Annotated in this window: 44 protein-coding genes and 1 pseudogene; 17 read left to right on the forward strand and 28 right to left on the reverse strand. The window is 65.2% G+C overall.

Annotation, left to right across the window (positions count from 1 at the left end):
• Nucleotides 1–136: 136 nt before the first annotated feature.
• The 11 genes from AWB68_RS24475 to flgB form a co-directional block, all read right to left on the reverse strand.
• The gene (locus tag AWB68_RS24475) at nt 137–898 is read right to left on the reverse strand and encodes a flagellar brake protein (protein ID WP_087646972.1); all 762 of its coding nucleotides are present in this window, start codon (nt 896–898) and stop codon (nt 137–139) included.
• The gene (locus AWB68_RS46800; protein WP_125483026.1) at nt 891–1,205 is read right to left on the reverse strand and encodes a hypothetical protein; all 315 of its coding nucleotides are present in this window, start codon (nt 1,203–1,205) and stop codon (nt 891–893) included. Before AWB68_RS46800 ends, AWB68_RS24475 begins: the two co-directional genes overlap by 8 nt.
• A gap of 69 nt (nt 1,206–1,274) precedes the next feature.
• Nucleotides 1,275–2,312, reverse strand: a complete 1,038-nt coding sequence (gene flgJ, locus AWB68_RS24480; protein ID WP_087646934.1) for a flagellar assembly peptidoglycan hydrolase FlgJ — start codon at nt 2,310–2,312, stop codon at nt 1,275–1,277.
• Between the two features lie 12 nt (nt 2,313–2,324).
• The gene (locus AWB68_RS24485) at nt 2,325–3,452 is read right to left on the reverse strand and encodes a flagellar basal body P-ring protein FlgI (RefSeq protein WP_087646935.1); all 1,128 of its coding nucleotides are present in this window, start codon (nt 3,450–3,452) and stop codon (nt 2,325–2,327) included.
• Nucleotides 3,453–3,454: 2 nt separating this feature from the next.
• Nucleotides 3,455–4,150 carry a flagellar basal body L-ring protein FlgH gene (locus AWB68_RS24490; RefSeq protein WP_087646936.1) on the reverse strand — a complete coding sequence of 232 codons (696 nt, stop codon included), beginning with the start codon at nt 4,148–4,150 and terminating at the stop codon, nt 3,455–3,457.
• A 49-nt stretch (nt 4,151–4,199) separates the two neighbouring features.
• Complete coding sequence (flgG, locus tag AWB68_RS24495; RefSeq protein WP_087646937.1) at nt 4,200–4,988, reverse strand: flagellar basal-body rod protein FlgG; 789 nt, start codon at nt 4,986–4,988, stop codon at nt 4,200–4,202.
• A 22-nt stretch (nt 4,989–5,010) separates the two neighbouring features.
• Nucleotides 5,011–5,763: a flagellar basal-body rod protein FlgF gene (gene flgF / locus AWB68_RS24500; RefSeq protein ID WP_087646938.1), complete on the reverse strand. Its 753-nt coding sequence runs from the start codon at nt 5,761–5,763 to the stop codon at nt 5,011–5,013.
• A gap of 41 nt (nt 5,764–5,804) precedes the next feature.
• Complete coding sequence (gene flgE, locus AWB68_RS24505; protein ID WP_087646939.1) at nt 5,805–7,046, reverse strand: flagellar hook protein FlgE; 1,242 nt, start codon at nt 7,044–7,046, stop codon at nt 5,805–5,807.
• A gap of 45 nt (nt 7,047–7,091) precedes the next feature.
• Complete coding sequence (locus tag AWB68_RS24510; RefSeq protein WP_087646940.1) at nt 7,092–7,817, reverse strand: flagellar hook assembly protein FlgD; 726 nt, start codon at nt 7,815–7,817, stop codon at nt 7,092–7,094.
• 17 nt (nt 7,818–7,834) lie between these two features.
• Nucleotides 7,835–8,260, reverse strand: a complete 426-nt coding sequence (flgC, locus tag AWB68_RS24515) for a flagellar basal body rod protein FlgC (protein ID WP_087646941.1) — start codon at nt 8,258–8,260, stop codon at nt 7,835–7,837.
• A 25-nt stretch (nt 8,261–8,285) separates the two neighbouring features.
• Nucleotides 8,286–8,783, reverse strand: coding sequence for a flagellar basal body rod protein FlgB (gene flgB / locus AWB68_RS24520; RefSeq protein WP_087646942.1), 498 nt, complete (start codon nt 8,781–8,783; stop codon nt 8,286–8,288).
• Between the two features lie 260 nt (nt 8,784–9,043).
• On the opposite strand from flgB, the gene flgA reads away from it, so the two are divergent.
• From flgA to AWB68_RS24535, 3 genes are all read left to right on the forward strand, one after another.
• A complete protein-coding gene (gene flgA / locus AWB68_RS24525; protein WP_087646943.1) occupies nt 9,044–10,477 on the forward strand; it encodes a flagellar basal body P-ring formation chaperone FlgA in 1,434 nt (477 codons plus the stop codon).
• A gap of 191 nt (nt 10,478–10,668) precedes the next feature.
• Nucleotides 10,669–10,995, forward strand: coding sequence for a flagellar biosynthesis anti-sigma factor FlgM (gene flgM, locus AWB68_RS24530; protein WP_087646973.1), 327 nt, complete (start codon nt 10,669–10,671; stop codon nt 10,993–10,995).
• A 127-nt stretch (nt 10,996–11,122) separates the two neighbouring features.
• Nucleotides 11,123–11,566, forward strand: coding sequence for a flagellar protein FlgN (locus AWB68_RS24535; protein WP_087646944.1), 444 nt, complete (start codon nt 11,123–11,125; stop codon nt 11,564–11,566).
• Nucleotides 11,567–11,584: 18 nt separating this feature from the next.
• Here AWB68_RS24535 and AWB68_RS24540 read toward each other — a convergent pair whose 3' ends face one another.
• The 12 genes from AWB68_RS24540 to gspD form a co-directional block, all read right to left on the reverse strand.
• Nucleotides 11,585–12,364 carry a type II secretion system protein N gene (locus AWB68_RS24540; RefSeq protein WP_087646945.1) on the reverse strand — a complete coding sequence of 260 codons (780 nt, stop codon included), beginning with the start codon at nt 12,362–12,364 and terminating at the stop codon, nt 11,585–11,587.
• Nucleotides 12,361–12,885, reverse strand: a complete 525-nt coding sequence (locus tag AWB68_RS24545) for a type II secretion system protein M (protein WP_374729602.1) — start codon at nt 12,883–12,885, stop codon at nt 12,361–12,363. Before AWB68_RS24545 ends, AWB68_RS24540 begins: the two co-directional genes overlap by 4 nt.
• Complete coding sequence (gene gspL, locus AWB68_RS24550; protein WP_087646947.1) at nt 12,861–14,186, reverse strand: type II secretion system protein GspL; 1,326 nt, start codon at nt 14,184–14,186, stop codon at nt 12,861–12,863. Before gspL ends, AWB68_RS24545 begins: the two co-directional genes overlap by 25 nt.
• A gap of 51 nt (nt 14,187–14,237) precedes the next feature.
• Complete coding sequence (gene gspK, locus AWB68_RS24555; protein ID WP_087646948.1) at nt 14,238–15,350, reverse strand: type II secretion system minor pseudopilin GspK; 1,113 nt, start codon at nt 15,348–15,350, stop codon at nt 14,238–14,240.
• A complete protein-coding gene (locus AWB68_RS24560) occupies nt 15,347–16,015 on the reverse strand; it encodes a prepilin-type N-terminal cleavage/methylation domain-containing protein (RefSeq protein WP_087646949.1) in 669 nt (222 codons plus the stop codon). Before AWB68_RS24560 ends, gspK begins: the two co-directional genes overlap by 4 nt.
• Nucleotides 15,993–16,400 (reverse strand): type II secretion system minor pseudopilin GspI, encoded by a 408-nt coding sequence (gene gspI / locus AWB68_RS24565; RefSeq protein ID WP_087646950.1) that lies wholly within the window; start codon nt 16,398–16,400, stop codon nt 15,993–15,995. The genes AWB68_RS24560 and gspI overlap by 23 nt, the downstream gene beginning before the upstream one ends.
• Nucleotides 16,400–16,891 (reverse strand): GspH/FimT family pseudopilin, encoded by a 492-nt coding sequence (locus tag AWB68_RS24570; RefSeq protein ID WP_235028483.1) that lies wholly within the window; start codon nt 16,889–16,891, stop codon nt 16,400–16,402. The genes gspI and AWB68_RS24570 overlap by 1 nt, the downstream gene beginning before the upstream one ends.
• A gap of 72 nt (nt 16,892–16,963) precedes the next feature.
• Nucleotides 16,964–17,428, reverse strand: coding sequence for a type II secretion system major pseudopilin GspG (gene gspG / locus AWB68_RS24575; RefSeq protein WP_087646952.1), 465 nt, complete (start codon nt 17,426–17,428; stop codon nt 16,964–16,966).
• A 150-nt stretch (nt 17,429–17,578) separates the two neighbouring features.
• Nucleotides 17,579–17,992: a general secretion pathway protein GspC gene (locus AWB68_RS24580; protein WP_087646953.1), complete on the reverse strand. Its 414-nt coding sequence runs from the start codon at nt 17,990–17,992 to the stop codon at nt 17,579–17,581.
• Nucleotides 17,992–19,209, reverse strand: a complete 1,218-nt coding sequence (gspF, locus tag AWB68_RS24585; protein ID WP_087646954.1) for a type II secretion system inner membrane protein GspF — start codon at nt 19,207–19,209, stop codon at nt 17,992–17,994. Before gspF ends, AWB68_RS24580 begins: the two co-directional genes overlap by 1 nt.
• 4 nt (nt 19,210–19,213) lie before the next feature.
• Nucleotides 19,214–20,707 (reverse strand): type II secretion system ATPase GspE, encoded by a 1,494-nt coding sequence (gspE, locus tag AWB68_RS24590; protein WP_087646974.1) that lies wholly within the window; start codon nt 20,705–20,707, stop codon nt 19,214–19,216.
• A 5-nt stretch (nt 20,708–20,712) separates the two neighbouring features.
• Nucleotides 20,713–23,058 carry a type II secretion system secretin GspD gene (gene gspD, locus AWB68_RS24595; RefSeq protein WP_087646955.1) on the reverse strand — a complete coding sequence of 782 codons (2,346 nt, stop codon included), beginning with the start codon at nt 23,056–23,058 and terminating at the stop codon, nt 20,713–20,715.
• A gap of 591 nt (nt 23,059–23,649) precedes the next feature.
• Between gspD and AWB68_RS24600 the strand changes: the two genes are divergently transcribed.
• On the forward strand, nt 23,650–24,093 hold the full coding sequence (locus AWB68_RS24600) for a lytic transglycosylase domain-containing protein (RefSeq protein ID WP_087646956.1): 444 nt from the start codon (nt 23,650–23,652) through the stop codon (nt 24,091–24,093).
• Nucleotides 24,094–24,285: 192 nt separating this feature from the next.
• Nucleotides 24,286–25,521, forward strand: coding sequence for a GTP-binding protein (locus AWB68_RS24605; protein ID WP_087646957.1), 1,236 nt, complete (start codon nt 24,286–24,288; stop codon nt 25,519–25,521).
• 157 nt (nt 25,522–25,678) lie between these two features.
• Here AWB68_RS24605 and AWB68_RS24610 read toward each other — a convergent pair whose 3' ends face one another.
• Complete coding sequence (locus tag AWB68_RS24610) at nt 25,679–25,957, reverse strand: HU family DNA-binding protein (RefSeq protein WP_008352404.1); 279 nt, start codon at nt 25,955–25,957, stop codon at nt 25,679–25,681.
• Between the two features lie 273 nt (nt 25,958–26,230).
• On the opposite strand from AWB68_RS24610, the gene AWB68_RS24615 reads away from it, so the two are divergent.
• The 9 genes from AWB68_RS24615 to AWB68_RS24655 all read left to right on the forward strand — a co-directional run bounded on the left by AWB68_RS24615 (nt 26,231) and on the right by AWB68_RS24655 (nt 37,099).
• The gene (locus AWB68_RS24615; protein ID WP_087646958.1) at nt 26,231–27,247 is read left to right on the forward strand and encodes a VTT domain-containing protein; all 1,017 of its coding nucleotides are present in this window, start codon (nt 26,231–26,233) and stop codon (nt 27,245–27,247) included.
• 60 nt (nt 27,248–27,307) lie between these two features.
• Nucleotides 27,308–29,110: a bifunctional tRNA (5-methylaminomethyl-2-thiouridine)(34)-methyltransferase MnmC2/FAD-dependent 5-carboxymethylaminomethyl-2-thiouridine(34) oxidoreductase MnmC1 gene (gene mnmC, locus AWB68_RS24620; protein ID WP_087646959.1), complete on the forward strand. Its 1,803-nt coding sequence runs from the start codon at nt 27,308–27,310 to the stop codon at nt 29,108–29,110.
• Nucleotides 29,111–29,920: 810 nt separating this feature from the next.
• Nucleotides 29,921–31,123 carry a cation:proton antiporter gene (locus AWB68_RS24625; RefSeq protein ID WP_087646960.1) on the forward strand — a complete coding sequence of 401 codons (1,203 nt, stop codon included), beginning with the start codon at nt 29,921–29,923 and terminating at the stop codon, nt 31,121–31,123.
• A 77-nt stretch (nt 31,124–31,200) separates the two neighbouring features.
• A complete protein-coding gene (locus tag AWB68_RS24630) occupies nt 31,201–32,313 on the forward strand; it encodes a YbdK family carboxylate-amine ligase (RefSeq protein ID WP_087646961.1) in 1,113 nt (370 codons plus the stop codon).
• Between the two features lie 624 nt (nt 32,314–32,937).
• A complete protein-coding gene (locus tag AWB68_RS24635) occupies nt 32,938–33,582 on the forward strand; it encodes a MarR family winged helix-turn-helix transcriptional regulator (RefSeq protein ID WP_087646962.1) in 645 nt (214 codons plus the stop codon).
• Between the two features lie 133 nt (nt 33,583–33,715).
• Nucleotides 33,716–34,438, forward strand: coding sequence for a glutamine amidotransferase (locus tag AWB68_RS24640; RefSeq protein WP_087646963.1), 723 nt, complete (start codon nt 33,716–33,718; stop codon nt 34,436–34,438).
• A 12-nt stretch (nt 34,439–34,450) separates the two neighbouring features.
• Nucleotides 34,451–35,155 carry an MOSC domain-containing protein gene (locus AWB68_RS24645; protein ID WP_087646975.1) on the forward strand — a complete coding sequence of 235 codons (705 nt, stop codon included), beginning with the start codon at nt 34,451–34,453 and terminating at the stop codon, nt 35,153–35,155.
• Nucleotides 35,156–35,239: 84 nt separating this feature from the next.
• A complete protein-coding gene (locus tag AWB68_RS24650; RefSeq protein ID WP_087646964.1) occupies nt 35,240–36,352 on the forward strand; it encodes an NADH:flavin oxidoreductase/NADH oxidase in 1,113 nt (370 codons plus the stop codon).
• Between the two features lie 294 nt (nt 36,353–36,646).
• Nucleotides 36,647–37,099, forward strand: coding sequence for an SET domain-containing protein (locus AWB68_RS24655; protein ID WP_087646965.1), 453 nt, complete (start codon nt 36,647–36,649; stop codon nt 37,097–37,099).
• Between the two features lie 54 nt (nt 37,100–37,153).
• On the opposite strand, the gene AWB68_RS24660 is transcribed toward AWB68_RS24655, so the two are convergent.
• Together AWB68_RS24660 and AWB68_RS24665 are read right to left on the reverse strand one after the other, a co-directional pair.
• Nucleotides 37,154–38,614, reverse strand: coding sequence for a sensor histidine kinase (locus tag AWB68_RS24660; RefSeq protein ID WP_374729603.1), 1,461 nt, complete (start codon nt 38,612–38,614; stop codon nt 37,154–37,156).
• Nucleotides 38,615–38,709: 95 nt separating this feature from the next.
• Nucleotides 38,710–39,396 carry a response regulator transcription factor gene (locus AWB68_RS24665; RefSeq protein WP_087646967.1) on the reverse strand — a complete coding sequence of 229 codons (687 nt, stop codon included), beginning with the start codon at nt 39,394–39,396 and terminating at the stop codon, nt 38,710–38,712.
• Between the two features lie 171 nt (nt 39,397–39,567).
• Between AWB68_RS24665 and AWB68_RS24670 the strand changes: the two genes are divergently transcribed.
• Complete coding sequence (locus AWB68_RS24670) at nt 39,568–39,798, forward strand: DUF3717 domain-containing protein (protein WP_087646968.1); 231 nt, start codon at nt 39,568–39,570, stop codon at nt 39,796–39,798.
• A gap of 207 nt (nt 39,799–40,005) precedes the next feature.
• A complete protein-coding gene (locus AWB68_RS24675; RefSeq protein ID WP_087646969.1) occupies nt 40,006–40,494 on the forward strand; it encodes an Lrp/AsnC family transcriptional regulator in 489 nt (162 codons plus the stop codon).
• Here AWB68_RS24675 and AWB68_RS24680 read toward each other — a convergent pair whose 3' ends face one another.
• Together AWB68_RS24680 and AWB68_RS24685 are read right to left on the reverse strand one after the other, a co-directional pair.
• A complete protein-coding gene (locus tag AWB68_RS24680; protein ID WP_087646970.1) occupies nt 40,495–41,013 on the reverse strand; it encodes a class IV adenylate cyclase in 519 nt (172 codons plus the stop codon).
• Between the two features lie 89 nt (nt 41,014–41,102).
• Nucleotides 41,103–42,005 (reverse strand): LysR family transcriptional regulator, encoded by a 903-nt coding sequence (locus tag AWB68_RS24685; RefSeq protein WP_087646971.1) that lies wholly within the window; start codon nt 42,003–42,005, stop codon nt 41,103–41,105.
• Between the two features lie 106 nt (nt 42,006–42,111).
• On the opposite strand from AWB68_RS24685, the pseudogene AWB68_RS46805 reads away from it, so the two are divergent.
• Nucleotides 42,112–42,275, forward strand: a pseudogene (locus AWB68_RS46805) (methylmalonate-semialdehyde dehydrogenase (CoA acylating)); the annotation flags it as partial.

The raw sequence follows: 42,275 nt of genomic DNA on the forward strand, positions 1-42,275 counted from the left end.
CTGCTTTCTTTGCTTACTTTCTTTGCAGCAGCAAAGAAAGTGAGTCCCGCCCCGGACAGGGGCAGAGCTAATAAACCGAAAACAAAACAAGTTCCATAGAAGCCTGAGCGCATCAAACGGTGTACACCCCCCTCCCTTACCTGACCAATGACCGCCGCTTCATCTCGAGTTGCGTGATGAGCCGTTGCAGCGTGTTCTCCGCCGATCCCGGCATCGAAGCGAACTTGAACCCGAGGGTATAGCGCCGGTCGCCCTTCGAAGTCGCCGACTGCCGATGCGACACAAGCTTGAGATCAAGCGTCACCTTCCCCGGCGTGCTGAAATGCAGTTCGACATCATGCAGCGTGACGCCCATCGCCAGACTCGCGACGCGGTCATCCATCGTGCGCAACGCAACGCCGCCCAACGACAGATCGTGCACCTCGAAGCGAAAGCGCTCGCCGTCCGGCAGTTCGCCGCAGCAAATATACGGGTCGAGCACCGGCGCCTCGACGCGGAAATACTCGCGCCGCTGCATGTAGTACAGCACCGCGGGAAAGTCGGCTTCGAAAGCCGGACGGCCGTCGAACGTCGTCCGGCGCGCGGTGGTGGTCGAGAACTCGACGCGCACGCCGTCCGGCGCCGCGTGGAAGATCAGCTTGGGCGCGGCGAGCACCTCGGCGTTCTGCTCGGCGACGCCGCCCCAGTCGAAGATGAACGTGTGGGCGGTCACATCGACGTCGAGGAGACGGGTGACGATCTGGCCGCCGTGATACTCGGCCGTCAGGAAATCGCCGCGGTTGGCGAGGTTGCGCAGCGACACGCCGATTTCGAGCGGATTGCTCCGGCCGAAATCGACCGGGGCGGCGGGCCTGGTGTCGTCTGCAACGTCTTGGTCGTGCGTCTGATGATTATTCATGGTGCGAGCCGTGTTCGTTTTGCTCGCGCGCCGCCACGGTTGCCGGCGTCGCGCGTCGAACCGGATCATGTCGATCCGGCACTTCGGTATTCGTATTAGCGGCAAGCGCGGAGAAAAATTTAGGGTTCGCCGCGAAAAATTTCCTGTCCTTCAATCCAGCCGACGGAAACGTTTGCTTTTCCAGGTCCCGCGAGACGCTTTTCCATGCCCGCTGTGGCGCGGTCGGCCGGCGCGCAGCGAAGTCATTTCTTCCTACATGACCACGCTTCGTTGCGTCTCCCACTGCGCTTCGTTCAATCAAAACCATTATCGCCCCGCCGAAATAAAGCAATCGTCGCACCCATCGTGGCGATGGGGAGGCATGCATTGGCGGCGATCAAACAATCTGACGCATGATCGAAATCAGCTTCTTCGCGTACTGCGGGTCCGTCGCGTAGCCGGCTTTCTGCATGCCGTGCGCGAAACCGGCGGCGTCGCGCGACGCCTGGACGACCGGCGCGTAGCGCGGATTGTTCTTCAACACGCTCGCGTAATCCGTCAGTGCATCCTCATACGAATCGTAGGCCCTGAAGCGCTCGACGACCTTCTTCGGCTGGCCGTTCACATATTCGGTCGTCGTCGCGTTGACGGTGCGGCCGGTCCAGTCCTTCGTCGCCTTGACGCCGAAGATGTTGTGGCTCGACGAGCCGTCCGCGTGCTTGATCTCGCGCTTGCCCCAGCCCGATTCCAGCGCCGCCTGGCCGATGATAAAGCGCGCCGGAATGCCGGTCGCGGCGCTCGCGGCCTGCGCCGGCACCGCGAGCCGGTCGACGAATGCGTTCACCGAGTCGGAGCCGTTGCCGCGCGCGGGTGGCTCCAGCGCGCTGTTCGCGCCGTAGCCCGCGCCCGACTGCAGCGACTTGCCTTTTGACGCCGCCGCGTTCGCGTAGGCCTTCGCCATCGCGTTCATCGCCGCGAGGTTGCCGGCGTTCGCGCTGCTGTCGCCGTCCGCGCCCAACGTGCCCAAAGCGCCCGCTGCGCCCGCCGCACCCGCGGCACCCGACGCACCCGCGCCGCCCGCAGTCCGCATCAACTGCTTGAGCATCATGTCCGCGACGCCGATTCCCTTCGACGTCATCTGCTGCGACAACTGCTGGTCGAGCATCGACGTGAAAGACTTGCTTTCGTTCGAGTCGAACGGGCTGTCCGACGGGGTCGCGTCGCGCATGCTCTTGAGCATCATCTGCGTGAAGACGGCGTCGAACTGCTTGGCCGCCGCCTTCAGCCCCTGTTGCGGCGAGGCGTTCGCCTGCGCGCGCATGGCGTCGAAGCCCTGCACGTCGAGTGCAAAACGATTCGACAGGTTGCCGATGTTGCCGCTCGTGTCGGTGGATGCCAGTGCATTGCTGGCGATACCGCTCGCGTTCGAGTTCATGGGCTGCCGTCCTTAAATGATTTCGAGGTCGGCGCGCAACGCGCCCGCCGCCTTCATCGATTGCAGAATGGAGATCAGGTCCGCCGGCGTCGCGCCGAGCGCGTTGAGCGCCTTCACGACGTCCGCGAGATTGGCACCCGCCGACAGCATCTTGAGCGCGCCCGTGTCCTGCTTCAACTGGATCTGCGACTGCTTTGCCGCGACCGTCTGGCCGTTCGAGAACGCACCCGGCTGGCTGACCGCCGTCTGCGTGTTGATGACGACCGACAGGTTGCCGTGCGCCACCGCGCAGTTTTGCAGCGTGACCATCTGGTTCATCACGATCGAGCCGGTGCGCGCGTTCAGAATCACCTTGGCGGCGGCCTGCGAAGGACGCACGTCGATGTTCTCCAGCTGCGCCATGAACGACACCTGCTGCGAAGAATCCTCGGGCGCGCGCAACTGGATCGTGCGGCCGTCGAGCGCGAGCGCCGTGCCCATGCCGAACTGGTTGTTCACGGCCGCGACGATCTTTTGCGTCGTGTCGAAGTCCATTTCGCGCAGTTCCATCTGCATCGTGCCGCCCGCCTGCGTGACGGCGTTCGGCACCGCGCGCTCGACGATCGCACCGCCCGAGATGCGTCCGACCGCAAGCTGGTTCACCTGCACCTTGCTGCCGTTCGCGCTCGCGCCCGCACCGCCGACCACGAGATTGCCCTGCGCCATCGCGTAGACCTGGCCGTCGGCGCCCTTGAGCGGCGCCATCAGCAGCGTGCCGCCGCGCAGGCTCTTCGCGTTGCCGAGCGACGAAACCGTCACGTCGATCGCTTCGCCCGGACGCGCGAACGGTGGCAGCGTCGCGGTCACCATCACGGCGGCGACGTTCTTCAACTGCATGTTCTGCGTGGTCGCGGCGTTCAGCGTAATGCCGAGGTTGCCGAGCATGTTGGTCAGGCTTTGCGTCGTGAACGGCGTCTGCATCGTCTGGTCGCCGGTGCCGTCGAGGCCGACCACCAGGCCGTAGCCGAGCAGCGGGTTGTCGCGCACGCCCTGGAACGAGACGAGGTCCTTCAGGCGCTCGGCGTGTGCGCGCTCGGGAAGCAGCGCGGCAACTGCGAGCGCGGCGAGTCCGATGGCGATGAGTCGGGTAAGGAGATTCATGATCAGAGCGGCGCCAGGTTGAGGAAGAAGCGTTGCAGCCAGCCCATGTTCTCCGCTTCGTCGATATAGCCCTTCGCCGAGTACTCGATCTTCGCGTCCGCGACTTGGGTCGAGAAGACCGTGTTGCTGCCGGAGATGGTCGTCGGATTGACGACGCCGGAGAAGCGCACGAATTCGTTGCCCTGGTTGATGAGCATCTGCTTTTCGCCGCTCACCTGCAGGTTGCCGTTCGGCAGCACGCCGGTGACGGTGACCGTCAGCGTGCCGCTGAAGGTGTTGGCCGCGCTCGCGCCGCCGGTCGCGCTGAACTTGTTCGAGCCCGACGCCGAAAGGTTCGTGTTGTTGAAGAGCCCGCCGAAAACGCCCGGCGAGATCGGCACCGCGAACGCTCCGTTGCCCGCGCGATTCGTATTCGCCGCCGACGACTTGGTCGCGTTGACGTTCTCCGAGATCACGATGGTCAGGATGTCGCCGACATTGCGCGGACGCTGGTCCTCGAACAGCGGCCGGCCTGCGTAGCCCGCGTTGTAGATCGCGCCGGGCGACTGCGAGTTGAGCGGCGGCGCGGGCGGACGGGCCGTCATCGGCTGCGCCGTGATCGGCTCTTTCGGCAGGAGGCCGCACGCGGCGAACGTTGCGCTGAGCGCGAGCGCCGTGGCGATGCGGGAAACCCGGGCAATGGTATGGATTGGCGACATCTCTATGGTCCGTCTGGTCTTGCGGTCGTGCGAGGCTCGAAGCGAAGCCTCAAACCTGCATCTGCGAAAGCGTCTGCAGCATCTGGTCGGACGTGGTCACGGCCTTGCTGTTGATTTCATACGCGCGCTGGGTCTGGATCATGTTGACCAGTTCCTGCACGACGTTGACGTTCGATGCTTCCACATAGCCCTGCTGCAGCGAGCCGGCGCCGTTCAGGCCCGGTTGCGTGACGTTCGGCGCACCCGACGAACCGGTCTCGGAGAACAGGTTCTCGCCGCGCGCATCGAGGCCGGCCGGGTTGATGAAGGTCGCGAGCTGGATTGCGCCGACCGTCACGTTCGCCGTATTGCCCGGTTGCGTGATCGAGACCGTGCCGTCCGAGCCGATCGTCATCGACGTCGCATTCTGCGGAATCGTGATGGCCGGGTTCACCTGATAGCCGCTCGACGTGACGAGCTGGCCCTGCGCATTGGTCTGGAACGAGCCGTCGCGGGTGTAGGCGGTCGTGCCGTCGGGCATCGTCACCTGGAAGAAGCCCTGGCCGTTGATCGCGACGTCCTTCGAGTTGCCGGTCTGCTGCAGGTTGCCCTGCGTGTAGAGGCGTTCGGTCGCGACCTGCTGCACGCCGGTGCCGAGCTGGCTGCCGGAGGCGAGTTCGGTCTGCTGCGTCGAGTTCGCGCCCGGCTGGCGCACCGTTTGATACAGCAAGTCTTCGAACACCGCGCGCGAGCCCTTGAAGCCGTTCGTGCTCACGTTGGCGAGGTTGTTCGAAATCACGTCCATCTGCGACTGCTGGGCGTTCATGCCGGTCGCGGCGATGTAAAGAGAGCGATTCATGATGATGTCCTGTTTAAGCTGCCTAGCTGAAATTGAGCAGCTTGTTGGCCGCTTGGTCGTTCTGGTCCGCCGATTCCATCAGCTTCGTCTGCATCTGGAACTGCCGCGCGTTGGTGATCATCGAGACCATCGCCGCGACCGGGTTCACGTTGCTGCCTTCCAGCGACGCCGGCGCCACGACAACGTTTGGATCAGCCTCGGCCGGATCGCCGTCCGCGGTGCGAAAGAGGCCGTCGTCGCTGCGCGAGAGCGTCGCCGGATCGGGATTCACGAGCTTCAACTGATCGACGACCGCAATTGCCGTGGGCGGGTCGCCGGGGATCAGCGCGGACACCGTGGCGTCCTTGCCGATCGTGACTTCGGCGCCCGGCGGCACGGACAGCGGTCCGCCGTTGCCGAGCACCGGCAGGTTGTTCGCCGTGACGAGCTGACCGTTCTGGTCGACATGAAGATTGCCTGCGCGGGTGTAGGCCTCGCTGCCGTCGGCGGCCTGCACGGAGAGCCAGCCCGGACCCTGGATCGCGACGTCGAGCGGATTGCCGGTCTGCTGGACCGGCCCCGCCGAATAGTCGGCGGTGGGCGTCGAGGACAGCACGAAGGTGCGCGTGGTGCCATCGGCGGCTTCGTTCTCGAACGACATCGGCACCGAGCGGAACGCGGCGAGTTGCGCGCGAAAGCCCGTCGTCGATGCGTTCGCGAGGTTGTTGGCCACCACGCTCTGCTGCTCGAGCGCCTGCGAGGCGCCCGTCATCGCGGTGTAGATCAGACGGTCCATGAATGGCTCTCTCGTATCGGCGATGAAATCAGCCGTGCGTATTACAGGTTGATGAGCGTCTGGTCGACGGTCTGCTGCGTCTTGATCGTCTGCGCGTTCGCCTGGTAGTTGCGCTGCGCGGTGATCAGGTTCACGAGTTCGCTCGTCAAGTCGACGTTCGAGTTCTCCACCGCGCCGCCTTGCAGCGTGCCGTGATTGGTCGAGCCGGGCACCGACACCTGCGGCGCGCCGGAGGCGGCCGTTTGCGCGTACACGTTGCCGCCGAGGTTCTGCAAACCGTTCTGGTTGTTGAAGTTCGCAAGCGCGACCTGCCCGAGCGACTGCGTCTTGCCGTTCGAATAGTTGCCGGTCAGCGTGCCGTCGGTGTTCACCGAGAAGCCCGTCAGTTCACCGGACGTGTAGCCGTCCTGCACCACGTTCGTGACGCCGCTCTTCGCGCCGTACTGCGTCGTGCCGCTGAAGTCCATCGTCATCGTCTGGTTGGTCGCGCCGCCGTCCGCGCCGTTCGGGATCGAGAACGAGAACTTGCTGGTCGAGGTCATGTTGCCCGACGTGTCGAACTGCACCGTGCCGATCAGGCCGTCCGTCGCGGTCGAGGGCGCGGTCGCCGGCACCGGCTGGACCGGGTCGCCGTAGCCCGCGTACGCGTTCCACGAACCGGTCGAGTTCTTCACGAAGTAGACCGACACTTTCTGCGTGCCGCCGAGCGAGTCGTACGTATCGACGGAGGTCGACGCGTTGTAGCTCGTCGCATCGCTGACGCTGAAGGCATTGGTCGGAACCGTGTCCTGCGAATTCAGGTTGAACGCGGCCGTGACGTTCTTGGTCGCCGCGGGTGCGATGTTCGACGTCGGCACGGTCAGCGGCACAGTGCTCGCGCTGTTGATGATGCCTTTCGAGTCCGCCGCATAGCCCATCAGTTGCAGGCCCGAGCTGTTGACGATCTTGCCGGTGTCGTCGAGGTGGAAGACGCCATTGCGCGAGTACACGGTCGAGCCGTTGTTCGACAACTGATAGAAACCGTTGCCGTTGATCGCGACATCGAGCGCCTGGTTGGTCGTCGTGATCGTGCCTTGCGAGAACTGCTGCTGCACTTCCGAGAGACGAGAGCCGATGCCGATCTGGTTGTTGACGGCCGTGGCCATCGAACCGGCGTAGATGTCCGCGAACTGCGCCTGGCCTTGCTTGAAGCCCACGGTGTTCGCATTCGCGATGTTGTTGCCGATGACGTCGAGGTCGCTCGATGCGCCCGACAATCCGCTCAAAGCCTGCTGGTAACCCATGACGGTCTCCGCTTCAGAAATTCGTTGAATTCGATTGAGGTGGTGTTACAGGATCGACGCGACGCTCGTCAGGCCGACCGTCTTGCCGTTCGCGAGCTTGAGGCCCGGCGTGCCATCCGTCTGCTGCACGACGCTTTGCACCTGCGAAGCGGAAAGCGTCGGTGCCGTGGCCGCGGCGCCGTTGATCGTGCCTTGCGCGGTGATCGTGTAGCTGCCATCGGGAAGCGTTGCGCCGTTGGTGTCGGTCGGCGTCCAGTTGGTGACCGGCACCACGCCGGCCGACTGCGCGCCGAGCTTGATCGTGTTGACGATCTGGCCCGACGAGTTCTTCACGACGAGATTCAGGTCGCTCACGTCGTTGGCGAGCTGCACGCCGAAGCTCGACGCCGTGCCCTTCGACACCGACACGTCGCTGCCCGGCGCGAGCACGGTCGAGCCGATCAGCAGCGCGGCCTGCGTCGACTGGCCGGCGGACAGTTGCGTCGCGAGCGAAGTGAGCGACGTGTTCAACTGGCCGATGCCCGTCACCGTGTTGATCTGCGCGAGCTGCGAGGTCATCTGCGAGCTGTCGGCGGGGTTGGTCGGGTCCTGGTTCTTCAACTGCGTCACGAGCAGTGTGAGAAACGTGTTCTGCAAGTCCGACGCCGACTGCGCGCCGGTCTTCGACGTCGACGAGGACGCCGAGGACGAAGAAGAAGTGCCGTTCATGGTGTCGAGCAGCGTCTGCGACACCGTGGTGCCGTTGCTGCCGATCGTGGTGCTGGTGGTCATTGGGGTAGTCCTTGGTGTCAGGTGCCGATCGTCAGGGTCTTGAGCATCAGCTGCTTGGCGGTGTTGAGCGTCTCGACGTTTGCCTGATACGAACGCGACGCGGAAATCATGTTGACCATTTCCTGCACCGGATCGACGTTCGGCAGCGTCACGTAGCCGTCCGGGTTCGCCGCCGGGTTGGTCGGGTCGTAGCTGGTCTTCATCGGCGTCGGGTCGTCGATCACGCCGGTCACCTGCACGCCGCCGACCTGCTGGCCGGAAGCCGTGCGCGCGCCGCCGAGCGGATCGACCGCGAACACGACCTGTTTCGCCTTGTACGGCTGGCCGTCGGGGCCGGTCGTGCTGTCGGCGTTCGCGAGGTTCGAGGCGGTCACGTTCAGGCGCTGCGCCTGCGCGGACATGGCCGAGCCGGCGACGTTGAAAATGTTCATCAGGGATGGCATGGGTTCTCCTTTCGACCTTTTACGCTCAGGTGTTCGACGTGATCGCCGAGAGCATCGACTTGATCTGCGACGACAGCACCGTCATGCCGGCTTCGAAGTGCAGCGCGTTGTCGGCGAACTGGACGCGTTCCGAGTCGAGATCGACCGTGTTGCCGTCGAGCGACGGCTGGTTCGGCACGCGGTACGCGAGACGGCCGTAGTCGTCGGCCGAGCCGCCGGTCGCGTTCAGCGTCGACGTGCCGGACATGTGGCGGGCGGAAGTCGCGGCCATCGACATGCCGCTCGACACGCTGACGGGCTGCGCCATCGCGAGCGGCGCCGCGTTCGACCCCGCGGCGCCCGCGCCCGCACCGCCGGCTTTCTTCAGTGCGCCCGCCAGCGAGCTGGCGAAGTCGACGTCGCGGGCCTTGTAGCCTGGCGTGTCGGCGTTGGCGATATTCGACGACAGCAGTTCCTGCCGATATGCGCGGACGTCGAGCGCTTCGCGGCCGAACGCAAATTCCTTGTCGAGTTTGTCTAGCATCCCGGTTTGCTCCTCTGGCGTTTCAGGTCCCGCTGCGATACGGCTCGCGAGACCTTTTTGCATGACATGCATCTTACGAACGCAGTGCAAGATGCAATCTGACGAATAACCGGGGAAGCGGGCCTCTATTCGGGGCTTGAGCGTGGCGGGCGATATCTAGAATTCATCTCGTGGCTCGCGTTCCGCATTGGCAGCAATGGAGCGACGCCGCGATGGATTCGATGAACCCGGTTTGGCCGTTTGTGCCAGGGAGAGAAGTAATGAGCAGGTCCAGGGCTTCAGACGCCAAGGTGGCCTCGGGTCGCGCCGCGCACCGTGCGGCAAGCCGTTCGATGTTTTCGGTGGCGGGTGGCGTGGCGCTGGCGTTCGGCATCGCGGGCATCGCGGGTAATGCGTTCGCTCAGCAGGACGACGGGCCGATCATGATTCCCGGCAACACTGAAACGAATCCGGCAGCGGTCGCGGGGATGGCGAAAAGCGCGGGGATGATGGGTGGGGCGGGGGCATCGGGTGCGTCGGGTGCTTCTGGTTTGAGTACGCCACGTCCGCGCGGCTACGCGGCCGCTTCCACCGCCGCCGATGCCGCGATGCAGAGCGCAGCGCGCGCCCTCGACGCCCACGCCGACGCCGCCGACGACTCCATGTCGAATGCGAGCGGGATGATCGTCATTCCGGGTCCGGGTGAAGTAAAGAACGCCTCGGCCGCGCAGAAGCCGGCTACGGATGCCAGCGGGATGATCACCATTCCGGGTCCGGGCGAAGGCAAGAACGCCCCGGCCACGTCAAACGCAGTGACGAATCCGAACCTCGCCGGAGCAACGGGCCTGCCGCGCGTGCGGAACTCGCCGGCAACGACGCCCGTGGCGGGCGCACCCGAAAGCGCGAGCATCGCCGCGACCCGGCCGATCCCGGCCTCCACCGCGCGCGATGTGATACCGGTCGTCGTCGCTCCGGAAAGCGCGGCGCCCCTTACCCGCGCCGTTGCGGCCCGCCCGATCGCCGCTGCACCGGCCGCCCCCGTAGCGGCGCGCACCGCGCCTGCGTCCACGGCGCAACCGGCAACCGCAACCACCGCACAAGACGGCGAATCGATCCGCGCCGCCGCGCTCGCCTTCGTGCAGCAGCAAACGGCCGGCCTTCCCGGCAAGCCGGAAATCACCGTGACGCCGGTTTTCCCGCGCGGACTCGCGCCCTGCGTATCGCTCGATCCGTTCATGCCGACCGGCGCGCGGCTCTGGGGCCGCACGACCGTCGGCGTGCGCTGCACGGGCGAGCGTCCGTGGACGCTCTACGTGCAGGTGCGCATCTCGATCAACGCGACCTATTACCTCGCCGCCCGCGCCATCGCGCCGGGCGAAGTACTGACGAGCGCCGACCTGATCGCCCGCGACGGCGACCTGACGACCATGCCGCAAGCCATCGTCACCGATCCGACACAGGCCGTCGGCGCGGTCGCGCTCTCGCGCGTCCCGGCCGGCCTGCCGCTGCGCACTGACATGCTGCGCGGCGCGTCGTCGGTGGCGATCGGACAGAACGTGCACGTCGTCGCCGATGGTTCCGGCTTCTCCATTTCGGCCGAAGGCAGCGCGATGAACAACGCGGCGCCCGGCCAGCAGGTGCGCGTGAAAACGTCCGCCGGACAGATCATCACCGGCATCGTGAAGGACAGCCAGACGGTGGAAATCCGGCTGTGATTTGCCGCGCGGCGCCGCCAATTGTGCGGCACCACGCACTTGTTGCAATTTGTTGCAATTGCCTTAAAGCCAGGCCCAGCAAGGCTGAGCGGGCGGAAGTACCCGGCAGGCCGACTCCCGGACATGAGGTGGGGTAAAGTTTTTACATCGACCCGCCGATAAAGGGATCAACTCGTTCGGGAATGCACATCGTGAAAATCGATTCGAATAGCAACACCAGTCTCGTGGCCCTTCAGGAAGGTGCGCAACGCGCGTCGCAGGCGGATGCGAAGGGTGCCGTGAGCAGCACGCAGCAGTCGGGCACGAACGGCGTGCCGGAATCGACGGTGAGCTTGTCGCCGTTGTCGACGGACTTGCGTACGTCGAACGCGGCGGACATCGACACGGCAAAAGTCGAATCGATCAAGGCAGCGATTCGCGACGGCAGTCTGAAGATCGACTCAGGCAAGATCGCCGACGGCATTCTCGGCACCGCGCGCGACCTGCTGCAATCGAAAACCCCGCCGACCGGCGGCTGAGAAAGGCGTTTCTCACGTGCTCCCAGAGGCACAGCGAACGCTTTCGCATCGTCTCCGACGGTGTCGCCGGGCGGCTTTTTTTAGACCCTGACCGCGTTGTCGCGGTCGAGCGTTTTAGCGAGTCGACATGAAAGACGCCCTGCTTGCCACTGTTATCGATGAAATCGCCGCCGTCGAGGCGTTCGAGTCGCTGCTGGCCTTCGAAGAGAAAGCGCTGATCGCGGCATCGCCGCTGGAAACGCTGCCGTCCATCATCGAGCAGAAAACCGCATTGACCGAACGGATCGCCGGACTTGAGAAGCAGCGCGACGCGCAGCTTGCCGCGCTCGGGTTTCCAGGCGGTTTCGCCGGGATGGAATCGGCGGTGACGAAGGAAGAACGGCTCGTCGAGCCGTGGAAGCTGCTACGCGCCGCCGCCACGCGCGCCAAGCAGGCGAACAACAATAACGGCGTGCTGATCCATACCCGGATGGACTACAACCGCCGCGCGCTCGCTGCATTGCGCGTCGCGCCGGCGAAGTCGGGTTTTTACGGGCCTGACGGCCGCTTGCCGGGCGTGTTGGGGCTGTAGTCCCTACGGCGTCTGAATTCAGCGCGTCAACACGAGCGCGACCGTATTCGGGTCCGTGTGCCGCCCAAGCAGGTTGAGCAATCCCGCGAGATTCTCGCGGGCTTCGGGCGCGGCGCTCGCCGAGCCGCGAAACGAAGTCGATTCCTGCGACAGCGTGCCGTGCCCGTCGAGCATCAGCGGCCCCTTGGCCGTCGCAAGATCGATCGTCGCCGACGAACCCAACGCCTGCACCACCACCCGATACGACCCCAGCGGCTTCACACGCGACACCCGCGAACCGATGTCATCGAGCGTCACGGTCAACTGCCCGTAGGCATTGCGCCCGAGCACGCGCCAGTCGGTCCACGAAAGCCGCACGTTGCCGTCGATATCGAGCGTATTGAACGGCGCGCCGAGACCCGACAGCAGCGCGGCGGGCACGACGATCTCACCCGGCGTCATCGTCGAGCCACGTAGCGAGGCGTCGACGGTGACGGCATCGGGCATCGCCTGCGTCTGGCGCATGACCATGCGCACGCGGCCGGTGACGAGCGGCCAGAACGCCGTCCGCCACTCGACGCGCCCCGGCAACAGCATCGCACCGCTGCCGTCCGATCCCGCCGCCAGCATCAGCGTGGCGGAGCCGTGCCAGAGCGACCCGGCCGGATCGACGAGATTCACGTGCCCGGCGGTCGACTTCGCGAACTGCGGCACGATCCAGGCGGCCGGCAGCATGACCAGCAACGTGGCGCATACCGACACGGCCGCGACGATCACAGGCGGCAAACCGGCGCGCGCGCGGCGCGTCCAATAGCTCATTTCGGGCTGGCCGGTTGCAGCGACGCGGTCAGGTCGACCTGACCGTCGGGCTTGAGCGCCTGAATGTGCGCCTCGGCCACCTGCACCTTGTAGAGCTTGCGCACGTCGTCGAGCCACATCGTCCACTCGGGAAACGACGCGTTCTTCAACTGGATCTGCACCGCCGCGCCGATCACCTGGACCTGCGCCGGCTGCATGCCGTTGTCGGCGAGCGACTTGGCGAGCGCATCCTTCAGCGCGCCGCCCGTCGGCATCACGCCTTCGACAGTTCCCGCGAGCGAGCGCGCCTCGTTGGCCTGCGCGGTCATCTGCGCGAGCTGGCGCTGCATGACCGGCAGGTTCTCCCGCAACCGCGCGCGCCCTTCGTAAGCCGGCGCCCACAGCACGAGATACACGAGCGCGATGGCGGCCACGAGCCCGCCCCACATCAGCAGCGTCTTTTCGCGTTGCGTGCGGCCGTCCCAGAATTCGGCCCAGAGATCGCCGATTTGCTTTTTCACTGACCGCTCCTGATCGTCCATTTGCCGGTATTGCTGTCGATCGCGCCGCTCAGGCCGTTGGCCGTGAGGCGCTTCTGCAGGTCGGGATCGACCTTCGTTTCGGGCTTGAACGTCACTTCCAGCCGGCGATCGCGATAGTCGAGCCCGGCGATGCCGTTCACCGGCACGGGCCCGAGCGAGCGCGCGAGGCCGTCGGCGAGAGACAGGAAATCCGTCGGCGAAAGCTCGCCCGCCGCGACCCTCAGCCGTTCGAGCTGGCGCGACATCTGGTCGGGGGCGTCGAGCACGACGGTGGTTTTCGGGAACGCGTTGAGCAGCAGTTCGGTCATCTGCGCGTTGATCGCGTCGCGCTGGCGGGCAAGCTGCAGCCACTGCGCGTTGACCCCGATGACCGACACGACGACCGACGCCGCCACCAGCGCGATCGGCACGCGCAGACGCCGCATCGTCGCGCGGTCGAGGCGCCACGGCTGCGCGGCGAATTCGAACTGGCACAGGTCGAAGCGACACGCGAGCGCGTTGCGCGCGAGCGCCTCGAAGGCAAGCGGCTGCGCGCCCTTGTACCGGCTGCTGGCGGCGGCGAGACGCGGCTCGGCGCCCGGCACGCCGGCGAGCGAATACAGTGCGCCGGGACGGTCGCCCGCGAGCGCGGTCAGCGTGGGCATGACGGCGTCGGCGGGAAGCGCCAAGCCTTCGCCGAGCGCCGAGTGCTCGCCGCGCGCAATCGCGATTTCGACGAGCGGCGCCGAGGGCGTGAGTGTCTCAAGCGGCTCGACCCGCGCCGCGACGTCGCCGATCAACGCGGGCGCGGTCGATACGACCTCGCCGAGCACGGCGGCGATGAACGGCTCCGGCACCGGCGGCTCGCCTTCGACGGCCGCGAGCGCCGGCAGGCAGCGCATCGCCGGGACGGCCTTCACGCTGCGATGCCCGCTGCTCGCGAACGCGCTCAGCACGAAGCGGAACCAGCCGCGATCGATCACCGCCAGCACGCGCCGTCCGCCTTCGAGCGCCACGGGATCGACGGCGATGTGACACGTCTGCGGGTCCTGGATCAGCTGATCCTCGACGACGTTCGGCAGCGCCTGCCGGAGCTTCTGCGCCTTGAGCGGCGGCAGCGGCGTCGCCAGCAGCAGCAAGTCGCGCGCGGCGACGATCAGCACCGTCGCGCTCGCGCGCGGCAAAAGCCCGAGCGCAGCGCGGCCGGCGCGCTGCGTCTCGCCGCGCTTGTCGACGAGCAGGAACGGCAGTTCCGGCAATTGCCACTCTTCCGAGCGCACCGCCGGATCGCGCGGCGGGAGTAGGACGATCAGTGTGCTCAAAGGCCGCTCTCTCTCATCGTTGGACGTTCAAACTTTCAACCATGCGTACGTTCAATTCTGGTCGCGAACATAGACGATGCGTGTCGTATGCGTCGTCGGATCGCGATAGATCAGGGTCGTGCGGTCCACTTGCGCGCGTTCGTGCTCGATGCGCCCGTGGATCAGGAAATAGCGCGTCGTCACGTCGAGCAGGTTCGGATCGATCGACACCGCCTGCACGCCCGCGCCGTTCAGCGCGAGCTGGACGTTGCCGACGTCGTGGAAAAACACCGTCTCGCGGCGCGCGACGAACGCCTGCGCCTGCGAGAGATTCATGCCCTGCACCACCGCCGCGATCACTTCCGCTGGCGCCGTGTTCATGTTGACGGCCGTCGTGGTCGGCAGCACGGTGACGAACGGGCGCAGCCGCTCCACCGCTTCCGGCGTGAAGCCGGGCACGTCGAGCAGAGAATCGACGGTGATCGCCTGTAGCGGCGCGACCGGCGCGTTGCTGTCGGCGTCCTTCAGGCCGGGATCGTCGGTGAAATTGCCGCCGCCGGTGCCGCCGCCCTGCGCAATCTGGGTCATGACCGATTGCGGCGTCGAGGCCGTCGTCGTCGATTGCGTCTGGAAGCGCGTCGCCGATTGCGCGAGGCCCGCGCGAATCTGCAGCGCCGTCGTCTTCGCCAGCGACCCGTTCAGCCCGAGCAGCGCAAGCAGCCGCTGGAACGACGCAATCTGCTCGGCGTTGATCGTCAGCACGCCGGGCGCCGGCGTCGAGACGAGATTGCGCAGGTTGAACTTCGCTTGCGCATCCTCGATCGATCCCGACAGATACGTCTGCGCGCCCTGCTCCGCGCGCACCTCGCCGATCTGGCCGAGGAAATCCGAGAGCCGCGTCTTCGCGATCGGCACGCCCCAGACACCGCCGAGATACGTGACGGTCGGCGACGTATCGGCTTCCGAGCGCAGGATCAGCCGCGTCCAGTCGAGCGCGCTGCGCGAAATCCAGTTCGCCTGCGCGAGCAGCCGCTGGTTCTCGATGCGGCGGATCTGCACTTCCTGCCGCCACAGCATGCCCGACACGAGAATCGCCGACAGCGCGACCACCAGCAGCGCGCTGATGATCGCGACGCCACGCTGGTTCCCGGTGGACGGAGAAAGCGAAGAGGCGCGCATCGTCATTCCCCGACCAGGAAGACGCGCGTGAGCGGCGTCTGGAGGTTCGGCGCGCCGACCGCGACCTGGATGCCGGTGACGGCGCGCTCGAGCGGCGCGCCGCCGAGTTGCGGCACTTTCAGGTTGTTGTCGTTCTCCGTGAGCTTCGAGACGACATCGCCCATCTGCATCGTCCAGCCTTTCTGCGGAATGTAGACGCGCACCGCGAACGACGTCACGCCGCCCATCAGCGGCACCGCGCTCCAGCCGTCTGAACTGTCGCTCGCCGAAAGCCCGCGGCGCACTTCGCCCACGTTCGCCAGCGGCGGCGACGCGAAACGCACGATGCGCCCGCCCGACAGCCGGTAGCGCACCACCTGCAAGCGCGGCGCCACGCCCGGCGCGAACATGCCGCGCACGATCTGCAAGCCGTTGCCGCGAATCGAAATCGCCGTCTGGCCGGTTTCGTCGTCGCTCGCGGCCTGGCGCGCGTCGATGCGCATCTGGTCGAAAAGCTGCGCGACGACGCGCTCGTCCTCCATCGCGTTCGTGATCGCCGTACGCCCGCGGATCACCTGGTCGAGCCCGCGCCACGACAACACCGCGATCACCGCCAGGATCGCGATGGCGATCAGCATTTCGATCAGCGTGAAGCCGCGAGCGCGCCGCTCAGAGCGAACGATTCGTTTCATTCGCCACCACCGTCACCATCTGCGCGAGATTGCCGGGGCGCCCCGGCGTCGCGACGAACATCTCGACGCGGCGAAAAATCGGATTCGGCGTCGCGCTCACGCGCTGCGTGCAGACGAGCCGCAGATTCCCCTGCGAGCAATCGAAACTGCGCGAGCCGATCTCGGGCCACCTATGCGACAGGCGCATTTGCGCGAGTTCATTGTCGGCGCTCCAGCCCGCGAGCAGCCGACGATGCAGGTCCGCCTCGCCGGTCGCGAGCGCGCCGACCGCTCGCAGCGACGCCGCCAGCGCAATCGCGATGATCGCGAGCGCGATCAGCACTTCGATCATCGTAAAGCCGCGCGGACGGGGCGAAGGAGAACGGGGGGCTTGGCGGGCTTCCATCAGCGCACCTGATAGCGGCCGTTGCCGGTCCCGAAGACCGTCGCGCGGCCAGCGGGCGACACGAGCGTGACTTCCATCGGCGTATCGATCGCTTCCGTGCCGAACACGAGCCGTCCGACCGACTTGTCGGTGCCGGCAAACTGGATCGTCACGCCGGTCACGCCGCCTTCCCAGCGGCGCGCGCGAAACAGGTCGTCGCGCAACGGGCGCCAGCCGTCGTCGGTGCGCACGTCGAAGCGAAAGCCGCCATCGAGCGGTTGCCACGCGATCGGCCGCGCGCGCACCTGCGCTTCGTCGCCGGCGGATTCGAAGAGGAGCGCGAGGCGCTGCGCCTCTTCGTTGAGATCGGTGCGCGGGTTGCGCGTGAGTTGCAGCGAGGCAAGCGACACGAGCAGGCCCGCGATCACCAGCACGACCAGCATTTCCAGTAGCGTGAAGCCGCCTTGAGCCCGCGCTTTCGCGTGCGAAAGCGCCCTGCTTGTGACTGTCACGCGGATGGGCCTGTGCCGTTCACTCACTCTCGCTCACTCACTCTCACTCACACCCGCTCGCTCGATGCTGGCTTACTGCCAGGAGCCGACGTCGGCATCGTTGCCCTCGCCGCCCGCCTTGGAGTCGGCGCCGTAGCTGAACACGTCGATTTCGCCATGCACGCCCGGATTCAGGTACTGATACTGGCCGCCCCACGGATCGTTCGGCAGGCGCTCGAGATAGCCGCCGTCCTTCCAGTTGTTCGGAACCGGATCGGTCGACGGCTTTTCGACGAGCGCGCGCAAGCCCTGCTCCTGGGTCGGATAGCGGCCGTTGTCGAGGCGATACAGCTTCATTGCCTGCATGATCGTGCCGATGTCCTGCCTGGCCGCGACGCGACGCGCCTCGTCCGGGCGGCTCATGATCTTCGGCACGATCAGCGCGGCGAGAATGCCGAGAATCGCGATCACCACCATGATTTCGATCAACGTGAACCCGCGTTGGCGGCGTGCCTGCGCCGTCGAAAGTTCCATGCGGCGTTTCGTCCACATTTGCATGACTACTACCTCGTTTCGATGAAGATGTTGTTCGTTCGAAGGGCGCCCGATGCGCCGGTGAAAAGTCCCACGCCGGTTTTGCCGCGCGGGCAGGAAAGCATTCTATAGGTCTGCGCGGCGCCTGCTTTCAAACGCCTTGACCGAACCCGGTCAGCGCACGTAAATCGTCGGGCCGGGCGGGTTCTGGGGCAGGAACACCTCCGATTTCGCGCCGTTCCGGTCGATGATGATCGAGCGCGCGCGCACTTCCGAAAGCTTCACGCCTTGCGTGAGCGGCCCGCCGAGCGAGACCGCGCGCGCCGGCTCGCCGCCGTAGCTGACGATCGCCGCCGCGCCGTGGCCCAGCGCCAGGATGCCGAACAGATGCACGTCCTGGTTGGCCTGCCGTTGCAGTTGTCCGCCGAAGATCGTCGCGGCCTGCTCGACCGACGGCGCGCGCGCCGCCTCCGCGGCCGGCAGCGGCGCGGTCTGGCGCGAGGTCAGCGTAACGATCCAGTAAGTCAGCGTCACGCAGAAAAGAGCCAGCGCGGCGAGCGTCAGGAGGCGGGTTTGCAGGGCGTTCATTACTGCACCAGATTGTTCAGTTCGATGATCGGCAGCATCACGGCCAGCACGATCACCAGCACGATGCCGCCCATCGCGAGGATCAGCAGCGGTTCGAGCAGGCTGGTCAGGAACATCGTGCGGCGTTCCAGTTCGCGCGCTTCGCCTTCGGACGCGCGGTCGAGCATCGTGGTGACGTCGCCGGTCGCTTCGCCCGAGCGGATCAGGTGCACGAGCACCGGCGGAAACGTCTTCGTATTGCCGAGCGCGCGCGACAGCGACGTGCCTTCGCGCACGCGCACGATCGCGTCGTCGACGTTTGCGCGCATCGCCTTGTTGCTGAGCGTTTCGCCGGCCGCCTGCAGCGCGCGCAGGATCGGCACGCCGGCGGCGGTCAGGATCGCGAGCGTGCTTGCAAAACGCACGGTGTTGTAGCCGCGCACGAGCTTGCCGACGAGCGGCGCGGTGAGCAGCCACCGGTCGAATGCCGTGCGCGGGCCGGGCCGCGCGAGAATGCGCTTCACGATCCAGCTGACCAGCACGACGCCGATCAGCACCGCCCACCAGTAGCTGCGCACGAAGCCGGAGAGCGCCATCATCATGATGGTGAGGAACGGCAGCGACTGCTTGGTGCTGGCGAACACGTTCACGACCTGCGGCACGACGTAGCTCAACAGGAACGTGACGATGCCGAACGCGATCACCGTGACGACCGCCGGATAGGTGAACGCGAGCACGATCTTTTGCTTCAGCGCGTTGCGCTGCTCGATGTAGTCGGCGAGACGCGACAGCACGAGTCCGAGCTTGCCGGTGTGTTCACCGGCCGCCACCAGCGCGCGATAAATCTCGGGAAAGTCGCGCGGATGCTGCTCGAGCGCGTTCGCGAACGAATGCCCGCCGAGAACTTCGGCGCGGATCGCGGCCATCAGTTCGCGGATGTAGTCGCGCTCCGACTGCTCGGTCAGCACCGCGAGCGTCTCGCCGAGCGGCAAGCCCGCGATCAGGAGGCTGGCGAGCTGGCGCGTGAGAATCGCCTGCTCGCGCTGCGAAAGCCGTCGTCCGAGCGACAGCCGGTGCTGGCGCTCGCCGCGCGTGCGGCTGCCGGCCGGCTCGACGACGAGCGGCGTCAGCCCTTGCGTGCGCAGATGGCCGCGCGCGGAGCGGGCGCTGTCGGCATCGAGCACGCCTTTTTGCGTCTTGCCCGCCTGGTCGATCGCTTCGAATCGGAACGCCGGCATCGCGTTACTCCCCGCCCGTCACGCGCAGCACTTCCTCGAGCGAGGTCACGCCCGTCTCGAGCCAGCGGTTGCCGTCTTCGCGCAGCGTGCGCATGCCCTGCGCGCGGCCGGCGGCGAGAATCTCGGCGTCGGCGGCGTTGCGGTGGATCAGCGGACGCAGCCCGTCGTCGACGAGCAGCAGTTCGTAGACGCCGCGACGCCCCGTGTAGCCCGATTGCCCGCAACGCTCGCAGCCGACCGGATGCCAGTGCTTCACGCCGCCCTCGATGCGCTCTTCCTTGCACACCGGGCACAACTGGCGCACGAGCCGCTGCGCCAGCACGCCAAGCAGCGACGAAGCCAGCAGATACGGCTCGACGCCCATGTCGGTGAGACGCGTGACGGCGGACGCCGCGTCGTTCGTGTGCAGCGTCGCGAGCACGAGGTGACCGGTCAGCGACGCCTGCACCGCGATCTGCGCGGTTTCGAGGTCGCGGATTTCACCGATCATGATGATGTCCGGGTCCTGCCGCAGGATCGAGCGCAACGCGCGCGCGAACGTCATGCCGATGCGCTCGTTCACCTGCGTCTGGCCGATGCCGGACAAGTCGTATTCGATCGGGTCCTCCACCGTCATGATGTTGGTGGTGGTCGTTTCCAGCCGGGACATCGCGGCGTACAGCGTGGTCGTCTTGCCGGAGCCGGTCGGGCCGGTCACGAGCACGATGCCGTGCGGGCGGCCGATCAGCTTGTCGAAGTCGACCAGCGTGTCGCGCGCCATGCCGAGCTTTTCGAGATTCAGGCGCTGCGCGTCCTTTTCCAGCAGACGCAGCACCGCGCGCTCGCCGTGGCCGGTCGGCAGCGTCGACACCCGCACGTCGACCGGCCGCCCGCCGACGCGCAGCGTGATCCGCCCGTCCTGCGGCAGCCGCTTCTCCGCGATGTCGAGTTGCGCCATGATCTTGATCCGCGAGATCAGCGCGCCATGCAGCGCTTTCTTCGGACGCACGACGTCGCGCAACGTGCCGTCGACGCGAAACCGCACGACCGACGCGTTCTCGAACGGTTCGATGTGGATATCCGACGCCTGCTCGCGCGCGGCCTGCGTGAGCAGCGCGTTGATCATGCGGATGATCGGCGCGTCGTCTTCCGATTCGAGCAGGTCCTCGATTTCCGGGATGTCCTGCATCAGCCGCGACAGATCGACTTCGCCTTCCACTTCGCCCACGACCTGCGCCGCGCTGCCGTCGTTGCGCGCATACGCCGAGTTGATCGCGGCGGCCAGTTCGTCGGCGGGCACGCGCACGACGGTGAGCGCGCCGAAATTGCGGGCGACTTCGGCAAGCGCCGCGTCGCTCGTGCGGTCGCTGATCCAGACTTCGATGCTGTCCGCGTGCTGATGCGCGACGAGAATCTGCCCGGTGCGCGCGAAGCCGTACGGCACGAGGCGCGCCGCGAGCGGCGACGGGATGCCGCTGCCCGTGGCATTCGTGCCGGCATGGCCCGCAGGCGCGCTCACGGTGTTCACGGCCGCGCTCCCGCGCCGCTATTGAGCGGCGTGCCCGGCACCGAGTTGTTCGGCACCGCGTAGTTGCTCACGCCGTTGTTGTCCGGCGGAACCTGCTGCGCGCCCTGCGGCGCCTGCGCCGCGTTCGGGTCCTGCGGCAGCGTCGTGCTGCCGGTCGGCGAGCGCGTCGTGTCGTTCCAGTTGAAGAGATTCTGCGCGGGGACGCCGCCCTGGCTCGGCCCGATCGGCGCCGGCGGCATCATCGGGACGTCCTTGTCCCTGACGAGGCGGTTATCCGTCGTCGAGCCGTATTGCTGCTGGCGCAGATAATCGTAGCGCGTGGTCGCGATCTGCGTGCTGGTCGCCTGGTCGCGCACGATCACCGGGCGCAGGAACACCATCAGGTTGGTTTTCGTGCGCGTCTTGTTCTCGCTCCGAAACAGGCTGCCGATCCACGGAATGTCGCCGAGCAGCGGAATCTTGCTGTTGCCCGCGTTGTACTGGTCCTGCATCAAGCCGCCGATCACGACGATTTCGCCGTCGTCGGCGAGGATGGTCGACTGGATCGAGCGCGTGTTGATCGTCACGCCGCCGGGGTTGTTCGTCGTCGTGGTATCGACGCTGGAATCTTCCTGGTAGAGCTGCAGCTTCAGGATGCCGCCTTCGGTGATCTGCGGCTTGACGTGCAGCGTCACGCCGACGTCGCGCCGGTCGAACGTATTGAACGCGGTGACCGAGGTCGCCGTGTTGGCGGTCGGCGTGGCGTAAGAGCCGGTGACAACCGGCACGTTCTGGCCGACGACGATCTTCGCTTCCTCGTTGTCGAGCGTGATCAGGTTCGGCGTCGAGAGGATGTTCGCGTCGGCAGACGTCGAGAGCGCCTGCAGCAAGCCGCCGAGCCCGAAGAAATTGCCGAACTTGTGCAGCAGGCCGACGTTCAGGCCGGTCGGCAGCGCCGCGGCGGCCGCCGCGAGCCCCGACACGTTCGACCCGGCCGTATTGCCGGCGACCGTGAGGTCGACGATGTTCGAGCCTGCCGACCCGAAGCTCGTGCTGCCGTACACGCCATTGTTCCCGCCGTTCGACAACAAGAGCCCCTGCCACTGGATGCCGAGATTCGCCCCCGTCGTCGCCGACAATTCGACGATCAGCGCCTCGATGTACACCTGCGCGCGGCGGGCGTCGAGCTGGTCGATGACCGAGCGCAAATTGCGGTACACGGGCTCGGACGCCGTGATGATCAGGGAATTCGTCGCGGCATCGGCCTGGATCATGCCGCCGCCCTGCTGGTCGCCGCTGGTGTCGCTGTCCTTGTTCGTGAAGCCGGTGTCCTTCGTCGTGCCGCCGCCGCCCGACATCGGATTGCTGCCCGAGGCGGAACCGCCGGACAGGCCGCCCGGCAGCGGCGGCAGGCCGGCGGCGCCCGTCGACGTGGACGACTGGTTGTACGAATTCGACGCATTCGAGTTCGATCCGTTGCTGGACGTATCGTTGCCGCCGCCGCCCTTGCCGAGCATGCCGCGCAGCGTTTTCGCGAGACGCGTGGCGTCGGCGTTGCGCAGCGTGACGACGTGCATGTTGCCCGGCTGGGAGGTCGGCGCGTCGAGCTTCTGCGCCAGTTGCTTCGCCGCGGCGAGCCGCGCCGAACTGGAGGCGCGCAGCATCAGCGAATTGGTGCGCGGATCGGGCGTCGCGGTGACCTTGAGCGTGACATCGTTGCTGCCGACCGCGCCCGGGTCGAGGAGCTTGTTCAACTGCTCGGCGACATCGATTGCATTGGCGTTCTTCAAATGCACGACGTCGACGGAGCGGCCGGCGGCCGTGTCGATGCCCGCGATGATGCCGGCGATGCGCCGCACGTTGTCGGCGTAATCCGTCACGACGAGCGTGTTGTTGCTCGGGTAGGCTGCGATCGTGTTGTTCGGCGAGATGAGCGGGCGCAGCACCGGCAGCAGGTTATTCGCCGACTCGTTGTGCAACGAGAACACCTGCGTGATCACCTGGTCGCCGCGTGCGGTCGGCGCATTGCCGACGTAGGTCGGCACGCCCTGGAGCTTCGCGTCGGCTTCCGGCACGACTTTCAGCACGCCGTGATCCTGCACGAGCGAAAAGCCCTGCATGCGCAATGCGGATTGCAGCGTCTTCAACGCCTGCTCTTCCGGGACCGGATTCTCCGAGACGAGGTTCAACTGCCCCTTCACGCGTGGGTCGACGATGATCGTCTTACCGGTTGCGGCGCCTATCGCGCGCGCAACCTGATCAATATCCGCGTTGACGAAATTCAGCGTCACTTGCGCCTGTGCGACCTGCGCCGTGACAAGTCCTGCCATCAGCAGTGCCGTCACGGTGCGACGCAGTGCCATACGTTTTCTTCTCATGGAGTGTCATTTCAAGGCCGGGGCGTCAAGCCCGAGGCCAGCTGCAAGTGCCTTTCAAACTCGCTGAAAGCGCCAGCCTACAACGATTTCAGACGGTCCTTCCGTCATTGCCCGTATCCCAAAAACGTGCACCTTAGCAGCTTTTGGAGGCTGGATTGTCACAATGAGTCCGCTTTACGGCGGTCGATCTCAAAAATATGGAATGCCTAAAGCTTTCGAAAAACTTGCCGTCAGACAGATAAACGGCCTGCGGTTTGGCACGCTTTTATGCCAAAAACGACAATCTTAACCGCCCTGAAGGGCTTATTATTCAGACCTTTAAAAAAAGCGGCCGCGCCGGGCTGATTCGTGCCCGCGCCGGTCTTTCGTATGACTTTGGCGCCGGACTCCTTGTGTATGTCCGATGGCCAACTTATCGACGAAATAGTCTGCCGTTATGATACGGGCGACACCCGGTTGCGGGCGGCCGGTGTCGAGGCGGGTTTTCCCGATGATGCACGACACGCGGCGGGGTCGGCGGCGTTGCGTGCAGCGGATAGGTATGTTTGCCCGTGCGGGCAAGTGGGGCGAAATACGATGAAGAAATTCCTGCGATGGTTTGCGATCGGCGTCGGTGCCTGGACGGCGGCCTCCGCGCACGCCGACTGTTTCGACGAGGCGGCGAAGTACCAGAAGGTCAATCCGCTGATTCTGCGCGCCATCGCCTGGCAGGAATCGCACAACAGGCCGGACGCCGTCAACAAGAACGCCAACGGCTCCATCGACTACGGTCTGATGCAGATCAACTCCATCCATCTCAACACGCTTTCGCAGTACGGCATTTCGAGCGGCACGCTGATGGAACCCTGCAAGAGCGTCTACGTCGCGGCCTGGCATCTGCGCCAGAAGATGAACAAGTATGGCAATAGCTGGCAGGCGGTCGGCGCCTACCATTCCGAGACGCCTGCCGAGCGGGACAAGTATTCCCGGCAGATCATCGGCATTCTCAGCCGCTGGAAGCTGCTCCAGGCTTCGCGCTGAAGCGGTCCGCCGCTGTTTGCAGCTGTTCGTCGAGCGACGCCCGCCGCGACGGTACGCCCGCCTTTTGATGCACAATCCCCTTTTCAGCAACGGTGCGCGCCCGCGCCCTGAGACAACCGCCGTTGCACGTTCGCCATTCGCGTTGGCTTCGCGCCCGCTGCTCCCGGCGCCACTCCTCACCTCCCCTTTGCGATGAACCAGTCACCTCTGCCAGTCACCGTGCTCTCCGGATTTTCCGGCGCGGGCAAGACCTCGCTTCTGAATCACCTGCTCGCGAACGGCGACGGACTGCGGATCGCGGCCATCGTCAGCGATCCGGCCGACGCCCAGTCGATCGAGATGTCGAACGGATGCGAGCGCCACGTCCTGCGTGACGACCTCGCGGCCACCATCGAGCGGCTTGCCGCCGAAAGCCGTTTCGACGCGGTCGTGGTCGAATCGTCGGGTATCACCGATCCGGTTCGGGTCGCCGAAAGCCTCGCGCTTGCGGAAAGCGAAGGCGAAGAAGCTTTCGCGGATATCGTGCGCCTCGACACGATGGTGACGGTCGTCGACGCAGCGGGTTTCCTGCGCGACTACGCACGCACGGAGTCGCTCGCCGAGCGCGGCATCGAGGACGACGAACACGACGATCGCACCATCGTCGAGGTGCTCGTCGAACAGGTCGAATTCTGCGATGTGATCGTCGTGAACAAGACGGATCTCGTCAGCGCCGATGCGCTCGTGCGTCTCAGGCAGGTCCTGCACGCGCTCAACCCGCGCGCGGTGTTGATCGACGCGCGCTTCGGCGACGTCGCCCCGGCCGAGGTCGTGAATACGGAACGCTTCGATTTCGACGAAACGGCGAGCGCGGCCGGCTGGCTCGTGACGCTGCATGCTGAGGACAACCCCGACGAACCTGGCGCTGAAGATGAGCAAGAGGATCTCGCGCATCTCGTCTATCGGGCGCGCCGGCCGTTTCATCCCGAGCGTCTGTGGACGCTCCTGCACGAGGAATGGCCGCACGTGCTGCGCAGCAAGGGCTTCTTCTGGCTGGCGACGCGCAATGACGTCGGCGGGACGTTGTCGCAGGCGGGTGGCGCATGCCGTCATGGTCCGGCGGGCGTCTGGTGGGCCGCGCAGGATCGCAGCGAATGGCCGACGGGCGATGCGGAACTGGAGGCGGAAATCGTGCAGGACTGGTACGGCGATCCCGACGACATGACGGTCGGCGACCGTCGTCAGGAACTCGTGCTGATCGGCACGGATCTCGATGCTGACGCGTGGCGCGGCAAGTTCGACGCCTGTCTTCTCACCGATGAGGAATGGGCGCAGGGCCCCGAAGGATGGAAGCGCTTCAGCGACCCGTTCCCCTCATGGGACATCGAAGAACACACGCATGACCACGACCATGACGACGACTGCGATTGCGGGCATCCCATGCACTGAACGGCTTGATAGCGTGACAGGCGCACACGAAAAAAAACCCGCCGGCAGCGGCGGGTGATTTACAACTCGTTCCAGCTCGGTTCCCAACTCATCCAGCTTGCTGCAACGCACCGGCCAAGGGCGCCCCGGTCAGGCAGCCCGACAATCGGCACGAAACTTAGCGCTTGTTCACTGCGTCCTTGAATGCCTTGCCAGCCGTAAACTTGACGGTCTTGGCGGCCGGAATCTTGATGGATTCGCCGGTCTTCGGGTTGCGGCCGGTGCGCGCTGCGCGCTTGCCCGAGCCGAAGCTGCCAAAGCCGATCAACTGCACAGCGTCACCCTTCGATACAGCCTTCTTGATCACTTCGAGCAGCGTGTCCAGCGTTTCACCGGTTTGAGCCTTGCTGGCGCCGGTCTGAGCGGCCACGGCGTCGATCAGTTCCTGTTTGTTCATTAAGGTTCCTTTATCAGTTTAGGTTGACACGAACAGCGCGAACGCGCCGATTATACGTGCGCGGGCCGTGCAGTCGAGCGGTGGCGGCATTCCGGCGCCCCCGGCCGCTGATCTGGCGTTGCTCCACATCATGGCCGTCCTGCCGTCTCTCTATGCGGCGCTTGGTATCATAGCGCAGCGCAAACCCAATCAGGATAAGGGTTTCAAAGATTTACCCTTAATTTTCGGGCGCCTTTTGGATTTTTGCCGGCGTCCGGGTCCCGGGTCCAGTCCATGCTACGTGAGCTCATTGCCGAATACGGGTTGCCGTTGGTTTTTGCCAACGTCCTGCTGGAGTCCCTCGGGCTACCCCTTCCAGCCTTGCCCACCTTGATTCTCACGGGTGCGATCACGTTCGCCGCGAGCCCCGTTTCGGCCCCCGATGGGTGGCTTCCCCAATTGCCTTTGCTCGCGATCGTGGCCGTCGCGATGATCGCCGCCCTGCTCGGCGACATGCTCTGGTTCTGGCTCGGCAAGCGCTACGGCAACCGGGTCCTGCGGTTCCTCTGCACGCTCTCGATGTCGCGCGATACGTGCGTATCCCGAAGCCTGGATTTCTTCGGGCGCTTCGGCCTGCGGGTGCTGACGGTATCGAAGTTCATCCCCGGCTTGTCGACGCTCGCGATTCCGGTGGCAGGCGCGACCGGTGCCGGCTTCGGCAGCTTCCTCTTCTATGACACGATCGGCTGCGCGCTGTGGGCCGGGCTCGGCGTTGCGCTCGGCACGATGTTCGCGACCGCCGTCGACACGGTCCTCGCCTGGCTCGACTGGCTCGGGCGCGGCGCGCTCGGGGTCGTCGGCGCGGCGCTGGTGGCGTATGTGGGCGTGAGATGGTGGCGGCGCATGTCGCTGCTGCGGCGGCTGCGCATGACGCGCATCGACATCCGGCAATTGCGTGCGCTGCTGGACGGCGAGCCGCCGCCGGTGATCGTCGACGTCCGGCGCGAGGTGGGCCGCGCGATCGATCCGTTCGTGATTCCCGGCGCGCTCGCGCTGCGCGACGGCGACGCCGTACCGCAACTCGCCGCCCTGCCCCGCGACCGCAAGCTCGTGATGTACTGCGATTGTCCGAACGAGATCTCGGCGGCGCTCGCCACGGAGGAACTGAAGGCGCACGGATTCGCCGATGTCGCGCCGCTCGCGGGCGGTCTCGCCGCATGGCGCGCGGCGGGCTATGCGCTCGAGCCGCTCTTGCTCGATGCCGCCGCGAAGGACGCGATGCAGCACGCCGCGAAATCGGCTTCATCGTGACGCGTTTTCGAAGACGTTCCTTCACCTGCGCGGTTCGCTGAACCGCATTGCGTCCATTGAATGACCCATCCGTTCTTCACCCTGCATGACCTGCCCCGCGCCTGGGGCGGACGGCGCAATTTCGTGATCGTCGATACGCATTTCGGCGATGCCCGCGCCTTCCTCGAAGCATGGACCGCATGGCGCGCCGATACCGCGCGTTGCGAGCGTCTGCATTTCGTGTCGGCGGGGTCGCCGGGTATGCTCGATCGCGTGCCGGCCGTAGAGTCCGGGCCGCTTGCGGTGCTTCTTGCCGACGCATGGCCGATGCGCGTGACGGGCGTGCATCGGCTGGAATTCGAGGCGGGACGCGTCGTGCTGACGCTGGCCGTCGGCGATGTCGCGGACGTGCTGCAAAAGCTCTGGCTGCGCGCCGACGCGTTCAATCTTCGCGTCGATCCCGCCGACGATCCGCGTTCGGTGTGCAAGACGCTTGCGCGCGTCGCGGGTGAAAACGCGACGGTCGTCGCCGACCGTCATCCGATGTTGCGGCGCTCGCTTGAAGCTGCCGGTTTTGTTTGCGATCAGGCGACGCAAGAAGCGCAAGCGCCCTTCACCGCCCGCTTCGCGCCGCGCTGGCGCGTGCGGCGGCACGAACCGCCGCTCGCCGTCGCAGCACCGGACCGGCACGCCATCGTGATCGGCGCCGGGCTCGCCGGCTGCGCGGTCACCGCGCGCCTCGCGTCGCGCGGCTGGCGCATCACGCTGGTCGACCGTCACGACGGCGTCGCACGCGATGCCTCCGGCAATCCAGCCGGCGTGTTTCATCCGATCGTCTGGCGCGACGACAGCATCGCCGCCCGCCTCACGCGCGCGTGTTTCCTCTACGCGTTGCGTCACTGGACCGAACTCGAAAACGCGGGCCACGACTTGCTGCGCACCCGCGACGGCCTGCTCCAGATCGCCGACACGCCCGACGACGCGCAAGCCATCGCCGACGCCATCGCGCGCTTCGGCTTGCCACCGTCCTATGCCGTCGCGGCGACGCAGGCCGAAGCATCGCGTATAGCCGGTATCGACGTTGCGCGCGGCGGCTGGTTTTTTCCGCGCGGCGGTGCGATCTCGCCCGCCGCGATCTGCGCGGCGCAATGCGCGACGGCGGGCGCCGCGCTCACGCGCCGCTTTGCCACGCAGGTCGCGCGCATCGAGCATGACGGCCGCGACTGGCTCGCCATCGATCCAGCCGGTGTCACGATCGCGCAAGCGCCGGTCGTCGTGCTCGCGAACGCGCACGACGCGATGCGGCTGGCGAACCTTCACGGCCAGCCGACGCGCGGCGTGCGCGGCCAGCTCACGGTGCTCGAACATACGCCGCTCGATGCGTTGCGCGCGCCGGTCATCGGCGATGGCTACGCGGTGCCCTTGGCCGCGCATCGAACGCTGACGGGCGCCACCTATGACATCGACAGCACGGATCGCGAGATTCGCGCCGCCGGACATCTTGAGAACCTCGAACGCATCGCACGGATGCTGCCTTCGTCGATAGTTGACTCCGCACAGCAATACGAAGGCCGGGTCGCGTTTCGCTGCGTGACGAGCGACCGCATGCCGATGATCGGCCAGTTCGCCGACGAAGCCGCCGCACGAACCGACGCGAACCGCTTGTCGGGCGCATGGCCGCTCGACCTGCCGCGCGCGACGGGACTGTACGGCGCGTTCGCGTTCGGATCGCGCGGGCTCGTGTGGTCGGCGCTGGGAGCGGAGTTGATCGCGTCGCAGATCGAAGGCGAGCCGTGGCCAATCGAGCGCGAGCTGGCCGAAGCCTTGGACCCCGCGCGCTTTCTCTTGCGCGCATTGCGACACGGCGAATTCACGCAATCGTGACAAGCTTGGCACCGGCCGGCGTTATCCACCGAAGCCTGTGGATAACACTTTGGAGAGCGGGCGAAAGACTTGTGAACTCGCTGTGGGCGTAAACGGGACAACTCCTTTCGCCGGTCGCCGGAGAAAAAGTTGTTCCGACTTCGCGATGCGCCGCTCACATCTTCACTGTCGGCTTTTGCTTTCTTCAAGTCCTTGAATGCAAGCTGAAAATTCAAGTTATCCACAGAAACGGGCTGCCCTTGTTAACTGCTACTACGTATACATACGGTAAACATGTAAACACCTGAACCGAGGGCCATCGGCAGAGGTGAAAACGACATCCGGCGCGCTTCGCGAGCTTTTTTCCGGGTCCGTTCAAGCAACCGGTTCGATTTACCAGATTGACTCGATCATCCGCACTTCTCTGTCATGTGTTTCGACCTATGGCACAATCGCCCTTCTTCCCGCGTCACATCGCTCACGCGGTGTCCGCCTTCAATGGAACGATGGACGTGAGGTCAGAATCTGATCATCAACGCCAACGCTATCGTTCGCTGTGTCCGGTCTTGCGCTCGAACGGGGGTTCGTTCGCTACCGCTGTCGACAAGACGAACGGTGCGCACGGTCCTCTGGCGCGGCCGGCGCAACGTCCTAATCAATGCACGGTCTGTTCGTGACGCCGTGTTCGGTTCGAATTTCGTTTCGCCTGAGTAAAGCAACGCTCGATCTGTCGGACGAGTCGCTTTGTCCGCGAGCGTTTCGCTGTACACGCCAAGTCACGTAGCAGCTCACGTGCTCCATCTGCTGGAAGCTGAAGGAGAAGCCAACACGATGAATTCGGCATTTTCATTTTTACCCGCCTGGCCGCTCGTGCCCGACGCCATCTTCTGGGCCGGCATCGCGCTCGTCGCCGCGGGCCTCTGTGGCGAATTGCTGTGGCGCGCCTGGCGCCTGCCGCGCATCACCGGCTATGCGGTGATCGGCCTGATCGCGGGCAACGCGGGGTTCAGCGTGATCGACGTGAGCGATGCCGGACTCTCCCGGCCGCTGCTCGATGTCGCGCTTGGCCTGCTGCTGTTCGAACTCGGCAGCCGGCTCGACCTGCGCTGGATTCGCCGCAATCCTTACCTGATCCTGTCGAGCATCGCGGAGTCCACGCTGACGTTCGGCCTCGTACTGATCGCGCTGATGCTGTGCAACGTGCCGACGATGCAGTCGGTCGTGATCGCCGCGATCGCGATGGCGACCTCGCCCGCGATGGTGATCCAGCTCAAGACCGAATTGCGCGCCGAAGGCCAGGTCACGCAGCGTCTTCTGACGCTGACCGCGTTGAACAGCATGTACGCCGTGGTGGTGGAAAAACTGGCGGCCGGCGTGCTGCATCAGGAAATCTACGGCAACACGTTCGCGACCATCGTCCAGCCGCTTTACCTGCTGATCGGCTCGCTCGTGCTCGCGTTCCTGCTCGCGCGTGCGTGCAATCTGCTGTACGGGCGCCTGAACGTGAACGACGAACATTCATTCGTCGCATTGTTCGGGCTCGTGCTGCTGGCAATCGCGGTCGCGCATCTCTTCAAGCTTTCGACGATTCTCGCGTTGCTTGCCGCCGGCATCATCGTGAAGAACGCCGACGAGCGCCCGCAACTCTGGCCGACGCATTTCGGTTCGGCCGGATGGCTGCTGACGGTGATCCTGTTCGCGCTGACGCTCACCGCATTCGAATGGGGCGACATCGCGCTCGGCGGCGTGGCGGCGCTCGCACTGATCGCGGCGCGTTTCTTCGGCAAACTGGTCGGCGTGCTGATCTTCGCGAAGCCGAGCGGGCTCGACTGGAAGCAGGGCGTGGCGCTCGGCGTCTCGCTCACGCCGATGTCGGCGCTCGCGTACCTGCTCGTTGACGACATGTATGTGCTTTATCCGGACTACGACCCGAAACTGCGCGCGATCGTCATGTGTTCGATTGTCGTGCTGCAGGTCGTGGCGCCGTTTGTCGTGTATCGCAGCCTGTCGGCCGTCGGCGAACGACGCGAATGATGACCCACGCGAAGCAGCGCAAATCAATGCGAATCCACGCGCGGTCAATGAAAAGCATCGATTAATCAAGAGGCGTCATGTCACTCGAACCCTTCATCAACTCTGAACCGTTCACGTTCGGCGTCGAACTGGAAATCCAGGTCGTCAATACGCACGACTATGACTTGACCAAGGCCGCATCCGACCTGATGCGCCTCATCAAGGACGAAAAGATTCCGGGCAACATCACGCCCGAAATCACGGAAAGCATGATCGAACTGTCGACGGGCATCTGCACGACGCACGAGCAGGCCGTCACCGATCTGCGCGCGATCCGCGACACGCTCGTCAAGGCGGCGGACCAGTTGAACGTCGGCCTGTGCGGCGGCGGCACGCACGCGTTCCAGCAATGGAGCGAGCGTCAGATCTTCGACACCCCGCGTTTCCAGTACATCTCGGAGCTTTACGGCTATCTCGCCAAGCAGTTCACCGTGTTCGGCCAGCACGTGCATATCGGCTGCCCGGATCCGAACAGCGCGCTGTTCCTGCTGCATTCGATGTCGCGCTTCATCCCCCATTTCATCGCGCTTTCGGCTTCATCGCCGTACATCCAGGGCGTCGATACCGGCTTTCACTCGGCGCGGCTGAATTCGGTGTTCGCGTTTCCGCTGTCGGGCCGCGCGCCGTTCGCGCTCACGTGGGACAGCTTCGAGGAATATTTCTCGAAGATGGTGAGCACGGGCGTCGTCAACAGCATGAAGGACTTCTACTGGGACATCCGGCCGAAGCCCGGTTTCGGCACGATCGAGGTCCGCGTGATGGATACGCCGCTGTCGGTGGATCGCGCGGCCGCGATCGCGTGCTATATCCAGACGCTCGCGCGCTATCTTCTGCTCGACAAGCCGCTCACGCTCAAGGAAGACGATTACCTCGTCTACACCTTCAACCGCTTCGAGGCGTGCCGCTTCGGACTGGAAGGCGTCTGCATCAATCCGCAGACGGGCGAGCGCCGGACCATCGCCGAAGACATCCTCGCGACGCTCGACGTCCTCGCGCCGCACGCCGAGGCGCTGGGTTCGACCGAAGCGCTGAAGCAGGTCGGCGACATCACCCGCGGCAGCAACGATGCGACGTGGCTGCGTGGCGTCTTCCACAAGGAAAAGTCGCTGCATGAAGCTGTGCGGCAGCAATGCATTCAGTGGCGCCAATGAAGGCGCGATGCCGTCATCCGGAGAACCCGCTTTCGAGCGGGTTTTTTTTCGAAATTTTCTGATCCCGACGTTCCCGCGCTTCCGACGAGGCGCCTCTAAGGTTTACCTTTGACAGGCCGTATACATACGTAATAGTAGTTAACAAGCATCGCCGGATTCTGTGGACAACTGCAAAAAGCCAAATAAAGTCAAGGTGCTAGCAGGGAGATAAGTCTGCGTAACCGGCGTGTATCATGTGCCGGAACCCGGGACAACGAAACAGCGTCCAAGTCGAGTCGGCGACTTATCAAGAATCCGCGCACAACAAAAAGATGAGTTTTCCCACGGGTTATCCACAGTGTCGCGTGAATAACTAAGGTGTACGTTTGTTCTGTGTCGCTTAGAATGTGGTCTTTGCCGATCTGCGTAACCGGGATGGGCAGGAAAAAAAGGAAGCGCCAGCTGCAAGACAATAAGGCGCGATGAGAGTGCAACGTCCCATCGGGCGCTACGAAGTTGGATTGGTACGCCTGAATTTTGAGACAACGGGGTATCCGGCTGAAAATTGGTCGGAGCAAGAGCCTGCGGATCGTTTGCGGGATGTCCGTTGTCAAAACACATAAGCGGAACAAGAAGCGGAAGATTATGAGCGAAGGCGTTTACGGAGAGCAGGCGACGGGGCGGGTGACCCACGGCCTGCTGCGGCTGAGCACGGCGATGCGCAGCCAGGCATGGGAATGGGCGGAAGGCGTCGGGCTCACGCCGACCCAGGGTGAAATCCTCGTGCTGCTGATGCAGCGCAGAGGGCCGATGCGGCTCGGCGAGATCGCACGCGAAACCGCGTTGACGGCCGCGACCACCAGCGACGCGGTGAGCACGCTGGAGGGCAAGGGTCTGGTCGAGAAGCGCCGTGCGATCGACGATGGCCGTGCGCTCGCGGTCCGTCTGACCGCGCGCGGCCGCACGGCGGCCAAGCGCGCGCTGCAATGGCCGGAATTTCTGGCGAAGGCAGTCGGCACATTGCGCGTCGACGAACAAGCCGCCTTCTACCGGACGCTGCTCAAGACCATCCGCCAGCTCGAGACGCAGGAACAGATTCCGGCGCACCGCATGTGTCTGTCGTGCTCGCATTTCGAGGCTAGCAAGAATCCTAAGAAAACGCCGCATCACTGCGCGCTTCTGCAGATTTCGATGGCCGACACCGATCTGCGCCTCGATTGTTCGGTATACGAAGAAGCGGACGTCGCCACGCAGAAGAAGAGCTGGAAGCTTTTCGCCCAGGTGGCTTGAATCTTGGCCTGAGCGCCCATCCGGCAGGGATGGGCGCTTCGCTGCGAGTCGGTTAGACTGTGCCGGTCGCGCCCCCATTGCGGCGGCGCGGCGGGTCTCCCATTCGCAGCCACCAAGCCACGGAATCCTGCCGATGAAACATGAAGTCCTGGCGATTCGCCACGTTTACTTCGAAGATCTGGGCAATCTCGAACTGGCACTCGGCGACCGCGGCCATTTCGTGCGTTATCTCGACGTCGGCCGTGGCCGCATCGACGCCCCGAATCCGCTCGATCCGTCGCTGATGGTCGTGCTCGGCGGCCCGATCGGCGCCCACGACGAAGCCAGTTATCCGCACCTCACGCCGCTGCTCTCGATGCTGGAAAAGCGCATCGCGGCCGGGCTGCCGACCATCGGCATCTGCCTCGGCGCGCAGTTGATCGCGCGCTCGCTCGGTGCGCGCGTCTATCCGGCGGCGGAACGGGAACTCGGCTGGGCGCCGCTCGCGCTCACCGATGCCGGCCGGGCGTCGGCGCTCCGGCATCTCGAAGCAGACGGCCAATCGACGCCTGTCTTTCACTGGCACGGCGACACCTTCGATCTCCCCAACGGCGCGATGCATCTGGCCTCGACGCCCGCCTGCGCGAACCAGGCGTTCACGTGGGGCCGGCATGTGCTTGCGCTCCAGTGCCATCCCGAAGTGCTCGCCGACCGTTTCGAAAGCTGGCTCGTCGCCTATCCCGGCGACATCGCGCAAAGCGGCACGAGCGCGACGCGCCTGCGCGCGGATACCGCGCGCTTCGGCCCGGGACTCGAGCGCGCGGCGCGCGCGATGTTCGGCGAATGGCTCGACCAGTTCGATTTCAGGCAACGCTAGGCTTTGGATTTCATGCAGACAATTCTCGATGCCGTGCTCGTCGGCCAGGTCGCGCCGCTGGGTGCGCACGGCAAGCGCAGCGCGATTCACAAGACGCCGGTGCGCGAGCGCGTGCGCGTCGGCGAAACCGGCATCGAAGGCGACGAGCAGTGCGAACGCAAGCATCACGGCGGCCCGGAGAAAGCGCTGCACCACTATTCGTTCGATCACTACGCGACGTGGCGTGAAGAATGGATCGTCGGCGCCAGCGGGCTCGAACGTTTTCAGACGCCGGGCGCTTTCGGGGAAAACCTGTCGACGCGCGGCATCGATGAAAACGATGTCTGCGTCGGCGATGTGTTTCGCATCGGCACGGCGATCGTGCAGGTGTCGCAGGCGCGCCAGCCGTGCTGGAAGCTCAACCTGCGCTTCTCGCGCGACGACATGTCGCGCCGCGTGCAGGAGACGCGCCGCACCGGCTGGTATTACCGCGTGCTGGAACCGGGCGAGATCGGCGCGGGCGATGCCGTCGAACGGCTCGCGCGGCCGCATCCGGAATGGACGGTCGCGCGGCTCTTGCGCGTGCTCTACGTCGATCGCAACGACCGCGCTTCGCTCGAACAGATGGCGACGCTCGACACGCTTACGGCGTCCTGGCGCAACACCGCCGCGAAGCGCCTGGCGAGCGGCGAGGTCGAATCGTGGTCGAGCCGCCTCGATACGCCCGCGAACGGCTGAAGCGTTTCACGGCCTGCAAGCGATCTGCAGGAACAAAAGCGAAGTGCTATTCTCGATCGCAATTTTCCTCACCGGACACTCGTCATGAGCGCGTTGTTCTCACCGGCCACGCTGCGTGGCGTCACGCTGCGCAATCGCATCGTCGTGTCACCGATGTGCCAGTACTCCGCCGAGCGCGGCGAAGCCAACGAATGGCACATGATCCATCTCGGGACCCTCGCGCTCTCGGGCGCCGCGATGCTGTTCATCGAGGCGACCGCCGTCGAACCGGACGGCCGCATCACGCCCGGCGACCTGGGCCTCTGGGACGACGCCACCGAAGCCGCGCTCAAGCCCGTTCTCGCCGCGATCCGCAAGCATTCGAAGATCGCCGTGACGATGCAGCTTGCGCACGCGGGCCGCAAGGCGTCGAGCCACGTGCCGTGGGACGGCGGGCAGTTGATCGCGGTGTCGGAAGGCGGATGGCTGCCGTGCGCGCCGTCGGCGGTTCCGCACAAGGAAGGCGAAGCGGCACCGCTCGCTCTCGACACCGCCGGCCTGATGCGCGTGCGCGAAGCGTTCGTCGCGTCGGCGAAGCGCGCGGACCGGCTCGGCATCGATGGCCTCGAATTGCATGGTGCGCACGGCTATCTGCTGCATCAGTTCCTCTCGCCGATCGCCAACCAGCGCACCGACGAATACGGCGGCTCGCGCGAAAACCGCATGCGCTTTCCGCTCGAAGTCTTCGATGCGGTGCGCGCCGTCTGGCCGGCGGACAAACCGCTCGGCGTGCGGGTGTCGGCGTCGGACTGGGTCGACGGCGGCTGGGGAATCGAGGACACCCTCGCGTTCGCGGACGAATTGAAAAAGCGCGGCGTCGACTGGATCGATGTGTCGTCGGGCGGCGTCTCGCCGCTGCAGAAGATTCCGCTCACGCCCGGCTACCAGGTGCCGTTCGCGAAGGCGGTGAAGCAGGCGACCGGCCTGCCGACGATCGCAGTCGGCCTGATCACTGATCCGACGCACGCCGAGGAAATCATCGAGAACGGCGAGGCCGACTTCATCGCGATGGCGCGCGCGATGCTCTATAACCCGCGCTGGCCGTGGCATGCGGCGGGACAACTGGGCGCGACCGTCGATGCGCCGCCGCAATACTGGCGCTCGCAGCCGCGCGAACAGAAGGCGCTCTTCGGCGACATCTCGTTCGGCCAGCGCTGACTGCGGCTGCGGGTCAATCCGCGCGTATCGCCGAGGGCTCCGGACGGTTGAATTCGGGCGCGCCTAGCGTGTACGATGCCGATTGTTCGAGCGCTCGATGCGCCCGACACGATGAACGCGGCGCCTTTGAGGCCGCCGCGTTTTTTCATTCCGTTGCCGTCCGCTCGCTTCCCGCATCTCGTGACATGCGTCACAACGCATGAGGCACGAGGCATGAGGCATGAGACGTGAGCGACAGGCCGGCGCGGGCGTCATTCAACCTTCCACACCGATCGTTATTTAAGGATTCATTCGATGAGTTCACGCAGGGTCACCGTTCGCCGCTCGGGCGTGCATGGCAAGGGCGTGTTTGCCGCAAGGCGGATTGCGGCGGGCGAGCAGGTGATGGAATACAAGGGCGAGCGCATTTCGTGGAAAGAAGCGCTGCGCCGGCATCCGCACAATCCGGACGAACCGAACCACACGTTCTACTTCGCACTCGACGACGGCCGCGTGATCGACGGCAAAGTCGACGGCAACAGCGCGAAATACATCAACCATTCCTGCGCGCCGAATTGCGAGGCCGAGGAAGCGGACGGCCGCGTATTCATTCACGCGCTTCGCGACATCGAACCGGATGAGGAGCTGTACTACGACTACGGTCTCGTCATCGACGGTCGCATCACGAAGAAGCTCAAGAAAGAATACGAGTGCCGCTGTGGATCGAAGAAGTGCCGGGGGACGATGCTCGCGTTGAAGAAGAAGTAGGCATCGCGAGCCTTGGGACAGAAAAAAGCCACGGCAGCGCTGCCGTGGCTTTTTTCATAGCGTGGGGGTGGCTCCCGGGACGGGGCCCGGCCCGCGCGGCTTCAGCGGCATGCGCACGACAAAGCGCGCGCCGCTTTCGGGCGCGTCTTCGTAATGCACGCTGCCGCCGTGCAGCACCATGATGTCGTGCACGATTGCGAGACCCAGGCCCGCACCGCCTTCCACGGTTTGTCCGTCGCCGCGAAAGAAGCGCTTGAAGAGATCCGGCTGCTGGTCGTGCGGCACGCCCGGGCCGTTGTCTTCGACGGCGAGCTCGCCGAAGCGCCGGCCCGACGCATCGATGAATTCCGTCACACTCAAGGTCACGCGCGCGCGATCCTGGCGAAACGGCGGAATGTACTTGAGCGCGTTGTCGATCAGATTGGCGATGACCTCGCGCACCAGCACCACGTTGCCGCGCACGATCAGCGGATCCTCGTTCTCGGGATCGTCGAGGCGTTGAAAGCCCATATCGACCGACACCGTCAGCGCGCGCGGCACCCATTCCGCGCCAGTCTCGAACGCGAGCGCGGCGAAGTCGAAATCGGCGAAGCGCGCGGCCTGTTCGCCGGGTTCGGCGCGCGCAAGCGACAGCAACTGATTCGACAGCCGCACCGCGCGATCCGCCGACGCCCGCAATTCCTTAATGGCATCGAGGGCCTTCGCCGGATCGCGGGCGGTCATCGCCTGCTCGGCGTGCAACTTCACGGCGGTGAGCGGCGTGCGCAACTGATGCGCGGCATCGGCGATGAACTTGCGCTGTGCGTCGAGCGCGGTCTTCAGGCGTTCGAGCAGGGCGTTCATCGCGCTCGTCAGCGGACGAATCTCCACCGGCACGAGCGTTTCGTCGACCGGTTCGAGCGAGGTATGCGTTTGCTGATTGAGCGTGTCAGCGAGATCGGTCAGCGGATTGAGCTGCTGGTTCACGACGCGCCATACGATCACCCAGCCGGCCAGCAGCAGGAGCAGCAGCGGCATCATGATCGCGAACAGGAACTCGACCGCGATGCGATATCGCGAGCCGACGCGCTGCGCCACCTCCACGACGATCGGATTGCCGTGCGGCTGGTCGACGCGCACCTGCGCCGCGCGCACGCTCAGGCCCTGGTAATGGGTTTCGAACACGTACGCATAGTGGATGCGGCGCACGCTCGTGCCGGTAAGCGGCAGATCGGGCTCGCCGGCGATTTCGTTCTCGCCGTCGCTGATGCGGTAGATCAGTTGCTCGATCGGATCGGAGAACATCGCCTGCGCGAGCGGCGGGACGGTCACGGGCGCGTCGACACCGGCAAGCTGGATCTGCCGGGAAATGGCGGTGGCGAGGTCGGCGAGCGAGCGGTCGACGACGTGCTGCGTGTACTGCCACGCGAGCCAGTACGCCATCAGGCCGCTCATCAGCGCGAGCAGGGACAGCGGCGCCGCAAGGCGCCGCAGCAGGGACCGCCTGAGGCTCGGCGGAACGGTTGAGCTGGTCACCTTCGAGCGCGCCAGGTGAAGCCAGTCATCGCGAGCGAAGCGTTCGTCGCTCGCGCGCCGGGATGGGAGTCGCAAGACGTTCTACGGACGACCGCTCACGCGGCCTGCCGGATCTCCTGAAGCAGATAGCCAAAGCCACGCACCGTCACGATCTCGACCCGGGTGTTCTCCAGCTTTTTGCGCACTCGGTGCACGTACACCTCGATCGCGGTATCGCCGAGATCGCCGCCGAAATGCGTCAGGTGATCCTGCAACTGCGCCTTGCTGACCACGCGGCCATGGCGCAGCAGCAGCATTTCGAGCACGGCGAATTCGCGCGGCGACAGTTCGAGCGGCTTTTCGTCGTTGAAGATGCGCCGATCGACACCCGACAGGCGCAAGCCGCCCAGCGACACTTCCGGACGCGGCACGTCGCCATGCGGACCGCTGCGGCGCATCACGGCGCGGATGCGCGCTTCCAGTTCCTGTGGCTCGAACGGCTTGAGCATGTAGTCGTCGGCGCCGCTGTTCAGGCCCTGCACGCGATCGTGCAGTTCGTCCCGCGCGGTGAGGATGATCACCGGCGTGTGGCGGTTGCTCTGGCGAAAGCGCGCGAGCAAGGTCATGCCGTCGATGCCCGGCAGGCCGAGATCGAGGATCACGAGTTCATGGCGATTCTGCGCGAGCGCCTGCTCGGCGAAGATGCCGTCGTGGACCATGTCGACCGTGAAGCCGGACGTTTCTAGGCTGCTTTGGATGCCGCGCGCAATGGGGCGGTCGTCTTCGATCAGAAGGATTCGCATGGAAGTCGCTCAAGTACAATGGGTTGAGCTCGAACCGGGCGCGGACCGGTGGGAACGTCGACGCGGCGGCGCGGGTTCGGGCCAGATCAAAACGCTTACGTCAAAGGCGGCACGCCGCGGCATTCGCGTTTTGCCGCGCGCGTCGTGAACCGAAGATCCTTCTGCCCGGACATGCCCGAAATCCCGATCCACGAACTCGAAGCCGCGATCAATTTCTGGCGCAATCGCTCGCCGTCGAGCGGCGATGAACCAAGCCTTTGCGATGAGGCGAGCGCGCTGTCCAGGCCCTATGCGCTGCTGATTGTACAGCGTGCCACATCGATGCCGTCGGAGCGTTTAGACCCCAAAGCGCGGGCCGCGTGGGAAGCTTACGAGCGAATCAGGGCCGGCCTTTCCGATTGAAAGGAAACTGGGCCTTTTGCCTTGCGGTTCCGTTCGAATCAGCTTTCGAACAGGCATTTATCCGGGTTTTGGACCACTATCGGTCCTTTCACCGCTGTCATTGTTGGTAATACGGTTGTTACCTCTCTTGCGAATGTAGGCATCGGAGGCTCGCCGCACGCGATGCATTAAAATTGCACGATAGGCGATTTTCCGCAGAAAACCATCATGATTGAACTCGATCACTTCGATCTCGCGCTTCTCGACGTGCTCCAGCGCTTTGGACGAGCCACGCATCAGCAATTGGGCGAGCAAGTGCCGCTGTCGCCGTCGCAAATCGGCCGGCGTCTTCAGCGGCTCGAATCGACGGGCGTGATCGAGGGGTATCGGGTCATGCTGCGGCCGGAGAAACTCGGCCTCGGCGTAACGGCGTTCACGAGTCTCAAGCTCAAGCATCACGGCGATTCGATCATCGAGCAGTTCCAGCAGCAGATCGAGATGCTCCCCGAAGTGCTGGAATGCCATGCGACGGTGGGCGACGCCGACTATCTGCTGCGCATCGTCGCGCCCGACCTCAGCGCGCTGTCGACGTTCGTGATGAAGAAGCTGATGCGCGTGCCCGGGGTCGACAGCGTGCGCTCGAACATCGTCCTGACCACGTTCAAGCGTAACGGGCCGCTGCCGCTCGGCCACCTCTCGGGTGGTCCGCAAGCCTGATCAGGCGGGCTGACCCAGCAGATCGACATACGCGACCGGCACCAGGTCGCTTTGCGCCACGCCCAGGCGCGCGAACATATCGTGCGCTTCCTTCTCGCCGCCGACTTCGTCGTCGTCCTGTCCCAGCAGCACTTCCAGTTCGATGAAATCGCCGAGGCCGTCGACCCGGTCGAGGTGGATGCGCGTGCGCCCGACCAGATACACGTGACGCTCCTTCGAGACGATGCCGCGCGTCTTCAGCGCCTGTGCGAGCAGTGCGTGCATCGCTTCGGGATTGGTCACCGGGCTGCGTGAGTAGTAGGAAACCTTCGGGCCGTCGCGGTCGTCGCGCTGGTAGAAGATCAGTTCGGAGGGCGTGCCGTCGTCGAATTGACGCAGTTTGAGGCGGCCGGTCGGGACGTCGTAGAAGAAATCCTGTTGGCGAAAGATGAGGGGCGCCTCGGACGCGAGCGCGGCGGCCTGTTCACGAAGCGCGTCGAACTGATGCGCTCGGGCCTTGATTTCGATATTGCGTGCCATATGGGAGGGACTCCTGGAAGCCGGGTGGGAAAGCCTGAAAACGTCAGCACTCAGACTAACAAAATTTCGATGACCGGCGCTTGAATCCCTCACACCGACCACTGGTCTTCGATCAGCCGCAACGCGGCGGCGATCACCGGCTCCTCGCGGCGCTCGGCGAGCGCGATGAACGACAACTGCGTCGGCACCGTCATCCCTTCGACGATCGTCAACGCGTGTGCATGCGCCTGCGCGAGCGCGATCGAGTCGCGCGCGAGCGAAAGGCCGACGCCCGATTTCACGAGATCGAGCATCGACGGCTCCTGATCCACTTCCGCGACGATCACGGGCGTCACGCCCGCCGCATCGAAAATGCGCGACAGCAGCCGGTTGTGCGCCGATTCGGGTGGCGTCCAGATCCACGGCAATTTGGCGAGCATCGCCCAGTCGCGCTTGCCCTTGTTCACGCGATGGTTCCAGCCGGCCGGCGCCAACACGCGATAGAGATACGGCGTCAGCGACACGACGTGAAAACGCTCGCCGTCGCGCGGATCGTCGGCGGCCGGGTTGCCGATGTAAAACCCGACATCGAGATCGCCGGCCTTCACGCGTTCGCGCACCCAGCCCGACATGCCGTGCCGAAGCGCCGTCTCGATCTGCGGATACGTTTCGACCAGTTGCCGCAGAAAGCCGCCGAGACGCAGGAAGTCGGGATCGAGGATCGTCCCGATTCGCAAGCGCCCGCGCACGACATGCCGCAATGCAGCAGCGGCGCGCCACACGTCGTTCGCCGCGGCGAGCGCGCGTTCGGCGTGCGGCAGCAGCGCTTCGCCGTCGCGCGTGAGCAGCAGGCCGTGCGAGGTCCGCGAAAACAGCACGACGCCCAACGCCTCCTGCAGATTTTTGATCTGGAGGCTGACGGCGGGCTGCGTGAGATGCAGTTGCGCGGCGGCACGCGTGAGATTTCCCTCGCGGGCGACCGCGGCGAACGCGCGGAGCAGGGTGTAGTCCATCGGCTGATATTAGCGCGTCTTATATCTCTATTGAACATATCTCATTGGATCAAGGGGACCGGCGGCGCTACTCTTCGTTGAGAAAACCATATCCTCGGAGACGCACATGGGCGAGTCACATCAGAGCGAAACGCAGGTCGGAGCGCTGTCGCATTTCATCGGCGGTCAGAAGGTTGAAGGTACGAGCGACCGTTTCGGCGACGTGTTCAATCCGGCGACCGGCGCGGTTTCGTCGCGAGTGCCTTTGGCGAGCGTTGCCGAGGTCGACGC

The organism is Caballeronia choica (genome assembly GCF_001544535.1).
Classification (GTDB): Bacteria; Pseudomonadota; Gammaproteobacteria; order Burkholderiales; family Burkholderiaceae; genus Caballeronia; species Caballeronia choica.

Bases quoted from the DNA above. Each gene is read 5' to 3' on its own strand.
- AWB68_RS24560 (WP_087646949.1), bottom strand. From the start codon at position 16,015: ATGAAACGAATCGTTCGCTCTGAGCGGCGCGCTCGCGGCTTCACGCTG.
- flgG (WP_087646937.1), bottom strand. From the start codon at position 4,988: ATGAATCGCTCTCTTTACATCGCCGCGACCGGCATGAACGCCCAGCAG.
- flgJ (WP_087646934.1), bottom strand. From the start codon at position 2,312: ATGAACTCGAACGCGAGCGGTATCGCCAGCAATGCACTGGCATCCACC.
- AWB68_RS24485 (WP_087646935.1), bottom strand. From the start codon at position 3,452: ATGAATCTCCTTACCCGACTCATCGCCATCGGACTCGCCGCGCTCGCA.
- AWB68_RS24635 (WP_087646962.1), top strand. From the start codon at position 32,938: ATGAGCGAAGGCGTTTACGGAGAGCAGGCGACGGGGCGGGTGACCCAC.
- AWB68_RS24610 (WP_008352404.1), bottom strand. From the start codon at position 25,957: ATGAACAAACAGGAACTGATCGACGCCGTGGCCGCTCAGACCGGCGCC.
- AWB68_RS24540 (WP_087646945.1), bottom strand. From the start codon at position 12,364: ATGAGCTATTGGACGCGCCGCGCGCGCGCCGGTTTGCCGCCTGTGATC.
- gspI (WP_087646950.1), bottom strand. From the start codon at position 16,400: ATGGAAGCCCGCCAAGCCCCCCGTTCTCCTTCGCCCCGTCCGCGCGGC.
- AWB68_RS24670 (WP_087646968.1), top strand. From the start codon at position 39,568: ATGCCCGAAATCCCGATCCACGAACTCGAAGCCGCGATCAATTTCTGG.
- AWB68_RS24680 (WP_087646970.1), bottom strand. From the start codon at position 41,013: ATGGCACGCAATATCGAAATCAAGGCCCGAGCGCATCAGTTCGACGCG.
- AWB68_RS24490 (WP_087646936.1), bottom strand. From the start codon at position 4,150: ATGTCGCCAATCCATACCATTGCCCGGGTTTCCCGCATCGCCACGGCG.
- mnmC (WP_087646959.1), top strand. From the start codon at position 27,308: ATGACCCATCCGTTCTTCACCCTGCATGACCTGCCCCGCGCCTGGGGC.
- AWB68_RS24535 (WP_087646944.1), top strand. From the start codon at position 11,123: ATGAAAGACGCCCTGCTTGCCACTGTTATCGATGAAATCGCCGCCGTC.
- flgE (WP_087646939.1), bottom strand. From the start codon at position 7,046: ATGGGTTACCAGCAGGCTTTGAGCGGATTGTCGGGCGCATCGAGCGAC.
- AWB68_RS24545 (WP_374729602.1), bottom strand. From the start codon at position 12,885: ATGGACGATCAGGAGCGGTCAGTGAAAAAGCAAATCGGCGATCTCTGG.
- flgF (WP_087646938.1), bottom strand. From the start codon at position 5,763: ATGGACCGTCTGATCTACACCGCGATGACGGGCGCCTCGCAGGCGCTC.
- gspK (WP_087646948.1), bottom strand. From the start codon at position 15,350: ATGACGATGCGCGCCTCTTCGCTTTCTCCGTCCACCGGGAACCAGCGT.
- AWB68_RS24625 (WP_087646960.1), top strand. From the start codon at position 29,921: ATGAATTCGGCATTTTCATTTTTACCCGCCTGGCCGCTCGTGCCCGAC.
- AWB68_RS24640 (WP_087646963.1), top strand. From the start codon at position 33,716: ATGAAACATGAAGTCCTGGCGATTCGCCACGTTTACTTCGAAGATCTG.
- AWB68_RS24655 (WP_087646965.1), top strand. From the start codon at position 36,647: ATGAGTTCACGCAGGGTCACCGTTCGCCGCTCGGGCGTGCATGGCAAG.
- flgC (WP_087646941.1), bottom strand. From the start codon at position 8,260: ATGCCATCCCTGATGAACATTTTCAACGTCGCCGGCTCGGCCATGTCC.
- AWB68_RS46800 (WP_125483026.1), bottom strand. From the start codon at position 1,205: ATGGTTTTGATTGAACGAAGCGCAGTGGGAGACGCAACGAAGCGTGGT.
- gspF (WP_087646954.1), bottom strand. From the start codon at position 19,209: ATGCCGGCGTTCCGATTCGAAGCGATCGACCAGGCGGGCAAGACGCAA.
- gspD (WP_087646955.1), bottom strand. From the start codon at position 23,058: ATGGCACTGCGTCGCACCGTGACGGCACTGCTGATGGCAGGACTTGTC.
- AWB68_RS24510 (WP_087646940.1), bottom strand. From the start codon at position 7,817: ATGACCACCAGCACCACGATCGGCAGCAACGGCACCACGGTGTCGCAG.
- gspG (WP_087646952.1), bottom strand. From the start codon at position 17,428: ATGCAAATGTGGACGAAACGCCGCATGGAACTTTCGACGGCGCAGGCA.
- AWB68_RS24605 (WP_087646957.1), top strand. From the start codon at position 24,286: ATGAACCAGTCACCTCTGCCAGTCACCGTGCTCTCCGGATTTTCCGGC.
- AWB68_RS24650 (WP_087646964.1), top strand. From the start codon at position 35,240: ATGAGCGCGTTGTTCTCACCGGCCACGCTGCGTGGCGTCACGCTGCGC.
- AWB68_RS24475 (WP_087646972.1), bottom strand. From the start codon at position 898: ATGAATAATCATCAGACGCACGACCAAGACGTTGCAGACGACACCAGG.
- AWB68_RS24645 (WP_087646975.1), top strand. From the start codon at position 34,451: ATGCAGACAATTCTCGATGCCGTGCTCGTCGGCCAGGTCGCGCCGCTG.
- flgA (WP_087646943.1), top strand. From the start codon at position 9,044: ATGAGCAGGTCCAGGGCTTCAGACGCCAAGGTGGCCTCGGGTCGCGCC.
- AWB68_RS24630 (WP_087646961.1), top strand. From the start codon at position 31,201: ATGTCACTCGAACCCTTCATCAACTCTGAACCGTTCACGTTCGGCGTC.
- flgB (WP_087646942.1), bottom strand. From the start codon at position 8,783: ATGCTAGACAAACTCGACAAGGAATTTGCGTTCGGCCGCGAAGCGCTC.
- AWB68_RS24675 (WP_087646969.1), top strand. From the start codon at position 40,006: ATGATTGAACTCGATCACTTCGATCTCGCGCTTCTCGACGTGCTCCAG.
- AWB68_RS24685 (WP_087646971.1), bottom strand. From the start codon at position 42,005: ATGGACTACACCCTGCTCCGCGCGTTCGCCGCGGTCGCCCGCGAGGGA.
- AWB68_RS24580 (WP_087646953.1), bottom strand. From the start codon at position 17,992: ATGAACGCCCTGCAAACCCGCCTCCTGACGCTCGCCGCGCTGGCTCTT.
- AWB68_RS24615 (WP_087646958.1), top strand. From the start codon at position 26,231: ATGCTACGTGAGCTCATTGCCGAATACGGGTTGCCGTTGGTTTTTGCC.
- AWB68_RS24600 (WP_087646956.1), top strand. From the start codon at position 23,650: ATGAAGAAATTCCTGCGATGGTTTGCGATCGGCGTCGGTGCCTGGACG.
- AWB68_RS24665 (WP_087646967.1), bottom strand. From the start codon at position 39,396: ATGCGAATCCTTCTGATCGAAGACGACCGCCCCATTGCGCGCGGCATC.